The sequence below is a fragment of the Streptomyces sp. LS1784 genome, assembly GCF_020103755.1.
Classification (GTDB): domain Bacteria; phylum Actinomycetota; class Actinomycetes; order Streptomycetales; family Streptomycetaceae; genus Kitasatospora.
The window spans coordinates 1-45,897 of sequence record NZ_JAHSQD010000010.1; the positions used below are offsets into that span (position 1 = coordinate 1).

A 45,897-nucleotide genomic window follows, 5' to 3' on the forward strand; every position below is an offset into this window, starting at 1 on the left:
GCATCGCGACCCGGTATGACAAGAGCCCGGAAAGCTACCTCGCCGGCCTTCACCTCCGCGCCTCGATGATCTGGATCGATGATCTCCTGCTGACCATTGATTGATCACAACATCACACAGGCCCTAGCTCCCTCCTATGACAACAGGGCGGTCCTCCCCTGCTGCCGCAAGGATCGTGAACATGGGCGTCAGTCTGTAACTCGTCTAGGGCCTGGCAGGTGCCCCTGCCGGTGCCCGTCCCGCAGCGCTTCGGGGAGCCGTCCGAGCGGTTCCCCCGGCCGTGGATCGCCACCACCTGGGCCCGGGGTGCCCCCGCTGACCGCGCCCCCGTCAGCCGGGCCGGCGACGCGGCCGAACGCCTGGCCGGCTTCCTGACGGCACTTCACCGACCCCGCGCCCGCCGGGGCACTCACCGGCCGCAGCCGTGGCGGTCCGCTGGCCGACTCCGCCGAGGGGTTCGCCGAGCACCTCGCCAGGGCCGGCGAGTTCGGGCTGATACAGGGCCCAGAGGCCGTCCGCGCGGTCTGGGAGGATGCCGTCGCCGCGCCCGCGCCAGCCCGGCTCGGCCCGGTGGCTCCACGCCGACCTGCACAGCCGGGCCCCGGCGAACTCGCTTTCGTCGGCCACGTTCAGCATCCCATCGGGCCCACGTCCCCCTTCGGCCACCCAGACCCGACAACTCCGGACCGCATTCTGAAACGACCAGTAAGTCGGCGGTTTGGGGTGAATCGGTCCGAAATCCCATCCAGAGCTTGCCGGTGCCCCCTCAGCTTCTCCGGACACCCCCTACTGTCCCAGTACCGTGTGATCATGCAGAAGCTGCTCTCCGAACGCTCGGCATTCTGGGTCGGGCGGCGCCTCTTTGGTCCTCTGGAACCGTACGACCGATGCTTCGGCTGCGGCTCGATGCACCTGGCCCCCGGTGATCTCAATCCGCACAACGGGCGGTACGACTTCGTGGGCGACAACACCGCGCTCGAAGTCGTGTCGATGGTCAACTCGGAACTGCTGCGCAACTTCGCGTCATGGACGAAGGCGCACCCAGGCGGAGACAACGTGGAGGCCGCCTCGGTAGGGCTGACCTTGCCCTGGTTCATCAACATTCCCGCCTCCGTGCCCACCGTCCAACGCCAGACGATCATCGACTTCGTCCGGGATATGGAACACGCCGGCATCCGTACAACAGGCCACCTCACGAACAGCAGGTTCTACGCCTACGTGGACGATGAGCACTTCATCACGCCTCCAGGGATGGTCACCATCATGGCGAGCGGACGGTTCGACCTGACCCTCCCCGACTTGACCGCCTCGATATGGAAGCTCCTCCGGCCCAAGGAGGGACGCAGCGACGTCCTGAGGAAAATGGACCTGGGCGCAAGTCAGGGCAAGGAACGGCGAGCGGTGTGCTTCGTCCTGGACCAGGTCTTCTCATTCTCCCTGCACCGCATCTTCGACAGATCCTTCCGCCCGGAGAGTCTTCTCGATCCGGACTGGGATGCGATGCGGCCGGTAACCGACATCATCGTGCTCTCCCCGACGATGAGGAAGGCGTTCTCGTTCTCAACCCAGTCTCCAGCCCGCCGGTTCCCGGTGCGGGACGTCGACAAGCCCCCGGCCCCACGCACTCTCGGTTGTCGGCGACTGCCCGCTCGGGTCACGCATGGGAGGGCACCTGTCGGCTCGATGGCCAAGTGACCAGGGAGAGTCTCCCCCAGGCCACAGTCGACGGCCCTTCATCCACTTGTTCCGGTGTCCGCTTGACTACGGCCGGACTCAAGGGCATTGACATAGTTGCCAACTGAGTGTTAATCAGCACGCTTGGGCCAGAGAGAGCGAGCACATCAACAGAGCAGCTGCCAGCTCTCCTTGTTGCGGTCCTGGATATGTTCCGCTGCTGAACAGCCGTGATCGGAGTGGAAGACAACCGGCCCCGTCGGGCGGCGGGTGCCGCCTACGGCTCGCGGGGCGTCGGGGACCAGTTCGGTCCGCAGATGGTCGGCGGGGAGGCGATGTCGATGATGGTGGCCAGGAAGAGCCAGCCCTCCTCGGTCGGGACATAGGTGATGTCACCGCACCAGCGCGCATCCATAGCCACCGGGTCGTGCTCGAAGTCCCGCAGGACCAGGTCCGGCCGCAGGGCAGCGCATGGGTCCGGGATCGCGCTCCACAACAACTACTGACTGGGCTGCGGTGGCGCACCAGCGCCGCCACGCGGGCACCGACATCGCCTACTCAAGGCTGGCTGGATCCTGTAGCAATCCCCAGTTGACCCCTCCCCAATTATGACCTGGCCCCGGGGAGAGGCTGGCCGCACTGACCTCCCACATCCCCGAGCGCCCCACCGCGTCGTCTCAGCATCCGAGGCCACTGTTCGGCGACGAGTCTCCAGGCGGACCTGACCCGCCTCTTGATCAGTTGAATTCCGGACGATACGATCACGGCCTCACTTTGTGTCGTGCATCAGGCACCGTCGGTTTCTGCGGCGGTTTATTTCAGTGCCGTCTGGCTGATCGTGGGGGTGGCCGTGACCAAGGACGTGGTGGCCGTCGCAGCCGGCGTCCCACCGATCAGCTTCGCGGTCCACCATGTCCGGACCGGCAACGCAGGCGGCGCACGTGACGACTTCGAGACGATGATCGCCGAGCTGGCCGCCGCCACTAAGCCGGGCGTTCGGATGATCGCCGCCAACCCCGGTGACTGGGGAATCGACGCCTTCGCCGGCAACCTTGGTGGCGCCATCGCCGTATGGCAGTCCAAATATTTCTTCCCCGTTACCGCAGCCGGTCATCAACGGACGATCCGGGAGTCCTTCGCATCCGTTCTCAAGGCCGCGGAGGCGCATGGGCATACCGTCGAGATGTGGGTGCTCTGCATCCCCTCCAGCATGGACGGTCCCACCGCGAAGTGGTGGGACCGCTGGAAGAAGCAGCAGGAGAAGGCACACGAGCTCGTCATTGACTTGTGGGACGAGACCGCCCTGCGACTGGCCCTGCACACTCCCGAGGGAGACGAGGTCCGCCGCGCCTACTACGAGCCCTTCACTCCCGCCCCGCAGCAGGAGCAACTACGCCTCGTACTCGAAGTCGAGGAAGAGAGCGCCACAGCACTAGACTCCGCCCTCTTCGTCCGTCAGATGGCCGAGGCCGGCCACGTCGAGCTCGACTCCGCGAAGCGCCAGTTCTTCAACGCCGACCTCGTCGCCCGCGAGATCGCCCACAAGGCGGTCCCCGCCGAGATCGCAGCCCTAAGTTCCGCGGACGCCACCCTGCACGGCGTATGGGAGATGCAGTTCAACGACTGCACCACCGACGGCACCCTCCCCACCCTCCAAGGGAAGGTCTGGCGCGAAGTGCGCAGCGAGCACGAACGCCTCCCCAAGATCCTCCGCTTGGAAGTCGTCCACGCCTGGGGCCTGGTCCACCGCCTCGTGGAGAACCGCAAGGCTGGCTGGGTCAAACACTGGCGTGAGATCGCCGCCGCACACCAAGAAGCCTGACGCCCGGCCAGCACCCAGACACGAGAGGAGCGAGCCCATGCAGACCCAGCACCGCCCGGTCATCATGCCGGAGGACGAAGTGCAGTTCCGACTCGCACAACTCCTCCTGCTCCTCGACGCCATCACCGACCACGACGTGCACGGCGCCAGCCTGGAACGCATCGGCTACTACGACTTCCTCTCCGCCAACCCCTTTCTCGTCGTACCCCCCAACGACAGCGACGCCGGAAGGCTTCGCCTCGCCGGCTTCGACCCCCAAGTCCTTGCCTATGCCTCCTCCTCCCAGCGGTTCACCAGCCGCCGCGAACGCATCCAGCACGATCTGTCCCTACTGGTCGCCTACGGCTGCTGTGAGGTCCGCAACCACGAGAAAGCCCTGAGCTACGCGATCACCAATAGCGGCCGCACCCTGAGCACCCACTTCACCGCCACCTACGCCACCGCGTTCAGCACCGCAGCCGGCATCGTCGTCCGTCGCCTGCGCAGGCTCAGCGACAAGGCCCTGCGAGAACAGACCACACAGTGGCTGCGCCCGGCCGGACACGACGGCCCTGCCGCTGCCCTCCTGGGCATCCTAGGTGCCGGACCGGATCCCTCCTTCGACCTCCACACCCCCTGGGAAGAGTGACCGTCGTGCAGACTCCGCAGGGCATCCGCATCCGCCGGCTGCGACTGGCCGGCATCGACCGGACCTACGACGTCGACTTCACCAGCGAGGGCCGCGTCCGGAACCTCTCCGTGGTGGCTGGCGCCTTCAGCTCCGGCAAGACCGCCGTGCTGGAGTTCATCGCGTACGGACTCGGCGCCAAGCGACACCCCAGACACCAGGAAGTCCTCCGCAAGGTCCGCTCCTGCGTCCTGGAAGTCGAACTCTCCGGCGAACCCCACGTCATCGAACGATCAGTCGGAGAACCCTCCAGGACCGCCTACGTGCGTCGCGGCACCATCGACACCCCGGACGCGGCCTTCACCGAGGCCAGGCCAGTGGACCCGCCAGGTTCCCCCGACAGCCTCTCCACCCTGCTGCTGAGCCACTGCAATCTCGAAGGCGTCCAGCTCCGCGAAGCCCCCACCCAACGCGAATCCCGCACAGACCCCCTCAGCTTCCGCGACCTCATGTGGCTCGCCTTCCTCCCCAACGAACGCGTCGCCGACAAGAACTTCCTCTTCGAAAACGACCGCATGCGCAAGCACAAACTGCGCCAGGTCGTTGACGTCGTCTTCGGAGTTCACGACGACCGCGCTGTCGAGCTTGGCAACCGCATCCAGGCCCTCGAGTCCCGCCTCAACCACGCCAAGAGCGACCTGTCCGCGGCCCGGGCCTTCGTCGCCGAACAGGACCCCACCGCCCTCGACAACAACCCGACGGCCCAACACCCCGTCGAGCAGGAGCTGGCCGCCATCAATAACCAGCTGGCCGCCATCGACCAGCAAGCCCGCGCCGCCACCGACTTCGCTGCCCGCCTGCGCCGCAGCCACCAGCAGGCCGCGCGAGAAGACCGCCGGGCCGACGCCGTGGTGCGCGACCGCGAAACCCAGCTCGCCCGCATGATGCCCCTGCGCGCCCAGTACGCAGACGACCTCCTTAAGCTCGGCATGCTTGCCCAGGCGAAGCAGCTGTTCGACCCGCTCCGCGTCACCACCTGCCCCGCCTGCCTCAGCCAGCTCCCCACCCCGCCGGCCGCGGTCAACGGCCACTGCAGCCTCTGCCGCCACGAACTGAACCCGGTCGATGGTGAACTGACGCTCGGTGTCGGAGCGGAGCTCAACGCGCCGGAGGAGGGCCAGCTCGACGTCGCGGCAGAGGTTCGCTCCACCAAGGCCCGCCTCAAGGAGATCACCGCCTACATCGAGGACCTCGACAGCTCCCTCGCAGGTCTGAAGCTGCAGTCAGAGCAGGCACGCTTGGTGGAGGAACAGACGGCCGCAGCCCTTGACGAAGCTACCGCCCCCACGGTCTCGACCTACCTCGCGGCCAGAGACGACCTGCACCGGCAACGGGAATCCGCTCTGCGCCGCCTTGAGCAGTCACGCAGCACTGCCAAGCTCCAGGAAGGCCTCGCCAAGCGCACCGCCGCCGTGAGTCGGCTCGAAGGGCAACTCGCTGCGCTCCGCGAGGAACTGCGAGCGCTCGGCGATGCCACCCGCGACCGCGACGCGGTCATCACCCGTATCAGCGCTCGCTACGGAGCCCTGCTCAGGACGTGGCAATACCCCAAGGTCGGCATGCCGCGCATCGCCGACGACCTTACGCCGTTCGTCCGCGGCGAGTCCTACCACGAGGCCTCCTCTGGCGCGCGAACCCTACTGACGCTGGCCTGGCAACTCGCCGTGTTCGAGATCGCGATCGAGAGCGGAGCAGCCCACCCGGGCTTCCTCATGATCGACAGCCCGCAGAAGAACCTCGGCCACGGCGGTCAACTCGACGCGGTCATCGCCGACGCGGTCAGCATCAGCGACTTCTATCACCACCTCGGCACCTGGCTCGCCGACCGCGGAACCCGAGCGCAGCTCATCGTGGCGGACAACAGCCCCCCGCCCCTGGTGGAGAATGATGTCGTGGTCCGCTACAGCCGTAGCGAAGATCGCCCGCCGTACGGCCTGATCGACGACGAAACCGAGAGCCCGGAGACCGAAGCGGTACCAGAGCCCGTACGCCGGGCCCGGTGATTGGGCTCCGAGTCAGCGGGCGGCGGTGATCGGAGTGTCGTCGTAGGCGGCAGCGTTGCGGTGGAGAGCGTCGAGCTCGGCCTGCTCCCGGTGACCCTCACGCTCACGTCGGCTGCCCGGCCGCATGGCGCTGGCGTACTGGGCGGTCGTCGGCGACACCGAGCCCGTCCGTGTTGCGGTACCGAATCGGTGACGATGAGGTGATGTCCGGACAGCTCGGGCACCTGCTTCGAGTCATGTCGATGCCATCGGTGTCGCTGGGGATCATCCCGTTCACGGCCGCCCGCCACATGTGGCCGGTCGAGACCTTCAACCTGTTCGACGACCGGCCGGCGGGAGTGGAGCTGCTTTCGGCGCAGGTCACCGTGACCGCTCCCTCCGACCTCGCCCTATACGCCCAGGCGTTCGCCCGCTTCGCCTCGCTCGCCGTCCACGGCGGCGCCGCCCGCGCGCTGATCACCTCCGTGATCAGCGACCTGGACTAAGGAACGCAAATTCTCGCAACTTCGTTAAGGCACAACCTGGTTGGCCCGTAGCGTCCACAGGGTCGCCGGGCAGCGCCCGGCGACACCAGGTGCCCCAACAGCAGTCGGAGGAACCATGGCAACCGCAGTTGCACCCACCGACCCGATCACCGGCCAGCTACGGAACGTGCGCGGCCACGTCCCCGCCGATCTGTGGGACCAGCAGATCGGCCTCCTGATGCGCGACTACCCGTACGACTCCGTCAGGCCGCCCGCGTCCTCGGACAGGGCTACGCCTACCTGCTGACCGCGATGGCCCGCCGCGGCGAGCAGCTCAGCCTGGGCCCCAGCCCGCTGGTCGACATCGGCGTCCACACGATCAGCGCATCGAGGCGACCAGCGAGTCCAGCGGGCCCAACGCCAGCTGGAGGGCGTAGCCGGAGGGGACCGCGGCGGGGTCGTGCTGGCCTGGACGAAGATGATCAACTTCGCTTTAGATCAGATGAGTTAGACGGCATGTTCGGGTGTCCGCTTGACTACGGCGAATAGAAAAACATCGTCTCGAACTCGGTGGCACTCAGGCCGGCTTCCCACATGCGGGCGACGATGCTGCCTGGCGGCGGCTGTCTGGCGAGCGCGTGAGCGTAGGCCAACATGTCGGCCAGGGCCGCGCGGGAGCGCGGGTTGAGCGGGCGGCCGTCAGGGGCGGTGAGGACGGTCGGCCAGTGGTCGACGCGGCGCGTCCCATATCGGTGAGCCGGGACGGGTCGGCAGTACCGGACTGGGCGTAGTCCGGGTCCTGGTAGCCGATCACGCGGTTCGACCAGTCAACCAACAGCTGCCGGTCCTACTTGGGCATGCCCAGGATCAGGGCCAGCGTCCACACGGGCAGATCGGCGGCGATCGACACGAAGTCGGCTTCGCCAAGCGGGCGGATCCCGGCGACGAGTTCGGCGGCGCGGCTCTCGATGGCGGTGGCCAACTCGTGCAGCGCCCGCGGGGTGAAGGCGGCCGCGACGACCCGGCGCAGCCGGGCGTGGTCGGGTGGGTCCTGATTGAGCATCATCATGCGGACGAGGGCCAGGTCGGCCGACGTGTCCAAGGCCCGGATCTGGGTCGCGCCGAGGTGCGAGGAGAACACGTCCGGGGTGCGCAGCACGTGCTTCACATCCGCGTGCCGCAGAGCCCGGTGCTGTATCCGCCCGGGCCCCGACTTCTCCCTTTGGCCCCGATAACGGCGCCGGAGAAGGGATCAGGAGACTACTTGAGCGAGAGCACCGGTCAGGGCGGCCGCGAGGGTGAGCGTGGCAGCGAATGTGGCGGCGGCACGCATGAGAGCGGCTGATTGAGTGGCGCCGTCCAAACGGGCGAGCAGGCCAGCAATGATGGCAGCCAGTAGGGCGGATAGGACGACCAGCACGGTGATAGCTAGGACAGCCACAAGACGAGACACGGCAAGCTCCTTGCAGAGTTGAGGCGTTGACGTGACTCGAAGGTCGCGGAAACGATGTCCGCCGGGGTTCGGCTGGACAATGATGAACACTGGCGAACACATCAAGCCCAAGGCGGGACGATTGCAAGACGAACAGAGCGAGCTGACGAAGCTCGTCGAACTACGCCAGAGGCTTGCCGACGGCCTAGCCCGCGCCGGTCTTACCAAGACCCAGCTCGCCGCTCAGGCTGGGCTGAGCCGCACCACTGTTCAGGAGGCATTTCAGAGCGGCAAGCCAGCACCATCGGCCGAGACCGTCGCCGCCTTGGCTCGCGTACTACGACTGCCAGACCAGCCACTGCTGGATCTGCGGCGCACCGCAATAGGAGAGTCCGACCCTGCACTTGTAAGTGACCACGGGCCAGGCAAACCAATCATGGAGTGGGACCCTCACGATCTCGAAGTTCACCCCGCCGGGCTGGGTTCTGGGTCTGTAACCCGCCGAGTGCTACCGGCCTACGTCTCGCGTCGTCACGACCAGCCCCTCGCCCAGGCCGTACTGGATGCCGCGCAGGGCAACAGCCAGATGGTAGTCCTGGTCGGAACATCTTCTACGGGCAAGACAAGAGCCTGTTGGGAGGCCGTTCAGCCTCTCGCGGCCCTCGGCTGGCGACTGTGGCATCCATTCGATCCGACCCGGGCAGAAGCCGCGCTAGACGCCCTCAAGCGCGTCGTGCCGCATACAGTGATCTGGCTCAACGAGGCCCAGCACTACCTCGGCAACCCTCAGTTCGGTGAGCGGATCGCAGCCGCCGTCCACTCTCTGCTGATCCATCCCGAACCTCGACCGATTCTTGTTCTGGGCACCCTCTGGCCCGAGTACGCCGACCAGTACGCGGCGGTACCACCCGCAGGTTCCCCGGACCCGTACAGCCGAGTCCGAGAACTGCTCGCCGGACGCATGCACACCATCCCTGACGCCTTCGACCAGGAGGCGCTGCAAACCGCTGCCGTCCTGGCACAACAAGGCGACCAGCTGCTTACAAATGCCCTCGCCCGAGCTCATACTCACGGACGGATAGCGCAGGACCTCGCTGGTGCCCCCGAACTGCTACGCCGCTACGAGCACAGCACACCAACTGCCAAGGCCATCCTGCATGCAGCGATGGATGCACGCCGTCTTGGCGTGGGCCTCCATATCCCTCAGGCCTTCCTCATTGATGCCGCAGTCGACTACTTGAGCGACCAGAATTACGATGAACTCACAGATGACTGGGCAGAGTCGGCCTTCGCGGACCTTGCGCGCCCTGTCCACGGCAAGCAGGCGCCCCTTCGCCGAACCGGAGCCCGCCCCAGGCATCGCCTGCCTAGCGACCCGATATCGGTACCTACGCCTTCCTCGGTGACAGGACCAGCATTCCGGCTCGCCGACTATCTTGAACAACACGGCCGCACCACACGCTTGAGGCTGTGCCCACCTGCATCATTCTGGGCAGCCGCCCACACCTACATATCTCACCCGGATGATCTCGGCAGCCTCACGATCGCCGCTGAACGCAGGCACCGCCTCCAGTGGGCTCACCATCTCAAGCTCCGAGCCGCCGAAGTAGGCCATCCCCAATCCCTGATCCACCTTGCCCGGATGCGGGAAGAGATTGGAGACCAGGACGGCGCCGAAACCCTCTATCGGAGAGCCGCAGACGTCGGCGCTCCCAGTGACCTTACTGACGTAGCTGATCAAAGGGGCGAAGCCTGGGACACGGAGGGTGCCGAGGCTCTCTACCAGCGAGCCGCAGACGCGGGTGACGCAGACGCCTTGTTCCTTGTAGCGGGGAGACGGCAAGCCGCTGGAGACCATGAGGCTGCCGAGGATCTCTACCAACGCGCCGCCAACGCCGGCCGCGTCGACGCTCTAGTCAACCTCGTGGAGCTAAAGGAGGAGGTCGGGGACTTGGAGGGTGTCAAAGCCCTTTACCAACGAGCCGCCGACGCCGGTGACACCTATGCCATGGCCCGTTTGGCAGATATGCGCGAGGAGGTAGGCGACAAATCCGGCTCCGAGGCCCTCTACCAGCAAGTCGCCGACGCTGGGGACACCGATGCTCTGATGTACCTAGCCCAGCTGAAGGAAGATGCCGGAGATCTCACGGGTGCCGAAGCGGCCTACGAACGGGCCGCCAGTGCTGGCGTCGCCCACGCCCTGACGTACCTGGCCGAACTAAAAGAGGATGCCGAGGACTTCGAGGGCGCTGAGGCGGCATACGAACGGGCGGCCAATGCCGGCGACACGGACGCTGTACTACGTTTGGCCCAGCTGAGGGAGGAAGCCGGAGACATCGACGCTGCCAAGGCCCTGTATCAACAAGCCGGAGACTCGGGTCACGCCGACGCTTTAGTCCGACTGGCAGACCTGCATGAATGGTCCGGGGACCAGAAGGGCGCTGAGAGGTACTACCAGCAGGCCGCAGCCACCGGCGATACCGCCATCTTGGTTCACCTGGCCGAACTGAGGAAGGCGGCAGGGGATGTCGACCGTGCCGAAGCCCTCTACCAGCAGGCTGCCGCCAATCCCATCGCTCTGAGTAACGTGGCGCGGACGCGAGAACGAGCTGGGGACAGGGAAGGCGCCGAGGTCCTGTACCAGCGGGCCGGAGACTCAGGTCACGCTGGCGCTCTCGTCCGACTGGCAGAGCTACGGGAATGGGCCGGGGACGAGAAGGGTGCCGAGAGGAACTACCAGTTGGCCGCAGCCACCGGTGACCCCGACATCCTGATTCACCTAGCACGCATGCGAGATGAGGCCGGGGATCAGAAGAGCGCTGAGACCTTCTACCAGCAAGCTGCGGATTCCGGCGAACTTGACAGCGAAGAAGCTAGGTTGCGGTGGCCGTTCGGGCTAGATGCTGATGGCTCGCCTACGCCTCCTTGGACGTAAACGGGAGACGTCTTCAGAGAGCGCAGCCCACCATTTCGTGGCTTCGCGACACCGGTGGGCTGAGAAATCGTATGCATCTCACCGGTGTCGCGACCCTGCCAGCACTCGTCCTCGAGCCGGGTTAGCCCGGGGCGGGAGGCGACTACCGCCCCTGCCTCCTCTCTCATCCAGCGACCGGCACAGGACCGACACCTCCCGACCTCACCTGCACAGCGAGCAGACAGACCTGCTCTGGTCAGCTCTCTCGCCACTCACAGATGGTCACCTCGGCGTCGGCGCCGCGTAGGCCCTTGAGACGGACGTCCGACACGGGCTCCACATCAAACTGACCCAGTGGGTCGCTGATCATCAGCAGCGTCGGGTTGCCGCCGCTGCCCTCCTCTAGATACTCGGCCAGGATTAGGACGTAGCTCTCCCGCTGCTCCTGGGCGCGAAGGAACTCGGCGCTGGTGAGGGTGACCTCGTTCGGGCGGGGGCCGCCGTGCGCCTTGATCTCGTAGTAGCGGCCAGCGCTGTCGACTGCATCGGCCCCGACACCGTGTTTGCCGCGCTGGTCGAGCTTTCGAGCGTCCTCGCCGAGGACGGATGCGAGAAGTTGCAGGACCAGCTTCTCCTTGCAGCGGTCCTGGTAGCCAAGCGGTGCGGACAGCTCGCGGGGCACGGCACCGCCTGTTCTGGGCTTCGACAGGTCGGCGGAACGGCTGGCCGTCGGGCGGTGCGTCCGAGCGGCCCGCATCGCACCGCCAGGTGAAGGCGTGGTTCGGGTGACGGTGGGCTTGCCGAGCCCTTCGACGTTGACCAGCTGGCGCGGGGTCGCCGAGACCGCCGCGGGATCTGGCCTTGGCGGCGTCGGTGGTGTCAAAGGCACCGCCGACGGCAGGTTGTCGGCGGCGGGCCGGGGAGAGGGTAGGGGCGCGGTGGGCTTCGTCTGGTGACGCCGGGCGCCCGTTGCGGGCTGCGGCGAAGGGACGGGCGGCGCGGAGGGTGTGGCCTCTGCTGCCTTCCGGTCGCGGTCGCGCAGCACTTCGTCCCGCCGCCGCCGCGCCTCGAAGTCCCGCTGCCCGGCGGAGGTGAGCGGCACGGTAGACACGGTGGCCGCCTCGTCCTCCTCCCAGAAGTCCCGCCAGCGGTGTGCAACCTGGGCGCGCGCGCCGGAGAATTGGCAGGCCACGGCGGACCCGGCGCCCAGGCGGGTGCGCAACTCCCCTGGGGAAGACAGGAACAGTGCGTTGGCCGTGCGATCGATGTGGGCACCGATCGGGACCTCCAGCGGGTCCCGGCCCTCGCCTGGGTCGAGCCGGATGCGCAGTCCGGGCAGGATGCGGACCTCCAGGTCGGCGAGCCAAGTCCACTCGGCAAATCCGGCGGCAGCTGCTGGCTCGTCCCGGACGAGTCGGTCCTGCAGGCCGTGGACCGCGTGGCCGAAGCTCTCGGTGAGGTGCAGATCGGGTACCGCGCCGGCCGGATCGACGACCGCGGCGGAGGCAGCGTCCAGCCGTTGCACGCCGAGCAGCCCGAGCAGGCCGGTGAACTGCTCCAGTTCCCCACCGGGCTGCCAGATCGGGATGCGGTCGGCGAGTGCCCGTTCGACCGAGCGGTGTGAGACGACGGCGTAGACCGGCGGCCGCTTGACCCAGCCCGCGCTGGTCCACAGCGGCAGCCAGCGCAGCTTCTGCCGCAGGCCTGGGGTCATGGCCGTACCAGCGCTCGTGACGGTCTGGTTCAGCGACCGCAGTGCCTCAAGCATCACCCGCTCCTGCTCCTCGCCGAGTGGCCCTCCGTCGGCTGCGAGCTCCTTGAGCACGTCGACCAGGTCTCCGGGGCCGGGTTCTTTGATGCCCAGGGTCTGCCAGAGCGGCAGCAGTTCGCTCCCGGTCGGAACGAACGGGCGCAGGCCGTGCAGGATGGTCGCGCCCCGGAAGCAGGCGCCGGGGCTGCGCCAGCCCAGGTCGGTGAGGACGAGGTCCTTCCAACCTTGGAAGGCTGTCGTGATCTCCTGCTCAACCTGCGCGCGGGGAGTGTCCGCAGCGCGCTCGGTCAGCCGTCGGGCAAGCGCGCGGTAGACCAGGTAGACCTCGGCCCTGAGCTCCTCCCCCTCCGGCCCAGCGGGCAACACACGCTTGCGCAATTGTTCTAGCCGGTCGATCAGCTGGGACACACTCGGATCACCGGACACCCCCAGGGCGGTGAGCACCTCCACCCGGTTGGAGAGAGCGCGCTGGAGCTCCGGGTGCAGGTAGTTCGGCTCGTCCTGTCCGTACAGCGCCACGGCATCCGGGGTACGCAGCTGAAGCTCCCCGGGGCGTCGCAGGGTGCCGCCTGCGTCCTCCAGCCAGGCTGCGGCCCTCAGTCGCCAGACCCAGAGCGCAGGGATCGGACCGCGTAGGGTCCAGCCGTGGTAAGCGTTGGCCGCTTGGACCACCGCGTGGTCGGGGCTGGTGAGCATTCCTGGGCGACCCAGCGTCTGGAGCAGTGCGGCCGTGCGCCGCCGCCGTTCGGTGACGTCGCGCTCCGCGCTGATGTCCCTGACAACCCGGTCCAGGTCCCCCGAGATCCGATCGTCCAGGGTGTAGTCGGCTCGGAGCTCCCGCATCCTCCGCCCGCGGGCGTCGGTCGAGAGGATGACCCCGCGGAAGAGCCCAGAACGCCTGTCCCGCGACTCGTAAGTCTTCACGGCCGGGGGGTCAAGCAGAATCGGGGCGAGGCGGGGGACGTCCGCCACGCCCAGCAGGCGCAGGAACGCCGTCCGGCTGAGGCCCCCGCTCTGCGAGGCGGGGAGCAGTGTCTTGGCGTAGGAGCGGTGTGCCCAGAGCAGGCCGGTGGTCCTCCGCGCGGCGACCGCGAACCGGTCACCGTCGGTGCTCTCCAGGGGTTGGGACAAATAGAGCTGGTTCGGCGGGCCCTGGCACGTCTTCTCCTCCCCGCCCGGGCCGTATTCGTACGCATCGAGCTCGACGGTCCGCCCGATGTCTGGGCCCAGTTTGTCGCGCTCGGCCTTCGGCAGCTCGCCGAGTGCCCGCTGGAGCAGGACGAGCTGCTCGGTTCCTGAGGCGCCCGTGGTCGGCAAACGGCCGCCAGCCGCTCCGAGTTGAGCAATGCGGCGGAGGATGGCGGCCGTGTCGTCACGCCGCACCAGGCGGTTGCGTTGGCGGAGCCAGGTGACCACCCGTCGGGCCGCGTCGTCGTCGGCCCAGTAGGCGGGATGCAGGTCGCAGAGGATGCCCACGGGGTCCAGCGGTCCGGTGCCCTCACTGTGGGCGATGGCGTACTCGGCACTCGACGGGGCCAGCCGGCGACCGTCGGCGGTGGCGAGGCAGGACCTATGGATCACCAGGTAGTCCAGGCCTGCGGCGAGGGCTACGGCTGTGAGGCGGACAGTCCGGTCGATGGCGTACGTGGGCAGTTGGAGTAGCCCGAGTGCATCCCTGACCTCGACCTCGTCCGTGAGTCGCGCGCTGCCGTCGTCCCGCCAGTCGGCCAGCACCTCGCGCCAGCGCCCGGCTCTGTCGCGGGCGAGGTGGGGGAAGGTGTACTCCAGCCCCGCCAGACGGGCGGTGTCCCGCTCCGAGATCACCCCGGAGAGCTCCTCTGCCTCGACAGCCAGGTCCGCGAGCGGGACAACCGCTCCGGCCGGGACCCGCAGGGTGAGCACGGTGGCCACTTGATCCCGCGCCCGCTCCAGGAAGGCGGCCCGGAGATGGCCCGGGAGCCCGGCGCGGTCCGGGGCGGCCAGTTCGGGCAGCGGCAGCAGATGCCAGGCTGACGGATCCACCCGCGCGAGGACGTCGAGCACCGCTGCCTGCCAGAGGTCGGCGACAACCGGGACCAGTGCCGTGTTCAATGAGCTCGCGGCGAAGCCCTCGCGGCTGACGACCGGGTCGAATTGAGAGTGCACCCGGGCTGCGGCGGCAAGCGGTGCGACTGGCAAGCCAGCATGGACGCTCCCGGTCGCCGCCTCGTACAGCGGCAGCGCCACGGCCACCGGAACGGTCGGGCCGAGCTTCTTGTGCAGGCGCTGCCATCCGCCCTCAGTGGGGACCAAGGTGTCATAGACACGCCAGGACTTGCCGTCAGAGGTGCGGGCCTCCCTGACCCGGACGTCACAGTCAGCCTTACCCATCGGAAGGCGCAGCGTCGCAGCGTCGTGCCAGCTGAGCCGCAGCACCCTGGTGGCGGTCGCACCGGCGGATCCGTCGGCCAGCACCGTTACCTGCTCAACATGGCGCAAGAACAGGAGGGAACTGTCTTGCCAGCTCTCGAACCAGGAGAAGAGGGCTTCTGCAGACAGGGCACCGGGCTCAAGTGGGATGCGGAAGACCGTCCACTCAGGGTCCGAAAGGTCCGGCGGCAGCCTTGGGGGGTCAGCTGGGGCAAGGGTTACATCGGCGAACCGGACGTGGTACGGGTTCCCGTGCACCTCCCAGGAGGTCGAGAGGAGTCGGAGCGTCGCGAGGCCGATGCCGAAGCGGCCGGTGGCATCGGCGTCCAGGCTCTTGCCGCTGAGCCACGGCAGTCCGAGGCGCAGGATGTCGGCCAGTCGCAGGCCACTGCCATTGTGACCGATCAGGAGCTCGGTCGGCCGCCAGTGGAGACGAACGTCGCGAGCTCCGGCATCGTCGGCGTTCTGCACCATCTCAGAGAGCACCTGCAGGCGGTCTGAGGAGATCGTCTCGGCGCCCAGCTGCGCACGCTCCGCCACCTGCCGTAGGACACCCGGGCCCTCGCGAAGGCCCTCGTTGAACAGGCTGACGGCTCGGGCGGCCTCGTTGGGTGTCCGCGCCTCGACGCCCGGATCGACCTCCGCGTCGGTCAACAACGCTCGTACAGCCGCAGCCAGCTCGTCGCTCCCGCCGATGACCACACTGATCCCCTCTGCCCTGTGCTGGTGTACGGACAGCATCCGCACAGGACCGAAGCCTTGAACTGCGGCCATTCAAATTCAGCCATGTGTCTGACGGTTCATGGATCGAGCCATCCGCAGCCATACACGATCCGGGAGCCTGGGCCCCAGGCAGGGAGGGGACGACGGATGGCGGTGAACTCGGCCGGATTCGCTCGAGGAGGAACACTGCGTGTCAGTGGCGGATGCTAGTGCTCGCGCTGCAAGGAGCGCCACGCGATTGTCCCATCGAGTCCACCCCCGCGGGCCGAATCGACTTCGCGAAATCGAAGCGCAGCTCTCAAATGAATAGATGCCGGACTGCTCAACGATCTTCTGCATCTCCTCGTCGACGGCATCCCGGGCCAGGGGGCTGCGCCCGCCCGCGTCATCGAATCGGTGGAACTGCGGAAGGGGAAGATCTCGATGGCGCACTTGTTGTGCCACTCAGGGCCGCCGTACCAGTAGTCGCTCAGGTCCTGGCGACGGTGAGCGACGTCCTCGGTCGCCATGCGCCTACGTTGGGCCTCGCCGCCACGACTGGTCGGCCACTGCCGATCACCAACGCAGTCATGAGTCAACTCTCTTATTTATAAGCTAAGTTCGAACCATGTTCGGGTGTCCGCTTGACTACGGCGAAGAGGAAGAACATCGTCTCGAACTCCTCGGCCGTCAGCCCCGCTTCGAGCGCCCGGGAGAACAGGCCGCCCGGCGCGGGCCGCCTGGCCAGGCCGTGGGCGTAGGCGAACATGTCCGCCAGGGCGGCGCGGGAGCGGGGGTTGACCGGGCGGCCGTCCGGGCCGGTCCGGATGGTGGGGCGGTGGGCGAGCGAGGCACGGCCGAGGTCGGTGAGCGCGTCCGGATCGACGGTGCTGGAGTGGGCGTAGTCGGCGTCCTGGTAGCCGATCACCCGGTTCGCCCAGTCCAGCAGCAACCGCCGGTCCTGCTCCGGCACCCCCATCACCCGGGCCAGCGTCCACACCGGCAGGTCGGCCGCGAGCGGGACGAAGTCCGCGCGACCGGCCGGCCGCACCTCCTCGACCAGCTCCCGCACCCGGCCGTCGACCGCCTCCGCCAGCTCCGCCAGCGCACGCGGGGTGAACGCCGCGGCGACGATCCGGCGCAGCCGGGAGTGGTCGGGCGGGTCCTGGTTGAGCATCATCGTGCGGGCGAAGGCCAGGTCGGTCGGCGTGTCGGGGTCCCTGATCTGGGTCGCGCCGAGGCGTGAGGAGAAGTCCTCCGGGCTGCGCAGCACGTGCTTCACGTCCGCGTGCCCCAGCACCGCCCAGTAGCCGGGCCCGGTCGGCCAGTCCCCCACCGCCGGTTCCTTCACCCAGCAGACCGGTGCTTCGGCCCGCAGCTCGCGGAACAGGTCGTACGGCACGCCCTCGGCGTACGTGTCGGGGAGGAAGATCCGGTTCGCCCGCGCCTGGTCGAAGCCCATACCGACCGACCGTACGCCGCGCCCCAGCGGCCCACCAGGACGCGGGATGCCGCGGCTGCGCCGATCGGTGGCCGGGATCCCGTAGGGTCGGCCAATGGCGAAGTACTTCGACGTGCACCCAGAGTCCCCCCAGCCGCGCACCATCAGCACCGTGGCGGCCAGTCTGCGGTCCGGGGCCCTCATCGCGTACCCGACCGACTCCTGTTTCGCCCTGGGCTGCCGGTTGGACAACCGCGACGGCCTCGAACGGATCCGGTCGATCCGGCGCCTCGACGAGCGCCACCACTTCACTCTGATGTGCGTGGACTTCGCGCAGCTGGGGCAGTTCGTCCAACTCGACAACAACGTCTTCCGCGCCGTCAAGGCCGCGACACCGGGCAGCTACACCTTCATCCTCCCTGCCACCAAGGAGGTTCCGCGCCGCCTGATGCACCCGAAGAAGAAGACGGTCGGCGTCAGGATCCCCGACCACACCGTCACCAGGGCCCTGCTCACCGAACTCGGTGAGCCCCTGGTCTCCAGCACCCTGGTCCTCCCCGGCGAGGACGAACCGATGACCCAGGGGTGGGAGATCAAGGAGCGGCTCGACCACGTGCTGGACGCCGTGGTGGATTCGGGCGACTGCGGCACGGAACCGACGACGGTCGTCGACTTCTCGGGCGGCGGACCGGAGATCGTCCGGCGCGGGGCCGGCGACCCCGCCCGCTTCGAGTGACGGACCGGGCACACCCGCGGAGCGGCGACCGCACGACGGATCAACGAGGGCGGCTGAGCCTTCCATGGTGGAGGCCATTCGACACGCCGGGCGGTGGGGGCGAGCAGGTGCAGGGCTGGCAGGTCAGGAACGGCATCGACAACAGCACGGTCAACGGCAGCACGTTCCAGGCGCGCGAGCTGACCGTAGTCGAGGCCGGACGCACCGACGAAGCCGTCCGCCTCCAGGAACAGGTCCTCGCCGACCGCCGGCACCTCGTCGACACCGACCACCCCGACACCCTGATGGCCCGCCACGACCTCGCCGCCGTCTACTGGAACGCCGGACGCCCGGATGAAGCGGTGGAGATGGTCCGCCAGGCAGTGGCGGACCTTGACCGCGTCCTCGGACCGGACCATCCGGACACCGTGCCGGCGAGGGCGAACCTGCTCGAAGTCGCCGGCGGTCCTCAGCCCGAGGCCGCCCAGGACAGCAGCAGCCGCAGCCCGTCGTCCGAGGGCGAGCCCGGGTCGGCGGTGTAGGTGACCAGGGCCTGGCCGGGGTCGTCGGCCGGGCGGAGGGTGTCGTAGGCGAGGTCGAGGGTGCCGGCGAGGGGGTGTCGGAAGGACTTCCTGCCCGAGGTCTTGTCGGCGACCGGGTGGTCCGCCCACATGTGCCGGAACTCCTCGCTGCCCAGGCAGAGTCGACCGACCAGTTCGGCGAGCAGCGGGTCGTCGGGGCGGCGGCCGGCTTCCAGGTGGAGGAAGGCGACGTTCTCCCGGGCGCAGCCCGCCCAGTCCGCGTAGAGCTCGCGGGAGGCCGGGTCCAGGAAGGTGATCCGGGCGATGTTGCGGTCCTCGACGGGCAGGGCGCCGTAGTCGCCGAACAACGCCACGGCGGCACGGTTCCAGGCCAGGACGTCCATCCGGTGGCCCATCACCACCGCCGGGGTGTGGTCGAGCTGTTCCAGCAGGTGCAGCAGGGAGGGGCGCGGCTGCTGGCGGGCGACGGAACGGCGGGCCCGGGCCGCGGGGCGGGCGAGGCGGTGGAGGTGGCCGGACTCGTCGGGGGCCAGGCGCAGGGCGCGGGCGACGGCGTCGAGGACGGCGTCGGACGGGTTGCCGACGCGGCCCTGTTCGAGACGGGTGTAGTAGTCGACGCTGACCCCGGCGAGGTGGGCGAGTTCCTCGCGGCGCAGCCCGGCGACCCGGCGCCGGCCACCGTAGTCGGGGAGGTCGACGTCCTCGGGCCGCAGGCCGGCACGACGGGTGCGGAGGAATTCGCTCAGGGCGCTGCTCGGGTTCACGGAACGGATTGTCACCCGGACGAGTCCCGCCGTGCCTGGCCCTGCCAGGACCAGGCACGGCGGAGCCGGGCGGTCAGCCGGTGAGGGACGGGAAGGCCGGGACGAGCCCGCCGTCGATCACGATGTCCTGTCCGGTGATGTACGAGGAGCGCTCGGAGAGCAGGAAGGCGACGGCCTGCGCGACGTCCTCGGCGGTGCCGAGCCGGCCGAGCGGGACGTGGCCGCGGATCGGCTCGTGGTCGGCCGGGTCCGGGACGGCCGCGTGGAACATCTCGGTGACGATGTAGCCGGGGCTGACCGAGTTGACCCGGATGCCGCGCCCGGCCAGTTCGCTGCCGAGCGTGCGGGCCAGGCTGAGGACGGCGGCCTTGGTGGCGGCGTAGACGGCGGCGCCGGGCAGACCGCGGTGCGGGGTCCAGGAGGCGTTGAGGACGACCGAGCCGCCGCCGGCGGCGTCCAACAGCGGCAGGGCGTGCTGGACGGTGAAGAACACGCCCTTGAGGTTGGTGGCGACGACCCGGTCGAACTCGGCCTCCGTCACGTCCCCGACCGGCTGGAAGCCGGCCACGCCCGCGTTGGCGAAGACGCCGTCGAGGCGGCCGTACCGCTCCCGTACGGTGTCGGCCAGCCGGGCGAGGTCCGCCGGTACGGAGGCGTCGGCGCGGACGGTGAGCAGCCGGTCGCCGGCGTCGAGCTGTTCCGCGGCGCGGGCGAGGCGGGCGTCGTCGCGGCCGGTGACGACGACCCGGGTGCCGGTGCCGAGGAGGTGGCGGGCGGTGGCGAGGCCCATGCCGCTGGTACCGCCGGTGACGAGGACGGTGGAGTCTGCGAGGACGGTGGAGTGGGAGGAAGTGTGGCTCATGGCGTTCACCCTCGCGACGCACGCCGGGGCGGTACCAGACCCGCTTCGACCGTAGGTCCGGGAAAACCACCCTGCCGACCGGGAATCGGGGCGGTCAACGGGTGGTTGGGCCAAGGCGACGGTCCAATACGGCACTCGCGAAGAGGGACTTCACATGAAGATCGGCATCATCGGCGCGGGCAACATCGGCGGCAACCTGACGCGTCGGCTGACGGCGCTGGGGCACGAGGTATCGGTGGCCAACTCCCGTGGCCCGGAGACGCTCAAGGCGCTGGTCGACGAGACCGGGGCGAAGGCGGTGACGGTCGCCGAGGCCGCCCGGGGGGCGCAGGTCGTGGTGGTGACGGTGCCGCTGAAGAACGTGCCGGACCTGCCCGCCGGGCTGCTGGACGGCGCCGCCGAGGGCGTCGCGGTGATCGACACCGGCAACTACTACCCGAAGGAGCGCGACGGCCGGATCGACGCGATCGAGGACGGCGGTCTCACCGAGAGCCGGTGGACGGAGCAGCACCTCGGCCACAGGGTGGTGAAGGTGTTCAACGGCACCTACGCGCAGGACCTGCTGGAGCGCCCGCGCCCGGCGGGCGATCCTGAGCGGATCGCCGTGCCGGTCGCGTCGGACGACGAGGCGGCGAAGCGGGTGGTCCGTGCGCTGGTGGACGAGCTGGGCTTCGACACCGTGGACGCGGGCGGGATCGACGAGTCCTGGCGCCAGCAGCCGGCCACCCCGGTGTACGGGCTGCGTGCCGGCACCGAGGCGGTGACCCGGGCGCTCGCGGAGGCCTCCCCGGAGCGCCCGGCCGCCCACCGGGCCTGAGTCACCGGAGCCGGCGCGCCCCCTCCGCCGGGACGGCGGTGAGGGTGCGCGGCTCGGCGTACCCGGCCGTGCGGAACGCGGCGGTGACCTCGGCGGCGACGTGCTCGGCCGCGTCGGCGTCCACCAGGGCGATGACCGAGCCGCCGAAGCCGCCGCCGGTCATCCGCGCGCCGTGGGCGCCGGCGGCCAGGGCGGCCTCGACGGCGAGGTCGGTCTCCGGGCAGGAGACCCGGTAGTCGTCGCGCAGCGAGGCGTGCCCGGCCGTGAGGATCGGGCCGAGCGCGGCGGGGTCGCCGGCGTCCAGTCGGGCGACGGCGGCCTCCACCCGGGCGTTCTCGGTGACCACGTGCCGCACCAGCGGAACCAGTTCCGAAGGGAGTCGGGCGAGCGCGTCATCCAGCCCGGACGGCTGGAGCGAGCGCAGCGCGGGCAGCCCGAGCAGGGCGGCGGCACGTTCGCAGCCGGCCCGCAGCGCGGCGTAGGCGCCGTCCCCGAGGTCGTGCTTCACCCGGGTGTCCAGGACCAGCAGGGCGAGGCCCGCGCCCGCGAGGTCGACCGGCACCTGACGCATCGACAGGTCCCTGCTGTCCAGGAACAGTGCGGCCCCGGGGTGGCAGCACATCGAGGCCATCTGGTCCATGATCCCGCAGGGCACACCGACGAAGGCGTTCTCGGCCCGCTGCGCCAGCACCGCCAGCTCCGCGGCCGGGAGCCCCAGACCGTACAGGTCGTTGTACGCGGCGGCGACGACGCACTCCAGTGCGGCCGAGGAGGAGAGCCCGGCGCCGCTGGGCACGTCGCTGTCCAGCCGGAGGTCCGCCCCGCCGACCTGGTGCCCGGCCTCGCGCAGCGCCCACGCCACCCCGGCCGGGTAGCCGGCCCAGCCGGGCACGGAGCCCGGGGCGAGGTCCTCGACCCGGAGCGCGACGAGCTCACCGCCCTGGGCGGACCAGAGCCGCAGCAGCCCGTCCGTCCGGCGGGCGGCCTCGGCGCGGACGGTCTGCGGCAGGGCGATCGGGAGGACGAACCCGAGGTTGTAGTCGGTGTGTTCGCCGATCAGGTTCACCCGGCCGGGGGCGGCCCACTCCCCCTCGGACGGCCCGCCGTACAGCTGCGCGAACGTGTTCATGCGGCGACCTCCCGCAGCCGGCGGGCCGCGTCCTCGGGGGTGACGTCGTTGACGAAGGCATCCATGCCGGACTCCACCCCGGCCAGGTACTTGAGCTTGTCGGCGGTGCGGCGGATGGTGAACAGCTCCAGGTGCAGGGCGAGTTCGTCCCGCTGCCCGGCGGGCGCCTGGTGCCAGGCGGAGATGTACGGGGTGCGGCCGGCGCCGAAGAGCCGGTCGAAGCGGCGCAGCAACTCCAGGTAGAGGGAAGGGAATTCGTCCCGCTGCTCGGCGTCCAGGGCGGTCAGGTCGGGCACCCGGCGGTGCGGGTACAGGTGCACCTCGTACGGCCAGCGGGCGGCGAACGGGACGAAGGCGGTCCAGTGCGTCCCGGCGAGGACGACGCGGTCGCCGTGGGCGCGTTCGGCGGCGAGCAGGTCGTCGAAGAGGTTGCGGCCGGTGGTGGCGCGGTGTTCGGCGGCGCGGGCGGCCATCCGGGCGGTGCGCGGGGTGGTGAAGGGCAGGGCGTAGATCTGGCCGTGCGGGTGGGCGAGGGTGACGCCGATCTCGGCGCCGCGGTTCTCGAAGCAGTAGACCTGCCGCACGCCGGGCTGCGCGGTGAGTTCGGCGGTGCGGTCGGTCCAGGCGTCCAGGACCAGCCGGGCGCGTTCGGGGGTGAGGTCGGCGAAGGAGGCCTCGTGGTCGGCGGTGAAGCAGACCACCTCGCAGCGCCCGGCGCCGGGGCCGCTGGTCCACAGGCCCTCGGCCGCCCGGAGGGGCTCGGCGGGCGGGCCGGCCAGTGAGGGGAAGCGGTTCTCGAAGACGGCCACCTGGTAGTCCTCGGCCGGGATCTCACTGAGCCGCCCGTCCCGGGACGGGCAGAGCGGGCACTCCTCGGCCGGCGGCTGGTAGGTGCGCGCCTGGCGGTGGGCTGCGATGGTGACCCAGTCGCCGGTGGCCGGGTCCAGCCGGACCTCGGACCCGGGGGTCTGCGGGTCGAGCGGCCGTTCGTCCACCGCGCACCGGGGGGCGGCGGCACCGCTGTCGTAGTAGATCAGCTGCCGACCGTCCGCGAGGGTGTTCACGGTCCTGACGGTGGGCTGGGTCAGGGACGTCCCGGGCATGGCCCTTCTTCCTCTGAGTGAAGCCATTGGAATCAACAGAAAGCTACAATCTCAAACATTATCCACCAGGACCACTCATGGAAGTGGTCGGAGGAGGGCTTCCCGATGGCTGACAGCGCCCAACCGCTCGCCGGACAGCGTCGTGTGCTGATCCTGGAGCAGATCCGCGCGCGCGGTGGGGTCCGGGTCACCGAACTGGTCCGCGACCTCGGGGTCTCCGACATGACGGTCCGGCGCGACCTGGACGCACTGGCCCGCCGCGGCCTGGTGCACAAGGTGCACGGCGGCGCGGTACGGGTCGACGCTCCCGCCACCGGCGAGCCCGGGTTCGAGACCAAGGCGAACTGGGAGCTGCCCGCCAAGGACGCGATCGCCCTGGCCGCCGCCGCGCTCGTGCCGCCGGGTTCGGCGGTCGGGCTGGCCGGCGGGACGACCACCTTCGCGGTGGCCCGGCACCTGCGCGGGGTCGAGGGACTCACCGTGGTGACCAACTCGCTGCGGATCGCCGAGCTGCTGGAACAACCCGCCGAGGACGGCACCCCCGCCACCGCCACGGTGATCCGCACCGGTGGCGTACGGACCCCCTCGGACGCCCTGGTCGGGCCGGTGGCCGACCAGGCGATCCGTTCCCTGCACGTCAACCTGCTGATCCTGGGCTGCCACGGCCTCTCCCCCGAGGCCGGGCTGACCACCCCGAACCTGGCCGAGGCGGAGACCAACCGCACCTTCCTCCGCTCGGCCCACCGGGTGGTCGTGGTGGCCGACCACACCAAGTGGAACGCGGTCGGCCTGGCCTCCTTCGCCGACCTGGACCAGCTGGACATCCTGGTCACCGACGACGCCCTGCCCGCCGAGCAGCGGGCGGCCGCCGCGCGGCTGGTCGGCGAGCTGATCGTGGCACCGACGACGGACCCCGCGAACCGGCCCGGCTAACCGAACCAGCCCGACCAGCCGGATCGCTGCGCCCCGCCGGACCGGCCCGAACTCCCCCGCACCACCAGCTCGGTGGGCAGCTCCAGCCCCTGCGCCGGCGTCGCCTCCCCGCGCACCTGGTCCAGCAGCCGGCCGACCAGCGCCGCGGCGATCGTCCGCAGCGGCAGCCGGACCGAGGTCAGCGCGGGGTGGAGGTGGCGGCAGAGCGGCGTGTCGTGGAACCCGGTGACGGCCACCCCGCCCGGCCCGACCACCAGCCCCTCCGCCCGGACGGCCTCGGACAGGTCCAACGCCAGCAGGTCGCTGCCGGCCGCGAAGGCGGTCGGCCGGTCGGGCCCGCGCAGCAGCGCCCTCACGGACGCCACCACGGAGCCCGCCGCGGCCGTCTCCGCACCGCCCGTCGCCACCGCGGACAGGCCCAGGCGCCGCGCCTCGGTCAGGAACCCGGCCCGCCGCGCCGCCATCCAGGGCAGCTCCTCGGCGGCCCCGAGGTAGCCGATCCGGCGGTGGCCGAGTGCCGCGAGGTGCCTCACCACCTCGGCCATCGCCGCCTCGTTGCCGATGTCCACCCAGTGCTGCGGCACTCCCGGCCCGGTCCGCCCGAAGCTGACGAACGGGACGCCGAGCCGGGCCACATGGGCGATCCGGACGTCCTCGTGCAGCACGTCCGCCAGCACCAGCCCGTCCACCTGACGGGCCGCCACCAGTTCGTCGATCGCGGCCACCGGGTCGGCCGTGCCCTGCCCCGGCCGGAACAGCAGCACCCGCTGCCCGGCCGCCCCGGCCGCGTCGACCAGGGCCTCCAGGAAGCCGGCCATCAGCGGGTTGGGGTCGAGCGGGTCGTCCACCGGGGCGAGGTAGCCGATGGTGCGCCGGGCGCCGCTGCGCAGCGAGCGGGCCGACTGGTCGGGCTGGTAGCCGAGTTCGCGGATCGCCGCGTTCACCCGCTCCAGCGTCTCCGGGCGCACCCGCTGCGGTGCGTTGAGCGCGTTGGAGACGGTCTGCCGGGAGACCCCGGCCGCCCGGGCGACCTCCTCGATCGTGGTGGCGCCGCGGCGCGGCCGGCGCGGTCCCTCGGGCATGCGGTTCTCCAGGGGTGGTCGGGGCTCAGGACGGGTGCCGGCGCCGGTCCGGCGCCCCGAGCGGGTCAGGCTCGGCGCAGGGTCAGCAGCCCGCCGCGCGGCACGGCGATCGTGTCCGCCCGGTCCAGCTCGACCTCGACCTGCCGGACGATACGCCCCCGGGCGTCCTGCACGGTCACCGCCGCCTGTCCGCGGCCGCCGGTGAGCCGGACGTCCGGGTCGGCGTCGGCGTTGGCCACCAGCAGGGTGCGCCAGTCGTCGCCGGAGGCGTCGACCGGCAGCGCGGCGTAGCGGGCGACGGCCACGGTGCCGGTGCCGCGCGCGGTGACCATCGGGTAGCCGAGGTCCGGGCGGGCCGGGAGCAGTTCGCCGAGCTGGAGGGTGGCGGTGTGCTCACGGAAGACGCCGAGCCAGAAGGCGATGGCCTCGCGCTGGGCCTCGGTCTGGGTGGCGAGGTCGACGGAGACCTGCGGCACCGAGAACAGCACGTTGATCAGGTGGCAGGCGACCTGCTCGGCCGGCTCGCCCTGGTGCCACATCAGCATGTCGGCATGGACCGGGACGGGCCCGGCGGCCAGCCGCACGTCGATGGTCCGCTGCCGGTTCTCCTGCGGGCTGAGCGGGCAGTCGGTGGCGCGGATCATGGTGGCGTACGGCCACAGGCCGGGGCTGACGTACGGCTGGCGGTGCTCGATCATCGCCTCCGGGTCGGCGGCGGTGATCCGGCGGCGGATCTCGGCGAGCAGCCGCTCCACGCCCTCGTCCACGCTCTCGCAGTCCGCGCCGGGGCCGGCCGGCGGGGCGTCGACGCGGGCGAACCAGTCGACGAAGTCCACCTTGAGGCCGTCCATTCCCCACTTCTCGACGGCCCGGGCGAGCCGGTCGGTGAGGAAGGCCCGGACCTCGGGCTGGCGCGGGTCGGCGACGATCGCGCCCATGTGGGCGGCGTCGGCCAGCACGTGGTGGCCGATCTGCCGGTACGCGGCGCTGTCCTTGCCGATGAACGGCAGCGCGTACCAGAGCATGTAGCGCACACCCAGGTCGTGCACCCGCTGGACGTGGGCGGCGGTGTCGGGCAGCGAGACCGGCTCCCAGTCGCCGCAGTGGGCGTAGCCGCGGGTGCGGTCGGCCGTCATCCAGCCGTCGTCCACGATGATGACGTCCAGGCCCAGCTCCTTGCCGAGCGCGGCCTGGGTCTCGACGCCCTTGGGCGTGATGTCCTGGTGCATCGAGTACCAGGTGGAGTAGGCGGGGCGGCGGGCGGCCTCCGGGATGTCGGCCGTGCGGCCCTCGCCCCACCAGGCGGCGAGGTCGGCCAGGGCGCGGCCGAAGTGCCGGCGGGAGGTGTCGATCCGGACGGTGAGCCGGTCGGTGGCCTGGGCCCAGAACCGGAACTCGCCGGTCTCCTCGACCACCCCGGCCCCGGCCAGCACGTCCGGGCGCCCGGCGGCGAAGGCGCACAGGGCGACATCCCCGGTGCCGACCAGCGCGGCGATCGGCGCGCCGTTGGCCAGCGAGGTGCGGCGCGGGGCGCTCCAGGCGGCGGGCAGCCAGCCGGTGCCGCGCGGTTCGGGGGTCCACAGGGCGGTGGCGTCGACGCAGGGCACCCGCCATTCGATCCGCACCTCGCCCGCGCCCTCGGCGGTCACCTCCACGACCCCGTCGGCGATGCCCTGGGCCGTGCCCGTCCCGCTCACCCGCAGGTCCAGGCCCTCGGCGTACAGCGGGCGCAGGCCGCCGGCGGCGGTGGGGGCGTGCGGCTCCCAGACCTCGGCCGTGCTCGTGCCGGTCGTGGCGGTGCTCGTCGTGCCGCTCGTGCTCTCGGTCATGCTCAGCCCTTCGTGGCGCCGGCCAGCAGGCCGGAGATGAACTGCCGCTGGAGGACCAGGAAGAGGACCATCATCGGCAGGGTGGACAGCGCGGTGCCGGAGAGGATCGCGCCGTAGTCGGTGTTGGACTTGTTGCCGTGCAGCGTCGCCAGGGCGACCGGCAGGGTGTGCATCTCGGGGCTGCGCAGGGCGATCAGCGGCCAGACGAACTGGTTCCAGGAGCCCAGGAAGAGGAAGATCGACAGCGCCGCCAGCACCGGCCGCATGACCGGCACCACCACGCTGAACAGCACCCGCAGTTCGCCCGCGCCGTCGACCCGGGCGGCGTCCAGGAGTTCGTCCGGCAGGCTGCTCAGCGACTGCCGCATCAGGAAGATGGCGAAGGGCACGCACAGGCCGGGCAGGATCAGCGCCTGGTAGGTGTCCAGCAGGCCGAATTCCATCATCATCTTGAACAGCGGCACCAGCACGACCTGTTCGGGCACCACGAGGGTGGAGAGCAGCAGGGCGAAGAGCAGGGTGCGGCCGCGGAAGCGGAACTTGGCGAAGGCGTAGCCCGCGAGCAGCGCCACGACGAGGGCACCCAGCGTCTGGACTCCGGCCACCAGCAGGGAGTTTCCGAGCACCCGGAGCAGACCGATCTTCTGCTCCAGATGGCTCAGGTTCTCGCCGAGGGCCCCGCCGGGCAGCAGCTTCGGCGGCCAGTCGAACACCTCGGTGTCCTTGCGGGTGGAGGAGACCACGAGCCAGTAGAAGGGGGCGATCGACAGCCCGGTGATGCCGGCGAGGAAGAAGGTCAGCGGCCAGCCGCGCAGCTTCTTGAGGGTCGCGTTCTTCTTGCGGGGCGCGCTGTTCCTGGCGGGCGCGCCCTGGGAGGTCACGGTCTCGGAGGTCACGGTCTTGGAGGTCACTTCTCGCGCTCTCCCATCAGGCGCATCTGGGCGGCGCCGAGCACCGACACGAGCAGGGTGAGCGCGTAGGCGATGGCGGAGGCGTAGCCGAAGTCGAAGTACCGGAAACCGTTCTGGTACAGGTACATGGAGACGGTCAGGGTGGCGTTGTCCGGCCCGCCGCCGGTCAGCACGTACGGCTCGTCGAAGAGCTGGAGCGTGCCGATGGTCGAGAGCACGACCGTGAACAGCAGCACCGGGCGCAGCGCGGGGACGGTGATGGAGGTGAAGCGGCGGATCGGTCCGGCGCCGTCGACCATCGCGGCCTCGTACAACTCCCTCGGGATGGACTGGAGTCCGGCGAGGTAGATGACGGCGTTGTAGCCGGTGTAGTGCCAGGTGAGCACCAGGACGACGGCCATCCGGGCCCAGACGGGCTGGCCCAGCCAGTCGACGGAGGGCAGGCCGACGGCGTTCAGCAGCCAGTTGACCGCGCCGTCGTCGCCCTTGAGCAGGTAGGCGAACATCACGCCGGTGGCGACGAGGCCGGTGACCGAGGGCATGAAGACGCCGAGCCGCCACACCGTACGCCAGCGCACCAGCGCGGAGTTGATGCCGACGGCCATCAGCAGGGCCAGTCCGAGCATCAGCGGGACCTGCACGATGAGGATCTCACCGGTGTTGCGCAGGGCCGTCCAGAACAGCGGATCGTCCAGCAGGCGCCGGTAGTTGGCGATACCGGCGTTGTGGGTCGCAGAGCCGGAGCCGGTGGTGAAGGACAGCAGCAGCGAGTCGATGACCGGGTAGGCCTTGAACACGCCGAAGGTGATCAGGGCGGGGGCGAGCAGCAGGTACGGCACGGCGGCGCGGCGCCGGCGGGCCCGGCGGAGCCCTGCGGATGCTCTCGTGGAGGCGGCGGGCGGGCTGGCGGCACTCATGCGATCCCGCGCCCGGTCTGCTGGGCGAGCTGCTTGGCGGCGTCCTGGAGGACCGCGGCCGGGTCGGCGCCCTTGAGGAGGACCTTGACCTGGGCGTCGCTGACGAGCTTGAGGGCGCGGGCGTAGTCGCCGGAGTAGTTGGTGGGGTCGCCGCCGTCGGTGGCGAGGTCGGCGAAGGTCTTGAGCACCGGCTGGCCGCCGTAGTAGGCGCTCGGCGCGGCGTACAGCGGGTCGGTGTAGGCCTCGGTGAGGGCCGGGAAGACACCGCCCGCGTTGAACATGGCGTTCACCGAGGCGGGGCGGGTGACGGCGTACTCGACGAACTTCCAGGCGGCGCGGCGGCGCGGGCTGGAGGAGGCGACGGCCAGGTGGGTGGAGTTGACCAGGGCGGTGCGCTTGCCGCCGGGGGTGACCGCCGGGGGCTTGGTGAGCCGCCAGTTGCCGCTCTGGTCGGGGAACTTCTTCTCCAGGTAGTGCGCGACCCAGGCGGGCATCGCGGCCACCGCGAGCTTGCCGGTCTTCATCACGGGCGGCCAGCTCTGGACACCGGGGGTGTCGCCGATCAGCCCGGCCTCGTCCAGCCGCTTGACGATGGTCAGGGCGCGGACGGCCGCCTCCGAGCCGACGGTGATCTTGCCCTGGAGGTCGAAGTAGAAGGCGCCCTGGAGCTGCATCAGGGACTGGAGGAAGTCCAGGTCGGGGGTGGGGTTGGCGGCCCGGTTGAGACCGATCAGGGCGATGCCGGGGTTGGCGGCCTTGAAGCGGTCGGCGACGGCCAGCAGGTCGTCCCAGGTGGCGAGGGACTCGGGGTCGATGCCCGCCTTGTCGAAGTAGTCCTTGCGGTAGAAGAAGCCGAGCGGGTTGACCTCCCAGGGCAGTGCGTAGGCGTGGCCGTCCTTGCCGGAGACGACCGGCCACAGCCCCTTGGCGAACTTGTCCTTGTGCGCGTCGGCACCGAACGAGGAGAGGTCGGCCAGGCCACCGGGGAACTTCTCCATGTAGCCGGGCAGGTAGTCACAGCCGATGTGCAGCACGTCGCCGAGGCCCTGGCCGCCGGCCGCCATGCCGACGGTGATCTTGTCCCAGATGGCGGGCTCGCCGATGTCCTGGACGTCGACCTTGATCCCCGGGTTGTCCTTCTCGAAGGCCGGGACGATCCCGCGCAGGGCGTCGGCGGCGGTGGCCCAGGACCAGACGGTGATCGTGCCGGTGTCGGCGTCCCCACCGGAGGCGCCTCCCGAGCCGGAGCCGCCGCCGCAGGCCGCGAGGGTGCCGCCGGCGGCGACGGCCAGCAGGCCGGCTCCGGATGCGCGGAGAAGGTCGCGACGGGAAAGGTGTGACATTGCATTCCTCTCGGTGGGGTGGCGCCGGAAGGCTGTGATGCGAAGGGGGTGGGGTTGGTGTGGCGGGTGCGGCTGGGGTGGTCCGACACGGTTTGAACGTTCAAACACACAAAACAAACCAGAACCAAACAGGTTCCAACGAGCGGACACAGCAAACGCCCGCCCTCCCCGTGCCGTCAAGCCCCGGGCACGGGAAGGGCGGGCTCCGCAACCGTTCCGTTATCAGCCAGGGGATCGACCTCGTCAGCCGGCCCGGCGCCGGGCCGGTCGGCAGGCCGTCCCGGCGGCCCGCCCTCGCACTCTCCGCAGGGACGGACAGTGACCGGTGGATCCCGGAACGGTTTCCGGCCAGGTTTGTCATGTATCTTTCCGGCGCCGACCGACCCGCCGTTTGTCCGACTAGGGTCGGTCCAGCTCCGCAGCACGGCGCCGCACGGCCCTCGCGCGGCGCTTCGCGGACCCGTCGATTGGACCGGTGAGAAGTGAACATCAAGTATCGCCACGTGCTCGGTCGTTCATGGATGGCGGCAGTCCGGGGCCGGCTCGCCGCCGCGGCGGGGGTGGTCACCCTGCTGGTGGCCGTCCTCACCGGCGCAGCCGCCGGCACGGCCGGTGCGGCACCGGTGGCGGCACCGGTGGCGGCACCGGTCGCCGCCGTCCAGGCGTCGCCCGGGTGGGTCTGTCCCGGTACGCCCATACCTGCCGGCTACGTGATCACCCAGCGTCAGCCGAGCGGGTGCAACAACGCCGGTGCCTGGTACATCCAGCCCGTGCAGAACGGCATCTGGACCTGCGCCACCTCGCCGATTCCCCCCGGCTACGTGATCACCCTCCACAACGCCACCGGCTGCAGCGGCATCGACTACTGGTTCCTGGAGCTGGCCCGCGACGGCCAGTACACCTGTGCCGGTTCGCCGATCCCGCCCGGCTACGTGCTCACCGGCCACATGAACTCCGGCTGCGGCAACATCGGCTCGTGGTACCAGCAACTGGCCCGCGTCGGCGAGTACATGTGCCCCTACCAGCCCGTCCCGGCCGGCTTCCGCGCTGGCACCTACAACGCGAGCATGTGCAGCGGCCTCGGGGGCTGGTACCTGCTCGCCGCCTGATCCGATCGCCGCCGGCAGGCACCGCACAGCACGTGGTGCCTGCCGGCGGCGCACCCGTTCCGGGAGCGCGCTGTCGCGCGTCACGGCCCCCATCGAAGGAGGGCGAAGGAGCGGGTTCAGTCCTCCGCCGGCAGCACGGCCCCGTCGGCACGGGGGAAGACCGTCCCCGGGGTGACCGGAATCCCGCGGGACATCGCCTCGAAGTCCAGGATCGGGTGGGTCAGGATCTCCTCGACCTCGTCGGTCAGGAGGTTGCCCAGGATGAACTCCTCCTCCGCGCCCGACCCGAAGGTGACGACCTGCCCGCTCGACTGGATCATCCAGTTCAGCAGCTCCCGTTCGCTGCTCTCCGCGAGGTGGATCTCCCGGCCCGGGTGGTCGCGCCGGATCCCCTCCACGACCGCGCGGACGTCCTCCACCGCCACCCCGAGCCTGCGGACCGTGGCCGGCGACGCCCGGCGGCCCCACCACTGGAAGATCACCCACTGGGCGACCGAGGGGTGGGACATGATCTCGGCGGCGAGCTCGGGCAGCTGGTGGAGGTTCTCGGCGCTCGCCACGGTGTGCACCCGCACCCGGTCGAAGCCCTCGGCGTCGCACAGGGCGAGGGAGTCCAGGAGTGCTCGGAGGAGGTCGTCGTCCGGGCTGCGGCGGAAGGCGCGCTGCACGTCCGCGGTGGCGGCGTCCAGCGGCAGCCGCAGCGAGGAAAGCCCCCGCAGCCGGGCGAGCTTCTCGGCGGTGAGCGTGTAGCCGGTGGTGTCCAGGCCGACCTTGAGGCCGACCTCGACGGCGTGGTCGACCACGTCGAAGATCGGCGGCCACAGCAGCGGGTCGCCGCCGGCCAGGACCAGGTCGCTGGTGCCGTGCGCGGCCAGCTTCCCGACGATCCGCCGGGCCTGGGCGAGGTCGATCTGCTCCGCGGCGAACGGGTTGTAGCAGCCCTGGCAGGACATCGGGCAACGGTTGTTGATCGACCAGTTGACCCGCCGGACGCGACGGCCCGTACGCGACCGGCCGGCCCGGCTGCGGATCCCGGCCACGAGGTGTGCCAGGCGCCGGGCCTGTGGGAGGGTGGCACCGGTGAGCAGTTCCTCGGCCCGTTCGACGGCGGCCGCGGTGGCGTTGTTCTGGAGCAGCAGGAACGCCAGGCGCCACCGCATGGTCTCGTCCGCCGGGTCCTCGCACAGGGCCTGTTCGACCCGCTCGGCCAGGGCGCCGAGGTAGACCGGGTTGAAGTTGGCCGGCTCCAGGCGCCGTTGGAAGTCGTCGGCTGTCGATCCGCGCTCCAGGGACCTGTCGTAGCCGGCCCGCAACGGGTGCGGGGGCAGGATCTCCACGTGCTGCCGGGTGGACATGGGATGCTCTCCAGGGTCGGTCAGTTCGGGAGGTGTCGGTCAGTTCGGCGCGGACGGCAGCAGGATGACCATCGAGTCGGCGGACGACAGTCCCATGCCCTCGACGAAGACCGCGTCGCGGACGAGCTGCGCGATGGCGGGATGCGTGGGCGCGTCGAGGTAGCGGGCGGTCGATTCGAGCGGGGTGACGCCGCGTTCGGCGATCAGGCTGCGCAACGCGCGCGGGAGGTTGTCGAGGTCGTCGCGTATCTGCGCCAGGTCGAACCGGTCGGCCAGCCGCATCGCGGCCCTGCGGGCCTTGGCGAGGTTGGTCGTCGGGTCCAGGATCGTCGCCTTCGCCAGGTAGTACGGGACGGGCTGCATCATCCAGGCCAACGCCGTACGCGGGTCGTCCTCGTCGTGGCCGGGGCAGGAGAAGGCGTCCGGCCCGAGCCCGAGGCCGTCGCAGAACCACTCGGGCCGCATGCTGATCCGGTAGTGGGCGTGGCCGGCCCGCCGGAACGCCGGAAGCCTGGCGATGACGGACGTCGTCTCGATCCGGAAGGCGTCGGAGATCCGCCGCATCTTCCGTCCCACCACGGCACGGGTTTGCGGCACGTCGGCGTCCTCGGCCACGACGTGGACCAGGTCGAGGTTGGAGACGATGTCGCCGCTCGACCCCGTGCGATGGTCTCCACGGGCCAACGAGCCGGTCGCCGCCACCGACATGTCGGTCACGTCGGCGAACTCGCGGGCCAGCTCCTGGAACAGCAGGGGGACGTCTTCGGGCCTCACGTGGCTCCTCGGGTGTCGGCGGCGGTGGCGAAGGCGAGGTCCTTCACCTTCTCTTCCAAGTCCTTTTACATCGTGGAGAGTTCGTATTCAGGCGCGCAGCCTAACAGCGGCCCGCCACACGTGGTCGAGTTCGCACCGACTACCCCATGCGTCATGACTGATGGCCGAACAGAAACGTTCTTATCCGGTCACTCGGGAGCCGTGGCCCGACGCAGGTGGATCGGGTGGGGATCGAGCCCGACGAACGCGACCGCCCCCCACCGCGCCGAAGTGGTACAGCCGGTGGGCGATCTCCCCAACGGCCCAGGGGTCGAACCGGCCGGCGAGCCGACAGCCTGGTCAGCGTCCAGCGGGAGCAGCGCGAGGCCGGCGCGGAGCGCGTCGAGGGCGTCGGAGAGCCCGGCGAAGGTGGTGGGCTTGGTGAAGCCCACCCGATCAGTGCCCACGCCACCTTGCCGATGCCGCCCTCACGCGGGCGACAGCCCCAGCGGGTGGCGACGCACGGGACGAGCTGGAGCCCCCGACCGGCCTCGTCGGTTTCGGCGATGGTGCCACGCGCCGCGGGGAGGGAGGAGTCCGCGTCGTGCACTTCGAGCCGGAGGGAGTCGGGGAGCAGCTCGAACCGGAGCGGGCGCGCCCGCGGCGGCGCCCGGCAGTGCTTCTGGGGCTCCTGACGATCAGTCACCATCCGGAGCAGGAAACCGGACCGGATGGCTACGGGCTCGTCTTCGACTACCTGCGGTCGTCAGCCCTGAATCCGGCCCAGTCCATCGATATGATCACTGCCATCGCGGCAGGAACGTGAGTGCGAGTTCGTCACCGCGATCAAGGCCGGCGAACTCCCCGACACCTGAACAAACCTGCGCGAGAAGTCGGCCGGGCCGACTTCTCGCGCGCTCCGTCACACAGCAGTGCCCCCGGCTACGGAAGCACCGGGCGCAGGACCTCGGCCACCCGGGCCTTGACCGCATCGCCATGGGCGAGCGGGACGGGGTGCCCGCCGCGTTCGGCGGACACCCCGAGGTCCGCCAGGAGGTACAGGGCGCGCAGGGCGCGCGCGGTGTTGGAGACCCAGACCGGCATCGGCCCGCGCTCCAGTGCGGCGAAGGCGGCGCCGATCGGCGACAGCCAGGCGGTCGATCGCTCCGCGGTCAGGTCGGTGCGGGTGAGGATGCGGGCGACTGCCTTGGCGAGCCGGTCGTCCTCCCGCTGTGCGAACAGGTAGTCGGTCGGGGTGAGCAGACGCTCGGCGGCGAGCGCGAGCAGCGGTTCGGGGTCGATGTCGGGCCGCACACCACACGTCGCCAGCAGGTCCGCGCCGTGCGCCACGGCGTGCAGCCAGCCGAGCGTGTCGTCACAGCCTCGCAGATCGGCCTCCGAGCGGTACCAGGCGGCGAAGGCGTCGAGCCATTCGGGCCTGAGGCTGCCCTGGCTCACGATCATCTCCAGGACGAGCGGCGCGAACGTCCTGGCCTCGATCCGCGGATCGGTGAAGCGCTCCGCCATCAGATCGCCGAGCGCCAGGCACCGCTCGCCGTCGATCACCCCGCGCCGGATCCACGCCGCCAGGACCGCGTACGGGTAGCCGTCCCTGACCTCGGGGTCGGGGTCCCCCAGGGCGGCCGCCAACTCCGCGACCAGGTCGTCCAGCCGGCGCCCTGGGGGGAGCGCGCAGTCGGTCTCGTAGATCTCACGCCAGTCCGTCACGGGCGGGACCCTACCGGAGGCTTCCAGAGCCTCTCACCTGCTTTTTCGCCAGGAACTTGCGCGAGAAGTCGGCCGGGCCGACTTCACGCGTGACCTTCGTGGGCCGACCCTGGTGCGTCCGCCAGGCGCTCCAGTGAGCGTTCCAGGTTGTCGGCCAGCTTCGTGAGGACCCGGTACTCGTCGGCGTCGAGCGTCGCCGTCAACTGCTCCTCGACCGCGTAGTAGTGGGCGAGGAGGCGGTCGACGAGGTCGACGCCGCGATCGGTGAGCCTGAGGTGGATGATGCGGCGGTCACGGTCGTCACGCTCCCTGGTGATCAGCCCCTCCTTCTCCAGCCTGTCCGCGCGGACGGTCATCCCCGAGCAGGTGACCATGTCGAGGGCGGCCAGTTGGCCGGTGGTCAGCCGGTGGGAGGGGCCGGCCTGGCGCAGGGTGACGAGCACGTGGAAGTTGGCGGCGGTGAGCCCGTGCTCCTTGAGGACGGGCTCCAGTCGGGCCTTCCAGAGCACGGCGATCCGGTAGAGGCGGCCGAGCGGTCGCAGGGGTGGCACGGGGGGCCTTCCAATTGGTCGTTTGCCGGGTGCGCAGGCAGGCCTGCCTGCGGCCTGCGGGTCCGACGCCGGCGATCCCTGCCGGCGTCGGACCGGTCCACGGGGTGGTCAGCCGGCCGGAGCGAGCTCCGGTGCCGGCGGGTGGGGCGCGGCAGCGCGGTGCAGGCCCTTGCGGTCGTAGAGGTGGGTGACCGCGAGGCCGACGACGAGGGAGACGGCGAAGCCGATGCCGACCATGGTCCAGGCGCGGCCGAGTCCGGCGTCGGCCTGCGCGTCGAAGTAGAGGATGGACCGGACGCCGTCGACGACCTGGCGGAAGGGCTCGAAGTCGGCCAGGAACCGGTAGAAGCCGGGCAGTGCCTGGAGCGGGATGGTGGCGCCGGCGGACGGGATGGCCAGGCCGATCAGCACGAGCATGGAGACGATGGGGCCCGGGGTGCCGAAGGCGGCGAGCAGGGCGAGAGCGGTGATGCCCATCGCGGCCGTGGCGCAGCTGCCGAAGATCCACAGCTGCAGCAGGTGGGAGGCGTCGATGCCGATGACTCCGACGGCGGCACCCATGGCCAGTGCGGAGGTCACCATCGACAGGACGATCATGAGGACCGAGCCGACGGCGAAGTGGCGTACCCGGCTGAGGTGCTGAAGCGGCTTGGCGGTGCGGACCGGGCCCTTGTCGCTGGCGATGTAGCCGAGTGCGGTGTCCAGCTGGGTGTGGATGACGTTGGCGCCGAGCATGCCGCCCAGGACGAGGACGAGGGTGTAGAAGAACGCGCTCAGCCCGAGGCCGCTGTGCTGCCCGAGCGGGTGGCCCTCCTGGACCGTGGCCTTGACGGGGTCGGCGATCATCAGCTGCGCCGCGGCGCCGGGCGCGGCGGGCTTGGCAGCGGTGCCCGGTGTGACGGGCTTGGCAGCGGTGCCGGGTGCGGCCTGGTGTTCGGCCTGGTGGCTCAGCTGTTCGGCGAGCTGCCGGCCCACCTGGGCCGAGGTGGTCTGGACGATCTTGCGGTTGATCTCGGAGGCCATGGAGGAGCCGAAGCTTCCGGCGCCGGGGTTGGTCAGCACGGTCATGGTCGGCGGGTGCGGCTCGTGCTGGAGCGGGCCGGCGAGGGCGGCCACGGAGGCGGAGAAGTCCTCCGGGATGACGAGCGCGCCGAACACCTTGTCCTTGGCCAGGAGCTCGTCGGCGGTCCGGCGGTCGACCTGCTTCCAGGCGACCTTGCCCTTCAGGTCGGCGGCCTGGGTGATCTGCGGGGTGATCTGCTCGCCCAGGTTGACCTGCTGCCCCGCGATCTTGGTGCCCTGGTCCGCGTTGACCACCGCGATCGGCAGGTCCTTCATCGAGCCGACCGGATCGTTGTTGGCACCCAAGTACAGCAGCGACAGGACGAACGACAGCAGGCCGAGGGTCAGCGCCGACCGCAGCCAGAGGCCTTTTCCGCGCAGCAGACCGCGGGCGCTCGCCCTGGGCGCGTGGGTCGGCTCAGACATTCCGCCTCCCTCGGTGGCGCAGCGCGACAGGGGCCTGCTCGTGGCACCTGGTTCCGGTGGGGCGTGGGGCTGGCATGGTGCTCCAGTTGCGAGGTCGCGCCGAGAGTGGCGCGCAAGGTTCGGTAGCGAAAGGGCCCCGGCATCGCGGCTGGTCAGCCGACTGCTGGAAACTTTCACTTTCTAGCTCGATAGTGACACTATCGAATGCGTGAGTCCATTCGGGAGCCTGGGAGACTGGTCACACACCGAACCGTTCGAGCGAGTGAGCGCATGAGGATCTCCAACCTGAGCCGCCTGACCGGAACACCGGTCGGGACCATCAAGTACTACCTACGGGAAGGCCTGCTGCCGCCCGGCCGATCCCTCGGCGCCACCCTGACCCTGTACGGCGACGAACACGTTCAGCGCCTGCGCCTGATCCGCGCCATGACCGCCCGCGGCGGCCTGTCCATCGCCGCCACCCGCGACGTCCTCACCGCGATCGACCAGCCGCTCGAACCACTGGACACGCTCCGCGTCGTCCACTACGCCCTGCCCACTCCGGTCGATGCCACCGAGACCGACGCGGTCGACGAGCACGCTCCGCAGGTCGACCGGCTGCTGGACGCCATGGGATGGGACATCTCCGAGGAATCGCCGCACCGCAGGGCACTCGCCGCGAGCCTGATGGACCTCAGCCGCCTCGGCATGGAGTACAGCACCGAGGAACTGCTGCCCTATGCCGAACTGGCCGCCGCCGCGGCCCGACTGGACTTCGACCGGATCGAAGGCATCGAGGACCGCCTCCGGCTCGCCGAGCACGCCGCGATCGTCGTCCTGCTCCTCGAACCCGTTCTGGCGGTCCTGCGACGCCTCGCCCAGGAGAACGAGTCCCACCGCCGTACGGCCTGGTCCCACAGCGACTGAACGCGTGCGCGCGAGAAGTCGGCCGGGCCGACTTCTCGCGCAACCGCCCCCCTCAGCGGCCGACTTCACGCAGGCGGAAGTCCTCGACCGTCTCCCTCCTGATCAGCAACCGGGCCCGGCCGTCCTTCACCGCCACCACCGCCGGGCGGCCGACCAGGTTGTAGCCCGACGCCATCGACAGCTGGTACGCGCCGGCCGCCGGCACCGCCAGCAGGTCGCCCGGGCGCAGGTCGGCGGGCAGCGCGGCATCCCGGACCAGTACGTCCCCGGCCTCGCAGTGCCGGCCGACCACGTCCACCCTCGCCTCCCCCGCCTCCGAGCGGCGGCCGACCAGCCGTACGGTGTACGGCGATCCGTACAGCGCCGGACGCGGGTTGTCGCTCATGCCGCCGTCCACCGCGGCGAAGCAGCGGCCGTCCGCGGTGTGCTTGACGGACAGCACCCGGTACACCGCGACCGCCGCCGGTCCGGCGATCGCGCGGCCGGGTTCGACGATCAGCCGGGGCACCTCCAACCCGGCCTCGGCGCAGCGCACCGCCAGCCGGTCGGTCACCCGCACCGCGAACTCCGCGAGGTCCAACTCCTCGTCCCCGACGGGAAGGTAGCGGATGCCGTGACCGCCGCCGAGGTCCAGCTCCGGCAGTTCCACGCCGTGCCGCTCCCGCACCTCGGCGAGCAGCCGCACCAGCGCGTCCACCGCGAGCAGGTAGGGCTCGAACGACGTGATCTGCGAGCCCAAGTGGCAGTGCAGGCCCGCCAGTTCGAGCCCCGGCTGGTCGAGCACCCGGGCGATGGCGTCGGCGGCATCGCCACCCTGGATCGGGAAGCCGAACTTCTGCCCGCCGACCCCGGTCCGCACCGCCGTATGATGCCCGGCGGCAATCCCCGGGACCACCCGGACCAGCACCTTCTGCGGTGTGTCGGCGGCCACCAGCGCGGCCAGCCTCGCGATCTCCGCCGGGCCGTCGATGACGATCCGCCCGACCCGCAGCCTCCGGGCCAGCCGCAGCTCCTCCGGGGACTTCGCGTTGCCGTGCAGCAGGATCCGCTGCGCCGGGAAGCCGGCCGAGACCGCCAGCCACAGCTCGCCCGACGAGCAGACGTCCAAGCCCAGCCCCTCCTGTTCCACCCAGTCGGCCATCGCGCTGCACAGGAAGGCCTTGGCCGCGTACAGCACCTCGGCGTGCGGCAGCGCCCGCCGGTACGCCCGGGCTCGCCCCCGGACCTCGGCCTCGTCCAGCACGTACAGCGGGGTACCGAACCGTTCGGCGGCCTCGGCCAGCCCCACCCCGCCGACCACGACCTCGCGGCCGCGGCCGGGCCGCGCCGAGACCGGCCAGGGTCCGCCGAGGGCGTCGGCGCAGGCGGTGGGGGCGGTGAGGGCAGGTCGGGCGATGAGCTGGGTCATGGCGGGGCTCCTCGGGTCAGTCTTCGAACTGCATCGCGATGCGGCAGTGCGCCGGGCGGCTTCGGTCGTGGGCGGGGGCGGGCTCCGGGGTCCGTTGCGGCGGCTGCGGCGCGGCGGCCCGGCGATCGACCAGCCGCATCACGGGTCGCAGCGGCTGTTCGACGGCAAGGGCGGTGTCGGTCATGGCGGGGTCCCTCCGGGTCGTGGGCCGTACGGCCGGACGTGTGCCGTTCGGCTGCTCCCTCCAGTGGAGCCCCTCCACAGTCCGACCGCACCCGTCCTTGACGCATGGCGTACGTCCCGGCCGCCGTCCTTGACGCCCTTCTGACAGTGGGTTCCTCGGCATCGAGGCGATCGACCTGCTGGTCCGGTTCGTTCCGGGCCTGGGCCGAGAGACCCCGACGGGTCTGTCAGAAGGCCGTCAAGATGTGTGCAGCCTGCGTCATGGTGGCGTCAGAGGCGGTACGGAGCGGTCCGTTCCGGGGTTCACTGGTGTCGTCCGAAGCGAGGAGCACCGACCCGGCAGCGCCCGATGGAGAGCCTGCCGGAGAGACGGAGGCGAACGGCCATGACCGGGACCACCCGAGTGATCGTCGGCCTGAGCGGATCGCTGAGCAGTCTGGCCGCCCTCTACCACGCCGTCGGCGAGGCGGCCCGGAACCAGGCGGTGCTGGTGCCCGTCGCCGCCTGGACCGTCGCGAACGAGCGGGACGACCTGCGCCCGGTCTCCGAACTGGAGCACGCCGCCCGCCGGCGCCTCGACGTCGCCTTCGAGCAGGCCTACGGCGGCTACCCGTCCGGCCTGGTCGTCCACCCCCTGGTGGTCAACGCCGAGCCCGGCCCCGCCCTGGTCGGCGCCGTCACCGGCCCGGAGGACCTGCTCGTGCTCGGCGCCGCCACCCGCCGCCGTCTGGACCGCCTGCGGCACGGATCGGTCGCCCGCCACTGCCGCCACCGGGCCGGCTGCCGGGTGGTCGAGGTCTCGCCCTCGGCCCTTCTCACCCGCCTCGAACTCCCGGCCCGCACCGGCGCGCCGCTGCCCCTCCTGGCTCGCTGACGCCACCCTGCCGACCCGCTGAGGACGCCCTGCCGGCCGGCCGTTCCGCCGCCGGCGCCCGCCCGCGCGCCCCGGACGCTACGCCGGGTCGCGCAGGTGGGCGCTGAACCAGCCGAGGGCGGGCGGGATCAGCCGGTCCCAGGTGGTGAAGTTGTGGCCGCCCGTGTCGACCGTCTCCTGGACGACCACGAGCGGCGGGCGGGCAGCGGCGGCGAAGGCGCTGGAGTCGGCGTAGGTGCTGCCGTCCTGCTTGCTGCCCGCGAGCAGCACCGCGAGGGGCGGCATCGGCAGGTGGGCCTGGCGCCAGTCGAGGTCCGCCTCGGCACGGCGCTGTGCGCTGCCGCCGAAGAGGTCACCCGTCGTGGCGTCCTCCGCCGCCTTGAAGTAGCCGGAGAGCGAGACCGCCACCGAGAAGGTCTCCGGGTGCTCCATGCCCAGCTTGACCGCGCAGTAGCCGCCGGTCGAGTCACCGACGATGCCCAGGCTGCCCGTTCCGTCCAGCACCCGGTAGGAGGCCCGCAGGTCGGCGGGCACGTCGGTGGTGAAGTAGCGCTGCGCCTGCGGCCCGTTCGGGATGTCCTCGCACTCGCTGTCCCGGGGCATGGTCGGCGAGGGACGCATCAGCACCAGGACGGTCGGCTTCATCGCCCCCGTGCGCAGCAGGTCGAGTTCGGTGGCCGGGTAGCGGAGCTTGGTGACCAGGTTGGTGGCGTCGCCGGGGAAGCCGGTCAGCACCATCGCGGCCGGGAAGTGCCGTGCCCCACCGCCGGGTTGGAAGTACTGGGGCGGAAGGTAGACGTAGCCGTCGCTGCTGAGCCCGGTCGTGCTGCCGGGCAGCCGGACCTGCTCCAGCCGGCCGATCCGGGCCGGATCGCGGTTGACCGCCCCCGCGCCGGTGATGTCCGCCCTGCCCAGGACCTGTACGCCGACCGGACCCGCGCCGACGCCTCCGCCCGTCGTGTGGATCACGCCCGTACCGTGCTCGTGCCCGAGCAGGTCGGACCAGCTGCTGTAGAAGACGAAGTAGTCGTTGACGGCGAGCCCCAGCAGGGCCAGCAGGGCCAGTTGCGTGACGGCGATGGTGCCGAGCCGCAGGAACATCGCGGGCCAGCTCCGGACGGCGAGCCGGGGCCAGACCCGGAGCGTGCCGAGCACCGTGAGCACCGCGAGCAGTGCCACCAGCGCCAGCAGCTTGTGACTGGTGAGTCCCATCGGCCCCGGCCTCCCGTACCACTGCGGCCCCTCTACCACTGTGGACCTCCGGCCCACGCAATCGGAGCCCGGCACTCAGAGTGGCCGGGCCGGCACCCCTCGACGCGCCACGGCAAGCCGGGGTTCCGCAACTTCGACAATCCTGTCGAGGTTGGCATGCCCGAGCTATGCTGACCCGAAGCCCGCCCGCAGCCGGGCTCCCACCCCGTCGACGATCGCACCGCACAGGCGCGCCCGACCGGAAGGAGGTGCGGTCCGAACCTCCGGCAGACGGCCAACCAGCCTTCCACATCGCCTTCTTGACGATTCGTCAATTCAGATCCGCGATTTCACCGCCTGAGCCGCGACGCGTGCCCCGGGCCGCTCACCGCCGTTGTACGGAAGGTGAATCGCCGCGCCCGCCCGAAACCCCCGGCCACCCCGCCGAGGAAGAGGTTCCGCATGACGACGTCCCGGACCCACCCGCGCCCCGCCGAGGCCGCGGTGCTGCTCACCGTGCTCGGCCTGCTCGTCCTGGAGGAGATCGCCCTCGGCATGGCCGAGGAGGAGGACCGCCCCGTCATCGGCGGCATCCTGATCGGCGCCTCCGGCGCCGGCCTGCTGGCGGTCGGCGCGGTCCTGCTCAGCCGCTGGATCGACCTCCGCCGACCCCTCCCGCTCCCCCCGCTCGGCCCGAACGGCCGCGAGTACAGCGCCCGCGCCCTCGAAGGCTTCCCGATGGAGGCCGTCCGCCCCCTGCTGCTCGCCGAGGACGCACCCCAGCTCGGCCACCTGTACTCCGCCTGGATGCTCGCCCGGACCGGCCGCCCGGCCCCCTGGATCGCCCGCCGCCTGGCCATCCCCCCGGACGCCGCCCAGCTCCTGGTCGACGCCGCCCGCTCGGCGAGACTCGATCGGGCCTGATCAGCGCCGGCCGACCGGATCAGCGCCGCCGATCGGGCGCCGTGTTCGCCTGCGACACCAGGTACGGCACCAGCCCGCGCTCCGCCAGCGCCGACCGCCAGGCGTCCCGCGCCAGCGGCAACTCCCCCGGCCCGTCCGCCGCTTCCCCGGCCTCCGATCCCCTCGACCGGGCCGCCCCCAGCAGTCCCAGCCCACCCACCAGCAGACTCACCGCGCCCACCCCGGCCGACACCCACCCGGCCTCCACCAGCGCGTGCGCCAGCACCTCCAGGTCCTCGACCAGCCCCAACAGGGAGCCCAGCAGCAGGAAGATCACCGCCGCCGTCACCGCGATGATCGGCACGACCACCCCCAGCACGCCCCACCACCCCGACGCCCGCTCCCGGGCCGGCGCGCCCACCGGCAGCCGCGCCACCGCGTCCGCATCCGCCCGCAGCGCCGCGTACCGCTCGTACTCCGGCGCCGCCGCGGCCAGCACGAACTCCGCGTTCTCCCGCGCCGTCCGCCGCAACCGCTCCACGCCCCGGGCATCCTCCCCGCTCGCCCGCAACGCCGCCCGTACCTGCGGGGCCGCCAGCGCCCGCCCGAGCTCCGTCTCGAAGTCCGCCCGATCCTGCTGCGGCAGCCGAAGCGGCCTGTCCATGCTCGTCCCCGATCGTCGCCCCGTTTAGTTCTACAGAACTGTAGAACAAGGAGGCGGGTTGCAGCAGCCCTGTTCACGGGCGGATTCGGCGGTCAGGAGGGCTCGACTATGGGGACCCGGGCGAGGGCGCCCCCGCGTGCGGGGCACGAGCGTAGGGCAATCGTCCCTCAGGCCACGGTCAGGATGCCGCGCATGAAGTGGTGGAAGGTGCAGAGGTAGGAGTACGCGCCGGGCTGGGTGGGGGCGGTGAGGGTGGCGGTGGCGCCGGGGGCGATCGCGCCGGTGTCGAAGCCGCCGTCCTGGGCGGTGAGGCTGTGGGCGGTGGTGCCGGTGTTGGTCACGGTCACGACGGCGCCCGGGGCGGCGGTGAAGTCGCCCGGTTCGAAGGAGAAGTCGCGGATCGTCACCGTCCCGGTGAAGGGGCTGGGCGACGGAACCGGTGCGGACGGCACGGAGGGCACCGCGACGGAGCTGGTGGCCTCCTCCGGGCCCGGCACCACGAACGAGCTGACGCAGCCGGTCAGGACGGGACCGACTGCGAGCAGCAGGAGGGCGGCGGTGCCGAGGAGCGGGCGCATCAGGCCGTGGTGAGCGCGACCCGCTTGGCGTCGGCGGCGGCGGGCGGGGTGGCGCCGATGTTGGAGACGGTGGCGGTGAGGACGGCGTCGACGTCCGGGAGCCAGTTGGTGGTCTTGGACTGGACGACGATCTGCCGCTGCTGCGGCGTCCCGTCGCAGATCACGTCCGCCTCCGCGGTCCGGTTGGAGCCGAAGGCGATGGAGGAGGTGTCCTCGGGGTCCTTCTGCTCCACCGAGACGGTGAGCGAGCGGGCCTCGTCCGCGACCGAGCAGAGGTAGTCGACCTGTACCCGGACCCGGCCGGGGAGCTTGGGGTCGATGCCGGCGCCACCGAGGGTGACGCTGGTGGCGGCGGGGTCCGAGTCGTCGGCCCGGGCGGGTATGGCGCCGCCGGTGAGACCGGTGAGGGCCGACATGAGTACCGTCAGGGTGATCCACCGCTGCACTGCAACCTCCTGGTCCGAGAACGTGCTTGCGGCCGACGCTAGCCGCCCGACCGGGAACCCGCGCGCCGGACCGTCGCGAACGTCATACCGACAGCCCAGAGCCCCCGTCACCGCCGCCGGAGCCAGACCGCCCAGGTCAGCACCGAGCAACCCGCGTACGCCGCCAGGAACCCCGCGTACGCCGCGTCCCCGTTCCCGCCGGCCAGGAACGACTGCCGGAACGCCAGGTTCACCAGCACCCCGCCGAACGCCCCGACCGCGCCCGCGAGCCCGATCAGCGCCGCGGACCGGCGCCGGGAGTCGGCCTCGGCGGCAGCCGGGTCGGCCCCCGCCGCGACGGCTGCCCGGGCCACGGCCTGGTAGTGCGCCGGGATCATCTTGTACGTCGAGCCGTTGCCGATCCCGCTGAGCACGAACAGGGCGACGAACCCGGCCAGGAACAGGCGACCGCGAGCAGCGTGCCGTAGGGGACGCCCGGCTCCAGCACCAGGGCCGCGAGCGCGGTGGGCACGAGCAGCAGCAGTGCGCTGACCACCGTCCAGGTGCGTCCGCCGAAGCGGGCGACGGCGAAGGTGTACGGCAGCCGCAGCAGCGCGCCGAGTGCGGTCGGCAGCGCGGTGAGGGTGAACTTCCCCGCGGTGTCGATGTGGTACTCGGGGCCGAGGAACAGCACCAGCACCGACCAGAGGCTCCACACCGAGAAGCCGATGTGTTCGGAGAGCACGGAGAACACCAGGTTCCGCCGGGCGATCCGGGCTCCACTGCGCGCCCAGAACTCCTCGTCCTCCGGGTCCCAACCGGCCGGCGGGGCAGGCGTCCCGGGCTCGACGGCGAGGCTCATTGCGCACCTCCGCAGGCCGCGACCCGCACCGGCCAGCGCCGCAGTACGGCGGGCGCGCCGTCGGGGGCGGTGCCCTCGTCCAGGCAGCGGCCGTCGGTGAGGTCGTAGACCTGCTTGTACATCGGCGAGATGAGCGTCGGCCGGTCGCCGCGGCTGCCGAGCAGGCCGCGGGCGAGGACGGGGGCGCCGCTGAACGGGTCGAGGTTGTCGACGGCGTACAGCCCGTCGGAGCCGTCACGGAAGAGTGCGACCTGTCCGGCTTCGGGGAGCAGCACGGCGACGCCGCGGCCGGGTTGGAGGTCGGTGAGGGCGCAGACGGTCTGCCAGCGGGTGCCGTCGTGGATCTGTACGGTCACGGGGTGAGCACCTCCGGTCGGGGCCCGGCGACGAGCACCGGGGAGCTGAGGGTGGTGAGGGTGCGGCCGGTCTCGCCGGGGCGGGCCGGGCGGATCTGGCCGCGTTCGGGGACGAAGGTCACGGCGGGGTCGGGGGTGCCGGGGGCGTTGACGACAGCGCCGTGCCGCCGCCGTCGTCCACCTGGACGGCCATCAGCCGGGACGCGAACTCCATCACGTGGGTGTCCAGTCCGCCGGCCCGCAGCGCGCCGGCCGCCTCCAGGCCGAGCAGCCCGCCGCCGACCACCACGCCGGTCCGGGCCGTCGTGGCGCCGGCG

43 protein-coding genes and 4 pseudogenes are annotated in these 45,897 nt (G+C 70.9%); 17 read left to right on the top strand and 30 right to left on the bottom strand.

Annotated elements, in window-relative coordinates:
* Window positions 1-218: 218 nt before the first annotated feature.
* Both KS423_RS02815 and KS423_RS02820 read left to right on the top strand, forming a co-directional pair.
* Window positions 219-622 (top strand): annotated as a pseudogene (locus tag KS423_RS02815) (phosphotransferase); the annotation flags it as partial.
* A gap of 188 nt (window positions 623-810) precedes the next feature.
* Window positions 811-1,695 carry a hypothetical protein gene (locus KS423_RS02820; protein ID WP_224274446.1) on the top strand — a complete coding sequence of 295 codons (885 nt, stop codon included), beginning with the start codon at window positions 811-813 and terminating at the stop codon, window positions 1,693-1,695.
* Between the two features lie 256 nt (window positions 1,696-1,951).
* Here KS423_RS02820 and KS423_RS02825 read toward each other — a convergent pair whose 3' ends face one another.
* Window positions 1,952-2,173: a hypothetical protein gene (locus KS423_RS02825; protein ID WP_374119893.1), complete on the bottom strand. Its 222-nt coding sequence runs from the start codon at window positions 2,171-2,173 to the stop codon at window positions 1,952-1,954.
* Between the two features lie 282 nt (window positions 2,174-2,455).
* Between KS423_RS02825 and KS423_RS02830 the strand changes: the two genes are divergently transcribed.
* From KS423_RS02830 to KS423_RS02840, 3 genes are read left to right on the top strand one after another with little or no spacing between them, the layout of a single operon-like run.
* Window positions 2,456-3,496 carry a serine/threonine protein kinase gene (locus tag KS423_RS02830; protein WP_224274448.1) on the top strand — a complete coding sequence of 347 codons (1,041 nt, stop codon included), beginning with the start codon at window positions 2,456-2,458 and terminating at the stop codon, window positions 3,494-3,496.
* 37 nt (window positions 3,497-3,533) lie between these two features.
* Entirely contained in the window at window positions 3,534-4,124 is a 591-nt protein-coding gene (locus KS423_RS02835; protein ID WP_224274449.1) for an ABC-three component system middle component 2, read from the top strand.
* Complete coding sequence (locus KS423_RS02840) at window positions 4,121-6,166, top strand: DNA recombination protein RecN (RefSeq protein ID WP_224274451.1); 2,046 nt, start codon at window positions 4,121-4,123, stop codon at window positions 6,164-6,166. Before KS423_RS02835 ends, KS423_RS02840 begins: the two co-directional genes overlap by 4 nt.
* Window positions 6,167-6,178: 12 nt before the next feature.
* Here KS423_RS02840 and KS423_RS02845 read toward each other — a convergent pair whose 3' ends face one another.
* Complete coding sequence (locus tag KS423_RS02845; RefSeq protein WP_224274452.1) at window positions 6,179-6,325, bottom strand: hypothetical protein; 147 nt, start codon at window positions 6,323-6,325, stop codon at window positions 6,179-6,181.
* A gap of 11 nt (window positions 6,326-6,336) precedes the next feature.
* On the opposite strand from KS423_RS02845, the gene KS423_RS02850 reads away from it, so the two are divergent.
* Entirely contained in the window at window positions 6,337-6,651 is a 315-nt protein-coding gene (locus tag KS423_RS02850) for a Scr1 family TA system antitoxin-like transcriptional regulator (RefSeq protein ID WP_224274454.1), read from the top strand.
* A 115-nt stretch (window positions 6,652-6,766) separates the two neighbouring features.
* Window positions 6,767-6,937, top strand: a complete 171-nt coding sequence (locus KS423_RS02855; protein WP_308020126.1) for a hypothetical protein — start codon at window positions 6,767-6,769, stop codon at window positions 6,935-6,937.
* A gap of 540 nt (window positions 6,938-7,477) precedes the next feature.
* Here KS423_RS02855 and KS423_RS02860 read toward each other — a convergent pair.
* The gene (locus tag KS423_RS02860; RefSeq protein WP_224274456.1) at window positions 7,478-7,789 is read right to left on the bottom strand and encodes a hypothetical protein; all 312 of its coding nucleotides are present in this window, start codon (window positions 7,787-7,789) and stop codon (window positions 7,478-7,480) included.
* Window positions 7,790-8,204: 415 nt separating this feature from the next.
* Between KS423_RS02860 and KS423_RS02865 the strand changes: the two genes are divergently transcribed.
* A complete protein-coding gene (locus tag KS423_RS02865) occupies window positions 8,205-10,997 on the top strand; it encodes a helix-turn-helix domain-containing protein (protein ID WP_224274458.1) in 2,793 nt (930 codons plus the stop codon).
* A 235-nt stretch (window positions 10,998-11,232) separates the two neighbouring features.
* Here the strand turns inward: KS423_RS02865 and KS423_RS02870 are convergent, their stop codons facing one another.
* Both KS423_RS02870 and KS423_RS02875 read right to left on the bottom strand, forming a co-directional pair.
* Window positions 11,233-15,810: an ATP-binding protein gene (locus KS423_RS02870; protein ID WP_224274460.1), complete on the bottom strand. Its 4,578-nt coding sequence runs from the start codon at window positions 15,808-15,810 to the stop codon at window positions 11,233-11,235.
* A 652-nt stretch (window positions 15,811-16,462) separates the two neighbouring features.
* Window positions 16,463-17,320 carry a cytochrome P450 gene (locus KS423_RS02875; RefSeq protein ID WP_224274461.1) on the bottom strand — a complete coding sequence of 286 codons (858 nt, stop codon included), beginning with the start codon at window positions 17,318-17,320 and terminating at the stop codon, window positions 16,463-16,465.
* Window positions 17,321-17,414: 94 nt separating this feature from the next.
* Between KS423_RS02875 and KS423_RS02880 the strand changes: the two genes are divergently transcribed.
* Both KS423_RS02880 and KS423_RS02885 read left to right on the top strand, forming a co-directional pair.
* Window positions 17,415-18,035, top strand: a complete 621-nt coding sequence (locus KS423_RS02880; protein ID WP_224274463.1) for an L-threonylcarbamoyladenylate synthase — start codon at window positions 17,415-17,417, stop codon at window positions 18,033-18,035.
* A 107-nt stretch (window positions 18,036-18,142) separates the two neighbouring features.
* Window positions 18,143-18,556: a tetratricopeptide repeat protein gene (locus KS423_RS02885; RefSeq protein WP_224274464.1), complete on the top strand. Its 414-nt coding sequence runs from the start codon at window positions 18,143-18,145 to the stop codon at window positions 18,554-18,556.
* On the opposite strand, the gene KS423_RS02890 is transcribed toward KS423_RS02885, so the two are convergent.
* Both KS423_RS02890 and KS423_RS02895 read right to left on the bottom strand, forming a co-directional pair.
* A complete protein-coding gene (locus KS423_RS02890; RefSeq protein WP_224274466.1) occupies window positions 18,484-19,320 on the bottom strand; it encodes a helix-turn-helix domain-containing protein in 837 nt (278 codons plus the stop codon). The genes KS423_RS02885 and KS423_RS02890 overlap by 73 nt on opposite strands.
* Window positions 19,321-19,393: 73 nt before the next feature.
* Window positions 19,394-20,182, bottom strand: a complete 789-nt coding sequence (locus KS423_RS02895; protein WP_224274468.1) for an SDR family NAD(P)-dependent oxidoreductase — start codon at window positions 20,180-20,182, stop codon at window positions 19,394-19,396.
* A 109-nt stretch (window positions 20,183-20,291) separates the two neighbouring features.
* On the opposite strand from KS423_RS02895, the pseudogene KS423_RS02900 reads away from it, so the two are divergent.
* Window positions 20,292-20,999: pseudogene (locus KS423_RS02900) on the top strand (NADPH-dependent F420 reductase); the annotation flags it as partial.
* 1 nt (window position 21,000) lies between these two features.
* On the opposite strand, the gene galK reads toward KS423_RS02900, so the two are convergent.
* Together galK and galT are read right to left on the bottom strand one after the other, a co-directional pair.
* Window positions 21,001-22,128: a galactokinase gene (galK, locus tag KS423_RS02905; RefSeq protein ID WP_224274471.1), complete on the bottom strand. Its 1,128-nt coding sequence runs from the start codon at window positions 22,126-22,128 to the stop codon at window positions 21,001-21,003.
* On the bottom strand, window positions 22,125-23,231 hold the full coding sequence (gene galT / locus KS423_RS02910; RefSeq protein WP_224274473.1) for a galactose-1-phosphate uridylyltransferase: 1,107 nt from the start codon (window positions 23,229-23,231) through the stop codon (window positions 22,125-22,127). Before galT ends, galK begins: the two co-directional genes overlap by 4 nt.
* A 105-nt stretch (window positions 23,232-23,336) precedes the next feature.
* Between galT and KS423_RS02915 the strand changes: the two genes are divergently transcribed.
* Window positions 23,337-24,164 carry a DeoR/GlpR family DNA-binding transcription regulator gene (locus tag KS423_RS02915; RefSeq protein ID WP_224274474.1) on the top strand — a complete coding sequence of 276 codons (828 nt, stop codon included), beginning with the start codon at window positions 23,337-23,339 and terminating at the stop codon, window positions 24,162-24,164.
* On the opposite strand, the gene KS423_RS02920 is transcribed toward KS423_RS02915, so the two are convergent.
* The 5 genes from KS423_RS02920 to KS423_RS02940 all read right to left on the bottom strand — a co-directional run bounded on the left by KS423_RS02920 (window position 24,161) and on the right by KS423_RS02940 (window position 30,246).
* Entirely contained in the window at window positions 24,161-25,246 is a 1,086-nt protein-coding gene (locus tag KS423_RS02920; RefSeq protein WP_224274476.1) for a LacI family DNA-binding transcriptional regulator, read from the bottom strand. The two genes, KS423_RS02915 and KS423_RS02920, sit on opposite strands and share 4 nt — an antisense overlap.
* A 65-nt stretch (window positions 25,247-25,311) precedes the next feature.
* Window positions 25,312-27,075, bottom strand: coding sequence for a glycoside hydrolase family 36 protein (locus tag KS423_RS02925; RefSeq protein ID WP_224274478.1), 1,764 nt, complete (start codon window positions 27,073-27,075; stop codon window positions 25,312-25,314).
* A 2-nt stretch (window positions 27,076-27,077) separates the two neighbouring features.
* Window positions 27,078-27,986, bottom strand: coding sequence for a carbohydrate ABC transporter permease (locus KS423_RS02930; RefSeq protein WP_224274480.1), 909 nt, complete (start codon window positions 27,984-27,986; stop codon window positions 27,078-27,080).
* Complete coding sequence (locus KS423_RS02935) at window positions 27,983-28,903, bottom strand: carbohydrate ABC transporter permease (protein WP_224274487.1); 921 nt, start codon at window positions 28,901-28,903, stop codon at window positions 27,983-27,985. The genes KS423_RS02930 and KS423_RS02935 overlap by 4 nt, the downstream gene beginning before the upstream one ends.
* The gene (locus tag KS423_RS02940; RefSeq protein ID WP_224274489.1) at window positions 28,900-30,246 is read right to left on the bottom strand and encodes a sugar ABC transporter substrate-binding protein; all 1,347 of its coding nucleotides are present in this window, start codon (window positions 30,244-30,246) and stop codon (window positions 28,900-28,902) included. Before KS423_RS02940 ends, KS423_RS02935 begins: the two co-directional genes overlap by 4 nt.
* A 521-nt stretch (window positions 30,247-30,767) precedes the next feature.
* Between KS423_RS02940 and KS423_RS02945 the strand changes: the two genes are divergently transcribed.
* The gene (locus tag KS423_RS02945; protein WP_224274491.1) at window positions 30,768-31,355 is read left to right on the top strand and encodes a hypothetical protein; all 588 of its coding nucleotides are present in this window, start codon (window positions 30,768-30,770) and stop codon (window positions 31,353-31,355) included.
* 116 nt (window positions 31,356-31,471) lie between these two features.
* Here KS423_RS02945 and KS423_RS02950 read toward each other — a convergent pair whose 3' ends face one another.
* The 3 genes from KS423_RS02950 to KS423_RS02960 form a co-directional block, all read right to left on the bottom strand.
* Complete coding sequence (locus KS423_RS02950) at window positions 31,472-32,710, bottom strand: radical SAM protein (protein ID WP_224274493.1); 1,239 nt, start codon at window positions 32,708-32,710, stop codon at window positions 31,472-31,474.
* Window positions 32,711-32,749: 39 nt separating this feature from the next.
* Window positions 32,750-33,484, bottom strand: a complete 735-nt coding sequence (locus KS423_RS02955; RefSeq protein WP_224274495.1) for a hypothetical protein — start codon at window positions 33,482-33,484, stop codon at window positions 32,750-32,752.
* A 188-nt stretch (window positions 33,485-33,672) separates the two neighbouring features.
* Complete coding sequence (locus tag KS423_RS02960) at window positions 33,673-33,930, bottom strand: hypothetical protein (protein ID WP_224274497.1); 258 nt, start codon at window positions 33,928-33,930, stop codon at window positions 33,673-33,675.
* 137 nt (window positions 33,931-34,067) lie between these two features.
* Here KS423_RS02960 and KS423_RS02965 point away from each other — a divergent pair, with 137 nt between their 5' ends.
* Window positions 34,068-34,289 (top strand): hypothetical protein, encoded by a 222-nt coding sequence (locus KS423_RS02965; RefSeq protein WP_224274498.1) that lies wholly within the window; start codon window positions 34,068-34,070, stop codon window positions 34,287-34,289.
* A 116-nt stretch (window positions 34,290-34,405) separates the two neighbouring features.
* Here the strand turns inward: KS423_RS02965 and KS423_RS02970 are convergent, their stop codons facing one another.
* From KS423_RS02970 to KS423_RS02980, 3 genes are all read right to left on the bottom strand, one after another.
* On the bottom strand, window positions 34,406-35,191 hold the full coding sequence (locus tag KS423_RS02970) for a DUF2785 domain-containing protein (RefSeq protein WP_224274500.1): 786 nt from the start codon (window positions 35,189-35,191) through the stop codon (window positions 34,406-34,408).
* An 83-nt stretch (window positions 35,192-35,274) separates the two neighbouring features.
* A complete protein-coding gene (locus tag KS423_RS02975; RefSeq protein ID WP_224274502.1) occupies window positions 35,275-35,742 on the bottom strand; it encodes a MarR family transcriptional regulator in 468 nt (155 codons plus the stop codon).
* Window positions 35,743-35,850: 108 nt separating this feature from the next.
* Window positions 35,851-37,230 carry a YhgE/Pip family protein gene (locus tag KS423_RS02980; RefSeq protein WP_224274503.1) on the bottom strand — a complete coding sequence of 460 codons (1,380 nt, stop codon included), beginning with the start codon at window positions 37,228-37,230 and terminating at the stop codon, window positions 35,851-35,853.
* Between the two features lie 270 nt (window positions 37,231-37,500).
* Between KS423_RS02980 and KS423_RS02985 the strand changes: the two genes are divergently transcribed.
* Window positions 37,501-38,136: a MerR family transcriptional regulator gene (locus KS423_RS02985; RefSeq protein ID WP_224274505.1), complete on the top strand. Its 636-nt coding sequence runs from the start codon at window positions 37,501-37,503 to the stop codon at window positions 38,134-38,136.
* 52 nt (window positions 38,137-38,188) lie between these two features.
* Here KS423_RS02985 and lysA read toward each other — a convergent pair whose 3' ends face one another.
* Both lysA and KS423_RS02995 read right to left on the bottom strand, forming a co-directional pair.
* On the bottom strand, window positions 38,189-39,544 hold the full coding sequence (gene lysA / locus KS423_RS02990) for a diaminopimelate decarboxylase (RefSeq protein ID WP_224274507.1): 1,356 nt from the start codon (window positions 39,542-39,544) through the stop codon (window positions 38,189-38,191).
* A 16-nt stretch (window positions 39,545-39,560) separates the two neighbouring features.
* Window positions 39,561-39,728, bottom strand: a complete 168-nt coding sequence (locus KS423_RS02995; protein WP_224274509.1) for a hypothetical protein — start codon at window positions 39,726-39,728, stop codon at window positions 39,561-39,563.
* Between the two features lie 384 nt (window positions 39,729-40,112).
* On the opposite strand from KS423_RS02995, the gene KS423_RS03000 reads away from it, so the two are divergent.
* Window positions 40,113-40,601, top strand: a complete 489-nt coding sequence (locus tag KS423_RS03000; protein WP_224274510.1) for a universal stress protein — start codon at window positions 40,113-40,115, stop codon at window positions 40,599-40,601.
* A 78-nt stretch (window positions 40,602-40,679) separates the two neighbouring features.
* On the opposite strand, the gene KS423_RS03005 is transcribed toward KS423_RS03000, so the two are convergent.
* Window positions 40,680-41,813, bottom strand: coding sequence for an esterase family protein (locus KS423_RS03005; protein WP_224274512.1), 1,134 nt, complete (start codon window positions 41,811-41,813; stop codon window positions 40,680-40,682).
* Between the two features lie 441 nt (window positions 41,814-42,254).
* Between KS423_RS03005 and KS423_RS03010 the strand changes: the two genes are divergently transcribed.
* Entirely contained in the window at window positions 42,255-42,716 is a 462-nt protein-coding gene (locus tag KS423_RS03010) for a hypothetical protein (protein WP_224274514.1), read from the top strand.
* A gap of 19 nt (window positions 42,717-42,735) precedes the next feature.
* Here the strand turns inward: KS423_RS03010 and KS423_RS03015 are convergent, their stop codons facing one another.
* The 7 genes and pseudogenes from KS423_RS03015 to KS423_RS03040 form a co-directional block, all read right to left on the bottom strand.
* Window positions 42,736-43,359, bottom strand: coding sequence for a hypothetical protein (locus KS423_RS03015; RefSeq protein ID WP_224274516.1), 624 nt, complete (start codon window positions 43,357-43,359; stop codon window positions 42,736-42,738).
* 167 nt (window positions 43,360-43,526) lie between these two features.
* Window positions 43,527-43,937, bottom strand: coding sequence for a cupredoxin domain-containing protein (locus KS423_RS03020; protein ID WP_224274517.1), 411 nt, complete (start codon window positions 43,935-43,937; stop codon window positions 43,527-43,529).
* Window positions 43,937-44,383 carry a hypothetical protein gene (locus tag KS423_RS03025; RefSeq protein WP_224274519.1) on the bottom strand — a complete coding sequence of 149 codons (447 nt, stop codon included), beginning with the start codon at window positions 44,381-44,383 and terminating at the stop codon, window positions 43,937-43,939. Before KS423_RS03025 ends, KS423_RS03020 begins: the two co-directional genes overlap by 1 nt.
* Window positions 44,384-44,490: 107 nt before the next feature.
* Window positions 44,491-45,224, bottom strand: a pseudogene (locus KS423_RS03030) (hypothetical protein).
* Complete coding sequence (nirD, locus tag KS423_RS03035; protein WP_224274521.1) at window positions 45,221-45,580, bottom strand: nitrite reductase small subunit NirD; 360 nt, start codon at window positions 45,578-45,580, stop codon at window positions 45,221-45,223. The pseudogene KS423_RS03030 and the gene nirD overlap by 4 nt, the downstream one beginning before the upstream one ends.
* Complete coding sequence (locus KS423_RS47150) at window positions 45,577-45,702, bottom strand: hypothetical protein (protein WP_263454407.1); 126 nt, start codon at window positions 45,700-45,702, stop codon at window positions 45,577-45,579. Before KS423_RS47150 ends, nirD begins: the two co-directional genes overlap by 4 nt.
* Window positions 45,703-45,725: 23 nt before the next feature.
* Window positions 45,726-45,897 (bottom strand): annotated as a pseudogene (locus tag KS423_RS03040) (NAD-binding protein); the annotation flags it as partial.

Coding starts and splice junctions, on each gene's coding strand:
- KS423_RS02820 (WP_224274446.1), top strand. CDS start 811: ATGCAGAAGCTGCTCTCCGAACGCTCGGCATTCTGGGTCGGGCGGCGC.
- KS423_RS02835 (WP_224274449.1), top strand. CDS start 3,534: ATGCAGACCCAGCACCGCCCGGTCATCATGCCGGAGGACGAAGTGCAG.
- KS423_RS02855 (WP_308020126.1), top strand. CDS start 6,767: ATGGCAACCGCAGTTGCACCCACCGACCCGATCACCGGCCAGCTACGG.
- KS423_RS02875 (WP_224274461.1), bottom strand. CDS start 17,320: ATGGGCTTCGACCAGGCGCGGGCGAACCGGATCTTCCTCCCCGACACG.
- KS423_RS02880 (WP_224274463.1), top strand. CDS start 17,415: ATGGCGAAGTACTTCGACGTGCACCCAGAGTCCCCCCAGCCGCGCACC.
- KS423_RS02895 (WP_224274468.1), bottom strand. CDS start 20,182: ATGAGCCACACTTCCTCCCACTCCACCGTCCTCGCAGACTCCACCGTC.
- galK (WP_224274471.1), bottom strand. CDS start 22,128: ATGAACACGTTCGCGCAGCTGTACGGCGGGCCGTCCGAGGGGGAGTGG.
- galT (WP_224274473.1), bottom strand. CDS start 23,231: ATGCCCGGGACGTCCCTGACCCAGCCCACCGTCAGGACCGTGAACACC.
- KS423_RS02915 (WP_224274474.1), top strand. CDS start 23,337: ATGGCTGACAGCGCCCAACCGCTCGCCGGACAGCGTCGTGTGCTGATC.
- KS423_RS02920 (WP_224274476.1), bottom strand. CDS start 25,246: ATGCCCGAGGGACCGCGCCGGCCGCGCCGCGGCGCCACCACGATCGAG.
- KS423_RS02925 (WP_224274478.1), bottom strand. CDS start 27,075: ATGACCGAGAGCACGAGCGGCACGACGAGCACCGCCACGACCGGCACG.
- KS423_RS02935 (WP_224274487.1), bottom strand. CDS start 28,903: ATGAGTGCCGCCAGCCCGCCCGCCGCCTCCACGAGAGCATCCGCAGGG.
- KS423_RS02940 (WP_224274489.1), bottom strand. CDS start 30,246: ATGTCACACCTTTCCCGTCGCGACCTTCTCCGCGCATCCGGAGCCGGC.
- KS423_RS02945 (WP_224274491.1), top strand. CDS start 30,768: ATGGCGGCAGTCCGGGGCCGGCTCGCCGCCGCGGCGGGGGTGGTCACC.
- KS423_RS02950 (WP_224274493.1), bottom strand. CDS start 32,710: ATGTCCACCCGGCAGCACGTGGAGATCCTGCCCCCGCACCCGTTGCGG.
- KS423_RS02980 (WP_224274503.1), bottom strand. CDS start 37,230: ATGTCTGAGCCGACCCACGCGCCCAGGGCGAGCGCCCGCGGTCTGCTG.
- KS423_RS02985 (WP_224274505.1), top strand. CDS start 37,501: ATGAGGATCTCCAACCTGAGCCGCCTGACCGGAACACCGGTCGGGACC.
- lysA (WP_224274507.1), bottom strand. CDS start 39,544: ATGACCCAGCTCATCGCCCGACCTGCCCTCACCGCCCCCACCGCCTGC.
- KS423_RS02995 (WP_224274509.1), bottom strand. CDS start 39,728: ATGACCGACACCGCCCTTGCCGTCGAACAGCCGCTGCGACCCGTGATG.
- KS423_RS03000 (WP_224274510.1), top strand. CDS start 40,113: ATGACCGGGACCACCCGAGTGATCGTCGGCCTGAGCGGATCGCTGAGC.
- KS423_RS03005 (WP_224274512.1), bottom strand. CDS start 41,813: ATGGGACTCACCAGTCACAAGCTGCTGGCGCTGGTGGCACTGCTCGCG.
- KS423_RS03010 (WP_224274514.1), top strand. CDS start 42,255: ATGACGACGTCCCGGACCCACCCGCGCCCCGCCGAGGCCGCGGTGCTG.
- KS423_RS03015 (WP_224274516.1), bottom strand. CDS start 43,359: ATGGACAGGCCGCTTCGGCTGCCGCAGCAGGATCGGGCGGACTTCGAG.
- KS423_RS03020 (WP_224274517.1), bottom strand. CDS start 43,937: ATGCGCCCGCTCCTCGGCACCGCCGCCCTCCTGCTGCTCGCAGTCGGT.